Source organism: Rhizobium sp. P1_E1, from assembly GCF_056406015.1.
In genome coordinates this window covers 1-51,141 of record NZ_JBFUAY010000034.1, presented here as the reverse complement: position 1 = coordinate 51,141, position 51,141 = coordinate 1, and the positions used below count along the sequence as shown (strand labels likewise).

At 58.6% G+C, this 51,141-nt stretch carries 47 protein-coding genes and 2 pseudogenes; 19 read left to right on the top strand and 30 right to left on the bottom strand.

The window, feature by feature from the left end:
* Nucleotides 1–414, bottom strand: a 414-nt coding sequence (locus AC1D1Z_RS14595; RefSeq protein WP_477850972.1) for a sugar phosphate isomerase/epimerase family protein, incomplete at its 3' end; no start/stop codon positions are given.
* A gap of 278 nt (nt 415–692) precedes the next feature.
* On the opposite strand from AC1D1Z_RS14595, the gene AC1D1Z_RS14590 reads away from it, so the two are divergent.
* On the top strand, nt 693–1,841 hold the full coding sequence (locus AC1D1Z_RS14590; RefSeq protein WP_477850970.1) for a Gfo/Idh/MocA family protein: 1,149 nt from the start codon (nt 693–695) through the stop codon (nt 1,839–1,841).
* Complete coding sequence (locus AC1D1Z_RS14585) at nt 1,838–2,773, top strand: alpha/beta hydrolase (protein ID WP_018245744.1); 936 nt, start codon at nt 1,838–1,840, stop codon at nt 2,771–2,773. The genes AC1D1Z_RS14590 and AC1D1Z_RS14585 overlap by 4 nt, the downstream gene beginning before the upstream one ends.
* A 19-nt stretch (nt 2,774–2,792) precedes the next feature.
* Here AC1D1Z_RS14585 and AC1D1Z_RS14580 read toward each other — a convergent pair whose 3' ends face one another.
* Nucleotides 2,793–3,827, bottom strand: a complete 1,035-nt coding sequence (locus AC1D1Z_RS14580; protein WP_018245745.1) for a LacI family DNA-binding transcriptional regulator — start codon at nt 3,825–3,827, stop codon at nt 2,793–2,795.
* Between the two features lie 573 nt (nt 3,828–4,400).
* On the opposite strand from AC1D1Z_RS14580, the gene AC1D1Z_RS14575 reads away from it, so the two are divergent.
* The 3 genes from AC1D1Z_RS14575 (at nt 4,401) to AC1D1Z_RS14565 (ending at nt 7,525) form a co-directional block, all read left to right on the top strand.
* Nucleotides 4,401–5,648: an ABC transporter substrate-binding protein gene (locus AC1D1Z_RS14575; RefSeq protein WP_477850967.1), complete on the top strand. Its 1,248-nt coding sequence runs from the start codon at nt 4,401–4,403 to the stop codon at nt 5,646–5,648.
* 87 nt (nt 5,649–5,735) lie between these two features.
* Nucleotides 5,736–6,674, top strand: coding sequence for a carbohydrate ABC transporter permease (locus AC1D1Z_RS14570; RefSeq protein WP_018245747.1), 939 nt, complete (start codon nt 5,736–5,738; stop codon nt 6,672–6,674).
* 5 nt (nt 6,675–6,679) lie between these two features.
* Nucleotides 6,680–7,525, top strand: coding sequence for a carbohydrate ABC transporter permease (locus tag AC1D1Z_RS14565; protein ID WP_020572890.1), 846 nt, complete (start codon nt 6,680–6,682; stop codon nt 7,523–7,525).
* Between the two features lie 78 nt (nt 7,526–7,603).
* Here AC1D1Z_RS14565 and AC1D1Z_RS14560 read toward each other — a convergent pair whose 3' ends face one another.
* From AC1D1Z_RS14560 to AC1D1Z_RS14515, 10 genes and pseudogenes are all read right to left on the bottom strand, one after another.
* Nucleotides 7,604–8,557 carry a sugar kinase gene (locus AC1D1Z_RS14560; protein ID WP_018245749.1) on the bottom strand — a complete coding sequence of 318 codons (954 nt, stop codon included), beginning with the start codon at nt 8,555–8,557 and terminating at the stop codon, nt 7,604–7,606.
* Nucleotides 8,558–8,575: 18 nt separating this feature from the next.
* Nucleotides 8,576–9,391: a carbohydrate ABC transporter permease gene (locus AC1D1Z_RS14555; RefSeq protein ID WP_003550140.1), complete on the bottom strand. Its 816-nt coding sequence runs from the start codon at nt 9,389–9,391 to the stop codon at nt 8,576–8,578.
* Nucleotides 9,391–10,329, bottom strand: coding sequence for a carbohydrate ABC transporter permease (locus AC1D1Z_RS14550; protein WP_018245750.1), 939 nt, complete (start codon nt 10,327–10,329; stop codon nt 9,391–9,393). Before AC1D1Z_RS14550 ends, AC1D1Z_RS14555 begins: the two co-directional genes overlap by 1 nt.
* Nucleotides 10,329–11,657, bottom strand: coding sequence for an ABC transporter substrate-binding protein (locus tag AC1D1Z_RS14545; protein ID WP_018245751.1), 1,329 nt, complete (start codon nt 11,655–11,657; stop codon nt 10,329–10,331). The genes AC1D1Z_RS14550 and AC1D1Z_RS14545 overlap by 1 nt, the downstream gene beginning before the upstream one ends.
* Before the next feature lie 55 nt (nt 11,658–11,712).
* Complete coding sequence (locus AC1D1Z_RS14540; protein WP_477850961.1) at nt 11,713–12,390, bottom strand: GntR family transcriptional regulator; 678 nt, start codon at nt 12,388–12,390, stop codon at nt 11,713–11,715.
* A 7-nt stretch (nt 12,391–12,397) separates the two neighbouring features.
* On the bottom strand, nt 12,398–13,282 hold the full coding sequence (locus AC1D1Z_RS14535) for a dihydrodipicolinate synthase family protein (RefSeq protein ID WP_477850959.1): 885 nt from the start codon (nt 13,280–13,282) through the stop codon (nt 12,398–12,400).
* Nucleotides 13,283–13,395: 113 nt separating this feature from the next.
* Nucleotides 13,396–14,700: a plasmid replication protein RepC gene (gene repC / locus AC1D1Z_RS14530; RefSeq protein WP_018245754.1), complete on the bottom strand. Its 1,305-nt coding sequence runs from the start codon at nt 14,698–14,700 to the stop codon at nt 13,396–13,398.
* Between the two features lie 154 nt (nt 14,701–14,854).
* Entirely contained in the window at nt 14,855–15,856 is a 1,002-nt protein-coding gene (repB, locus tag AC1D1Z_RS14525; protein WP_018245755.1) for a plasmid partitioning protein RepB, read from the bottom strand.
* A gap of 4 nt (nt 15,857–15,860) precedes the next feature.
* Entirely contained in the window at nt 15,861–17,054 is a 1,194-nt protein-coding gene (repA, locus tag AC1D1Z_RS14520; RefSeq protein WP_018245756.1) for a plasmid partitioning protein RepA, read from the bottom strand.
* A 274-nt stretch (nt 17,055–17,328) separates the two neighbouring features.
* Nucleotides 17,329–17,559, bottom strand: a pseudogene (locus AC1D1Z_RS14515) (hypothetical protein); the annotation flags it as partial.
* Between the two features lie 146 nt (nt 17,560–17,705).
* Here AC1D1Z_RS14515 and AC1D1Z_RS14510 point away from each other — a divergent pair.
* Nucleotides 17,706–17,855 carry a hypothetical protein gene (locus AC1D1Z_RS14510; protein ID WP_018245759.1) on the top strand — a complete coding sequence of 50 codons (150 nt, stop codon included), beginning with the start codon at nt 17,706–17,708 and terminating at the stop codon, nt 17,853–17,855.
* A gap of 110 nt (nt 17,856–17,965) precedes the next feature.
* Here AC1D1Z_RS14510 and AC1D1Z_RS14505 read toward each other — a convergent pair whose 3' ends face one another.
* On the bottom strand, nt 17,966–19,759 hold the full coding sequence (locus tag AC1D1Z_RS14505) for a tetratricopeptide repeat protein (RefSeq protein WP_018245760.1): 1,794 nt from the start codon (nt 19,757–19,759) through the stop codon (nt 17,966–17,968).
* A 259-nt stretch (nt 19,760–20,018) separates the two neighbouring features.
* Here AC1D1Z_RS14505 and AC1D1Z_RS14500 point away from each other — a divergent pair, with 259 nt between their 5' ends.
* The gene (locus AC1D1Z_RS14500; protein WP_018245761.1) at nt 20,019–20,486 is read left to right on the top strand and encodes a hypothetical protein; all 468 of its coding nucleotides are present in this window, start codon (nt 20,019–20,021) and stop codon (nt 20,484–20,486) included.
* Between the two features lie 37 nt (nt 20,487–20,523).
* Entirely contained in the window at nt 20,524–21,054 is a 531-nt protein-coding gene (locus tag AC1D1Z_RS14495) for a CYTH domain-containing protein (RefSeq protein WP_018245762.1), read from the top strand.
* Here the strand turns inward: AC1D1Z_RS14495 and AC1D1Z_RS14490 are convergent.
* Genes AC1D1Z_RS14490 through AC1D1Z_RS14480 form a run of 3 tightly spaced genes read right to left on the bottom strand, consistent with a single transcriptional unit; the run spans nt 21,017 to nt 23,732 of the window.
* The gene (locus AC1D1Z_RS14490; RefSeq protein WP_018245763.1) at nt 21,017–21,955 is read right to left on the bottom strand and encodes a DUF2950 family protein; all 939 of its coding nucleotides are present in this window, start codon (nt 21,953–21,955) and stop codon (nt 21,017–21,019) included. The genes AC1D1Z_RS14495 and AC1D1Z_RS14490 overlap by 38 nt on opposite strands.
* A gap of 29 nt (nt 21,956–21,984) precedes the next feature.
* Entirely contained in the window at nt 21,985–23,376 is a 1,392-nt protein-coding gene (locus AC1D1Z_RS14485) for a DUF3300 domain-containing protein (RefSeq protein ID WP_477850953.1), read from the bottom strand.
* 41 nt (nt 23,377–23,417) lie between these two features.
* On the bottom strand, nt 23,418–23,732 hold the full coding sequence (locus AC1D1Z_RS14480) for a hypothetical protein (RefSeq protein ID WP_018245765.1): 315 nt from the start codon (nt 23,730–23,732) through the stop codon (nt 23,418–23,420).
* Nucleotides 23,733–24,041: 309 nt separating this feature from the next.
* On the opposite strand from AC1D1Z_RS14480, the pseudogene AC1D1Z_RS14475 reads away from it, so the two are divergent.
* The 4 genes and pseudogenes from AC1D1Z_RS14475 to AC1D1Z_RS14460 form a co-directional block, all read left to right on the top strand.
* Nucleotides 24,042–24,161, top strand: a pseudogene (locus AC1D1Z_RS14475) (HlyD family secretion protein); the annotation flags it as partial.
* An 80-nt stretch (nt 24,162–24,241) separates the two neighbouring features.
* Complete coding sequence (locus AC1D1Z_RS14470) at nt 24,242–25,960, top strand: SulP family inorganic anion transporter (protein WP_018245767.1); 1,719 nt, start codon at nt 24,242–24,244, stop codon at nt 25,958–25,960.
* A gap of 18 nt (nt 25,961–25,978) precedes the next feature.
* The gene (ppk2, locus tag AC1D1Z_RS14465; protein ID WP_018245768.1) at nt 25,979–26,824 is read left to right on the top strand and encodes a polyphosphate kinase 2; all 846 of its coding nucleotides are present in this window, start codon (nt 25,979–25,981) and stop codon (nt 26,822–26,824) included.
* A gap of 38 nt (nt 26,825–26,862) precedes the next feature.
* On the top strand, nt 26,863–27,975 hold the full coding sequence (locus tag AC1D1Z_RS14460) for an AI-2E family transporter (protein ID WP_018245769.1): 1,113 nt from the start codon (nt 26,863–26,865) through the stop codon (nt 27,973–27,975).
* A gap of 127 nt (nt 27,976–28,102) precedes the next feature.
* Here the strand turns inward: AC1D1Z_RS14460 and AC1D1Z_RS14455 are convergent, their stop codons facing one another.
* The 9 genes from AC1D1Z_RS14455 to AC1D1Z_RS14415 form a co-directional block, all read right to left on the bottom strand.
* Nucleotides 28,103–28,339, bottom strand: coding sequence for a hypothetical protein (locus tag AC1D1Z_RS14455; protein WP_018245770.1), 237 nt, complete (start codon nt 28,337–28,339; stop codon nt 28,103–28,105).
* Between the two features lie 236 nt (nt 28,340–28,575).
* On the bottom strand, nt 28,576–28,926 hold the full coding sequence (locus tag AC1D1Z_RS14450; RefSeq protein ID WP_018245771.1) for a potassium channel family protein: 351 nt from the start codon (nt 28,924–28,926) through the stop codon (nt 28,576–28,578).
* Nucleotides 28,927–29,059: 133 nt separating this feature from the next.
* Nucleotides 29,060–30,154 (bottom strand): calcium/proton exchanger, encoded by a 1,095-nt coding sequence (gene cax, locus AC1D1Z_RS14445; protein WP_018245772.1) that lies wholly within the window; start codon nt 30,152–30,154, stop codon nt 29,060–29,062.
* A 23-nt stretch (nt 30,155–30,177) separates the two neighbouring features.
* The gene (locus AC1D1Z_RS14440) at nt 30,178–31,104 is read right to left on the bottom strand and encodes an amino acid ABC transporter substrate-binding protein (protein ID WP_477850948.1); all 927 of its coding nucleotides are present in this window, start codon (nt 31,102–31,104) and stop codon (nt 30,178–30,180) included.
* 15 nt (nt 31,105–31,119) lie between these two features.
* Nucleotides 31,120–32,472 carry a putrescine-ornithine antiporter gene (gene potE, locus AC1D1Z_RS14435; RefSeq protein ID WP_477850946.1) on the bottom strand — a complete coding sequence of 451 codons (1,353 nt, stop codon included), beginning with the start codon at nt 32,470–32,472 and terminating at the stop codon, nt 31,120–31,122.
* The gene (speC, locus tag AC1D1Z_RS14430; protein ID WP_018516610.1) at nt 32,469–34,856 is read right to left on the bottom strand and encodes an ornithine decarboxylase; all 2,388 of its coding nucleotides are present in this window, start codon (nt 34,854–34,856) and stop codon (nt 32,469–32,471) included. The genes potE and speC overlap by 4 nt, the downstream gene beginning before the upstream one ends.
* Nucleotides 34,853–37,114 carry an Orn/Lys/Arg family decarboxylase gene (locus AC1D1Z_RS14425; protein WP_477850944.1) on the bottom strand — a complete coding sequence of 754 codons (2,262 nt, stop codon included), beginning with the start codon at nt 37,112–37,114 and terminating at the stop codon, nt 34,853–34,855. Before AC1D1Z_RS14425 ends, speC begins: the two co-directional genes overlap by 4 nt.
* Nucleotides 37,115–37,263: 149 nt before the next feature.
* Nucleotides 37,264–38,190 (bottom strand): cation diffusion facilitator family transporter, encoded by a 927-nt coding sequence (locus AC1D1Z_RS14420; protein ID WP_018245777.1) that lies wholly within the window; start codon nt 38,188–38,190, stop codon nt 37,264–37,266.
* A gap of 319 nt (nt 38,191–38,509) precedes the next feature.
* A complete protein-coding gene (locus AC1D1Z_RS14415) occupies nt 38,510–38,866 on the bottom strand; it encodes a hypothetical protein (protein WP_370090923.1) in 357 nt (118 codons plus the stop codon).
* Nucleotides 38,867–39,226: 360 nt separating this feature from the next.
* Here AC1D1Z_RS14415 and AC1D1Z_RS14410 point away from each other — a divergent pair, with 360 nt between their 5' ends.
* On the top strand, nt 39,227–40,588 hold the full coding sequence (locus tag AC1D1Z_RS14410) for an amino acid permease (protein WP_018245779.1): 1,362 nt from the start codon (nt 39,227–39,229) through the stop codon (nt 40,586–40,588).
* A gap of 28 nt (nt 40,589–40,616) precedes the next feature.
* On the opposite strand, the gene arcC is transcribed toward AC1D1Z_RS14410, so the two are convergent.
* Genes arcC through arcA form a run of 3 tightly spaced genes read right to left on the bottom strand, consistent with a single transcriptional unit; the run spans nt 40,617 to nt 43,830 of the window.
* Nucleotides 40,617–41,555, bottom strand: a complete 939-nt coding sequence (gene arcC, locus AC1D1Z_RS14405; protein WP_477850941.1) for a carbamate kinase — start codon at nt 41,553–41,555, stop codon at nt 40,617–40,619.
* A gap of 1 nt (nt 41,556) precedes the next feature.
* Nucleotides 41,557–42,561 carry an ornithine carbamoyltransferase gene (locus AC1D1Z_RS14400; RefSeq protein ID WP_477850939.1) on the bottom strand — a complete coding sequence of 335 codons (1,005 nt, stop codon included), beginning with the start codon at nt 42,559–42,561 and terminating at the stop codon, nt 41,557–41,559.
* A 39-nt stretch (nt 42,562–42,600) separates the two neighbouring features.
* Nucleotides 42,601–43,830 carry an arginine deiminase gene (gene arcA, locus AC1D1Z_RS14395; RefSeq protein WP_018516608.1) on the bottom strand — a complete coding sequence of 410 codons (1,230 nt, stop codon included), beginning with the start codon at nt 43,828–43,830 and terminating at the stop codon, nt 42,601–42,603.
* A gap of 154 nt (nt 43,831–43,984) precedes the next feature.
* On the opposite strand from arcA, the gene AC1D1Z_RS14390 reads away from it, so the two are divergent.
* Nucleotides 43,985–44,206, top strand: coding sequence for a hypothetical protein (locus AC1D1Z_RS14390; protein ID WP_018245783.1), 222 nt, complete (start codon nt 43,985–43,987; stop codon nt 44,204–44,206).
* A 153-nt stretch (nt 44,207–44,359) separates the two neighbouring features.
* Here AC1D1Z_RS14390 and AC1D1Z_RS14385 read toward each other — a convergent pair whose 3' ends face one another.
* A complete protein-coding gene (locus tag AC1D1Z_RS14385; protein ID WP_163925754.1) occupies nt 44,360–44,551 on the bottom strand; it encodes a hypothetical protein in 192 nt (63 codons plus the stop codon).
* A gap of 157 nt (nt 44,552–44,708) precedes the next feature.
* Here AC1D1Z_RS14385 and AC1D1Z_RS14380 point away from each other — a divergent pair, with 157 nt between their 5' ends.
* From AC1D1Z_RS14380 to AC1D1Z_RS14370, 3 genes are all read left to right on the top strand, one after another.
* Nucleotides 44,709–45,908, top strand: coding sequence for a sensor histidine kinase (locus tag AC1D1Z_RS14380; protein WP_018245784.1), 1,200 nt, complete (start codon nt 44,709–44,711; stop codon nt 45,906–45,908).
* A 4-nt stretch (nt 45,909–45,912) separates the two neighbouring features.
* Nucleotides 45,913–46,581 (top strand): response regulator transcription factor, encoded by a 669-nt coding sequence (locus AC1D1Z_RS14375; protein WP_018245785.1) that lies wholly within the window; start codon nt 45,913–45,915, stop codon nt 46,579–46,581.
* A 96-nt stretch (nt 46,582–46,677) separates the two neighbouring features.
* Nucleotides 46,678–48,471, top strand: a complete 1,794-nt coding sequence (locus AC1D1Z_RS14370; protein ID WP_018245786.1) for a membrane protein — start codon at nt 46,678–46,680, stop codon at nt 48,469–48,471.
* 7 nt (nt 48,472–48,478) lie between these two features.
* On the opposite strand, the gene AC1D1Z_RS14365 is transcribed toward AC1D1Z_RS14370, so the two are convergent.
* Nucleotides 48,479–49,438 (bottom strand): membrane protein, encoded by a 960-nt coding sequence (locus tag AC1D1Z_RS14365; protein ID WP_018245787.1) that lies wholly within the window; start codon nt 49,436–49,438, stop codon nt 48,479–48,481.
* A 159-nt stretch (nt 49,439–49,597) separates the two neighbouring features.
* Between AC1D1Z_RS14365 and AC1D1Z_RS14360 the strand changes: the two genes are divergently transcribed.
* Complete coding sequence (locus AC1D1Z_RS14360) at nt 49,598–50,239, top strand: helix-turn-helix domain-containing protein (protein ID WP_477850934.1); 642 nt, start codon at nt 49,598–49,600, stop codon at nt 50,237–50,239.
* Nucleotides 50,240–50,327: 88 nt separating this feature from the next.
* Complete coding sequence (locus tag AC1D1Z_RS14355) at nt 50,328–50,630, top strand: hypothetical protein (RefSeq protein WP_018245789.1); 303 nt, start codon at nt 50,328–50,330, stop codon at nt 50,628–50,630.
* Nucleotides 50,631–51,141 lie beyond the last annotated feature (511 nt).

Here is a 51,141-nt window from a genome sequence, read left to right as displayed (position 1 = left end):
GAACTCGGTCGCACGATTGTAGCACTCGGCCGCAATGGCGAAATTCTCATCGAGAGGACCATCCGAGACGACCGTCGCCGATCCCATCGATACCATCGCAACGGGAAAGTTCGCCGCGAAATCGACCCATCGCCGCGCCGCGTCGAGATCGGAGGCAATCTTTTCCGCCATGGTGAAGCCGCTGGCGGAGCCGAAGGCAAAGGAAACCAGCGCCAAACCGGCATCCGTCAGGGTGCGGGCAAAGTCGGCAGGCTTGAGCGCGTAGTGACCGATCATCGTGTCGGTGATTTCGATACCGGCATATCCGCCATCGGCAATGGCGCGCACCAGATCGTCCGGACCGCCGCTCCAACCGGTACCCAGCATCTCCCAGGTGAATGTTTGGCAGCCGATCTGCAGCTCAGCATTTTTCATGTCTCGGTCCTGACCTATTCGTTGATGACAGCCGGTACCGAAGCCGGCGGCTTCCCTGCGCGAGCAATCCCCGTGGCTTCGCCGGCCTTGCCAAACCCCTTCCGCCCGGAGAGGCGGCCGAACACCGGAACGGCGGGCTCTTCAGCGGGGATTGCGACGCCACGTCTTGCCATTACCTACGGTCAAATGTTACCGTGCGTCAATATATTTTATTCCTTGCGATTAAAATGTAACGCACCTCAACCCTTCACACCGCAACGGCAAAATCAGGTTCTTCGATGACACAGACCAATGGTATGAAACTCAGGATAGGCGTTGTGGGATRCGGCAATATTTCGCTCGCCTATATGCGCAACGCGCCGCTGTTCCGCGACGTCGAAATCGTCGCCTGTGCAGACCTCAACGCAGATGCCACCAAGCGCCGCGCGGCGGAATTCGATCTGCGGGCAGCTGACGTCGATAGCCTCATTGACGACAAGAACATCGACCTGATCCTCAATCTGACGATCCCGGCTGCGCATTTTGACGTTTCGATGCGGGCGCTGTCGGCAGGCAAGCATGTCTTCACGGAGAAGCCGCTCGGCGTCACGGCCGCGGAAGGACGCCGGCTGGTGGATGCCGCCGCCGGCCAGGGCCTCATGCTCGGCTCGGCGCCAGACACGTTCCTGGGAGCGGCCGGACGCCATGCCCGGCGGCAGATGGAAGGCGGCGCCATCGGCAAGCTGGTGACCGGAACAGCCTTCATGATGGGGCGCGGCATGGAGCACTGGCATCCGGATCCCAGCTTCTACTACCAGGCCGGCGCCGGCCCGGTCATGGATATGGGACCCTACTATCTCACGATGATGGTCAATCTGATGGGGCCGATCCGCCGTGTGCAGGCCGTCGCCACAAGCGGGCAGGAAGAGCGGCTCATCACCGCCGAGGGGCCGAAACAGGGCACCACATTCAGGGTGGGCACGCCGACCAGCGTGCTTTCGCTGCTTGAATTCGATTGCGGCGCCACGTGCACCTTCGGCAGTTCCTGGGACGTCTTCCGCCACTCCAACCACCCCATCGAGCTCCACGGTACCGAAGGCTCGCTGCGCCTGCCCGACCCCGACAATTTCGGCGGCTCCGTCGGACTCTCCAGCCGTGGCGCTCCCTGGCAGGAAACGGATACATCAGCCGAACTCTTCGGTGCCGTCAACTGGCCGATCGCAGCGCCGGATCGTGCCAACTACCGCATGCTTGGCCTTGCCGATCTCGCGCGCGCAATCATCGAAGGCCGTGCGCCACGCGCTTCGGGCGATCTCGCCCTGCATGTGCTCGAAGTCATGGAAGCGATCCTGCGTGCAGGTGAAACCGGTATCGCGCAGACTATTGCGGGTATCGTCGCACAGCCAAGAGAATTGCGGGAAGACGAAGCAAGGAGCTTGCTGGCATGACGCAACTGGACGAATCCGCCAAACGCGCCCTTGCCTGGCCGGGCGATCCGGAAACGCCGGTGGAAAGTTGCACCCCGGCGCAGGCGCGGCTGCAGTATCTGGACAGTTTCGCAGACATCCAGTGGCCACTCGAGGACGTGGCCGAGATGTTGGAAAGCCATGTGGGCGCCATCAGGTTGAAGATATGGCGCGGTCGGGCCGCGCCGCGCCAGGGTGCACCGGCCTTGCTTTATCTCCATGGCGGCGGCTTTGTGATCGGCGCGCCGGAAACCCATGAGGATATCTGCCGGACGCTTGCCAATATGGCAGGCGCCGTCGTGGTTTCACCCGACTATCGCCTGGCCCCGGAACACCCCTTTCCGACCGCGATCGATGATTGCGCCGCAACACTCGTCTGGATGACCGATCAAGCTGATGCCCTCGGCATCGATCCCTTGCGGATTATCGTCGCCGGCGATAGCGCCGGCGGCAATCTGGCCGCCGTCGTCGCCCTCCTGGCGCGGGACGGACAGGTGCCGGCTGTCATCGGACAGGTGTTGATCTATCCAGTGACCGACCAGTCGCAGGCAAGCGACAGCTACTTGCGTTATGCGGAGGGTTTCGGTCTGACGGCCGCGGCGATGAAATGGTTCCGAGACCACTATCTGCCGGAAGCCGCGAGCGGGGCGGATTGGCGCGCCTCGCCGCTCAGCGCAGCGTCGCTGGCGGGGGTGGCGCCAGCCTTCGTGATCCTTGCCGGATACGACGTACTATTTGACGAAGGGGCGGCCTATGCCGAGCGGCTGAGCTTGGAAGCGCAGGCCACAAGCCAGACCTGGCCCGGACAGATCCATGGCTTCGTATCAAAGAGACGGGCCATTCCGGAGGGGCAAGAGGCCCTCGAAGCCATTGCAATGGCATGGCGCGCCATGGACCCTGCGCTTGCCCGTTGAAGCGGGAACCCGCCCAGTCTCAAGCCGAGTCGCGCATAACAAGCGTCGCCTCGAGGATCACCCTGTTGGTCACAGGGGTCGTCCCATCATCCTCGCTCTCGATGTGCGCCAGCAAAAGCTCCACGGATTTCGCCGCGATCTCGGGCGCGTTCTGGGCCATGGTCGTCAGCGACGGACAGGTATATCGGCTCAGCGGGTGATCGTCGTGCCCGGCGATGCGTACGTCACAAGCGTCGCTCCGGCCGATTTTCAGTCCCGAAGCGAATGCGGCTGCCATCGCGCCGAAAGCGAAGCGGTCGTTGGCGCATAGCAGCGTTTTGCCGGGAAGACCGCCATTCGCAAGAATTCTCTGCATCTGCTCGTATCCGAGACGCTCGAATTCCCAGGAAGGTGGTGCGTCGCAATCAATGACGAGCGGGGAATGCCCTTCCCTCGCCATGGTCGCGCGGTAGCTCGCCTGCCGCTCGCCGGCATTTTCCGTCAAATGCGGAATTTCCAGGAATATCGGTGGCTCACCGGATCGGCAGAGATATTGCACAATGGCTGCCATGCTTTGCGCGTTGTCGTTGCCGACATAAGGAAGGTCAGCGCTGGCAGGGTTGTCGAAGCAGACGACGGGGATTGCGTCGCTTAGTCTTTCCAGCGCAGAACGGCGAGAACCGGCCCCGAGCGGCGCCACGATCGCACCTGCAACCTTCAGCGAGAGCAGGGTCCGCACGGCCTCCGCCTCCAGCTCTGGCCGCGTGTGCGAAGATATCTGGACGGGCCAGAAACCCTTTTCGCGCAACTCCAGCTCGATCAGCGACACCACCTGCACATAAAAGGGATCCGACATGGTCGGGACCAGAATCCCGATATTCCTGGTCCGCTTGCGATTGAGATGCCGCGCGAAAAGGTTCGGCTCGAAATTCGACTTCTTGAGAGCCGCCTCGATACGCTTGCGGGTGACCTCCTTGATCAGCGAGGGATCATCGAAATATTTCGACAATGTCGGACGCGATACGCCGGCGGCGGTTGCGAAGTCATCCATCGATTTATAGCTTTTCTTGGCCATTCAATTCCTTATTGGCGGGACGACAACTGGTCAGGAATGATTTCTCACTCAACGGCAGGTCCACTGACGCGCCAAATCACGCATTCGGCAATTTGTACAGGGTGAACTTCGTTTTCCGGAATCGTCGAAAACCAACACGTAAGCCGGCGTGATCCGTCATTTTGGTGCGGGCCATCCCCTCCTTTCGAAAATCGAAATGTTCCCTTCATCTGCGACTTGCGCAGTCTGCGCCGCGTGGTTGCAAAAGGCGCTTGTTTCAGCGCCTAAATTCGAAAATTTACAGTGAAGACTGCCGGGCGCCACTCTTTTCATTTTGTTGGGTAAACTTTCATTTGTTTACGAAAGTAAAGAAAAAATGCGTCACAAGCAACACAAATGCTGCAGAAAAATACCGATGATGTCAATCAATTTTATTATTTTCTATCAATGATTTAACTCAACCGACTTCGTGAATGCCAGCCTCCCATCCTTTCCCGATCACAGTTCTTCATTGACAGATGGGGGCTTCAGGGAACCTACTTTGCCTACGATCTTGAGGAGGATCGATTAACTGACAATCTTTGGGAGGCACAGATGAATATCAGAAAATTCGGCGTGACCATGCGGGCTGCCGTAGCGGTATGGGCGCTCTGCGCCACATCCGCGTTTGCCGACACCACCATCGAATTCATTCAATGGTGGGAACCCGAAATGCCGTCCGGCGCCTTGCGCGGCATTATGAACGATTTCGAAGCCAAAAATCCCGGCATCAAGGTGACGCTGGTCAGCGGTCCCTATGCCACGACGCGTGACCAGATCGTCGTCGGCGCCGCCTCGGGAACGCTGAGCGACGTAGTGGGGCTGGATGGTGCCTGGGTAAACGGGCTCGCCAAGCAGGGCGCAATCGCCTCGATGGACGAATTGATGGAGAAGGCCAAGTACGACAAGAGCCAGATCACCGATATCGTCAAGGTCGATGGCAAGAGCGTGATGTTCCCGCTCGCATCCTTCGTCTATCCCGTCTTCGTGAACCTCGATATCGCCAAGGCATCCGGCGTCGACAAGCTGCCGACGACCCGCACGGAATTTGCAGACGCCGCAAAGAAGATGACCGACGCCGCGAAGAACCAGTATGGCTGGGTTCTGCCGCTCTCGCTGCAATCTCCGAGCGGAATCCAGAACGACGTGATGTCCTGGGTCTGGGCCTCCGGCGCCTCGATGCTAAAGGACGGCAAGCCTGACCTCGAAAATGACGCTGTTGTCGGAACGCTCGACTATATCGCTTCCCTCAATAAAGAAGGCGTTATTTCTCCCGGCATTTTCGCCAAGAAGGAACAGGACAAGGTCGAGGAATTCGTCAACGGCCGCGTCGGCATGATGGTGGATTCCCTCGCCCATGTGACCCTCATCCGCGAGCGCAATCCGAAGCTCAATTTCGGCATATCAGCCTTGCCGGCCACTGACGGCTACACCGGCAAGCGCGGCATGCCCTATGCGTCCYGGGGCATCGGCATCAGCGAAGGCAGCCAGCACAAGGAAGAGGCCTGGAAGCTCGTCGAATATCTGATGAGCCCTGACGTCAACGGCCGTCTGGTCTCGATTGCCAACGCCTTCCCCGGCAACGTCCACGCCAAGCCGGATTTCGTGGCCTCGGACCCGATTTTCGCGGAAGCTTTCAAAATCTTCCAAAGCGGTTATCCTGCCAACGAATTCGTCGGCCTYCCGGTCGCCGAAGAGCTGATGCGCGACATGAACGTCGAAGTTCAAAAGATGTTCGATGGGGGGCAGTCAGCCAAGGACGCGGCTGCCAATACCCAGAAGGCGTGGCTCGCAAAGTTCTAAAGCACGTCGCTTTCACGGATCACCGGCAGCGCGCCCTGGCGCTGCCGGTGCAGTCGTCAAATCTCGGCAGAATGGAAGTCACAGCTCATGAATCATTCCGCTCCGGCTCTGGTCGCTGCGCACGCCAAAGCGCCAAGAAAAGGATGGCTTCGTTACAGCACCTTGAGGAAGCTGGTGCCGTATTTCTACGTTTCGCCGGCGACCCTGCTGCTTGTTCTGCTGATGCTGTTCCCGATGGTGATGGTCTTCAAATATTCATTGATGGACGGCGCCATCATGAAAAAGGACGCTGCCTTCGCGGGGGTGCAGAATTATCTGACCATCTTCGAGAATCCGGTCTTCTGGCAGTCGGTGGTGCAGACGCTTTATTTCACGATCATGAGCGTCGTCTTCCACTTCATCATCGGCCTGGCCTTCGCGCTGCTGTTGAACACCAATCGCGTCGATCCGCTCATCCGGAGCATCCTGCGTGTGCTCTTCATCCTGCCTTGGCTGTTCACGGCCGTCATCATCGCCATCATCTGGCGCCTGCTGCTCGACCCCAACGGCGTCGTCAACAGCGTGCTGATGGCGCTCCATATCATCAACTTCAAGGTCGAGTGGTTTTCGTCCACGCGCACAGCCATCCACGCTTTGACCTTCGCAAATATCTGGGCAGGCTATCCGCTCTACATGGTCAGCCTGCTCGCCGGCCTCCAGGGCATTTCGAAGGAGCTTTACGAGGCAGCCGGTATCGACGGCGCCAACGAACTCGAAAAATTCTGGTACATCACCATTCCGCAGTTGATGCCGATCATCATCAGCATCGCGCTTCTCGACTTCATCTGGACGATGCAGGTTTTTCCACTCGTTTGGATGACGACGGGCGGCGGGCCGATCTATTCGACGGAAGTGCTCTCCACCTTCACCTACAAGCTCGCCTTCTCCCAGTACGAATTCTCGTTGGCTTCGGCGAGCGCGATGATCATCCTCATCATCTCGATGAGCGTCACCTACTTCTACATCAAACACCAGCAGCGCAGGTGATCGCCATGGCAAAGCGTTCCTTCAAGAGCTCGGTATTGCCGACCATCCTGACCTATCTCGGCCTGGGGATCGGCCTGGTCTTTTCGGCCTTTCCGATCGTGTGGATGTTTTTCAGTTCGCTGAAATCGAATACGGAAATCTTCGCCCTTCCGCCGCGGCTTTTTCCGCAGGATTTTACGGTGGCCGCCTATCTGACGATCTTCAACGATCCGGTGAAAGTGCGGTTCTTCATCAACAGCTACTTCGTTGCCGGCGTCGTCACCTGCCTGACCCTCGTCGTCGCCATCGTGACCGCCTACGGCTTCAGCCGCTATCAGTTCCGGTTCAAGAACACCTTGAACATCTTCATCATCAGCACCCAGACCGTTCCGCCGATCACCCTTCTCATCCCCTATTTCGGAATGGTGGTCGCCTTCAGGATCTTCGATACCTATCTGGCGCTGATCCTGACCTACATGGTCTTCACACTGCCCTATGCCGTCCTGCTGATGACAGGCTATCTCAACACCTTGCCGAAAGAGCTGGACGAGGCCGTCCTTGTCGACGGCGGCTCGAGCTGGACGGCGCTCTGGCGCGTCATCGTTCCGGTCTCGATCCCGGGGATCGTCGCCACGGCGGTCTACACGTTTCTGCTGGCCTGGAACGAATTCCTCTTCGCGCTGACGCTGACGAAATCGATGGATCTTAGAACCGTTCCGATCGGCATCCAGCTTCTGATGGGCCAGCACGCCTTCGAGTGGAACGAGATGATGGCGATGAGCGTGCTCGGTTCGCTTCCCCTCCTGGTCCTTTACCTGGTCGCTCAACGCTACTTCCTGGCAGGCATGACCGCCGGCTCGGTCAAAAGCTGATGCAGCGCTGATCCTAAACTGGCTTTGAGAACGCATACTACAGGCAGATCACTTCTCCGATCTGCCTGCCCGCCACGACTACCGCCCAGCGCTCCAATCCCGCAGGGCATCGCAGACTTCGGCTCTGGTGGGCGCACCGATACGTCCACCGAATACCTGGCATTTGAGTGCTGCCGCCATGGATGACAACCGCATCGTCTCTTCGATCGGCAAGCCTTCCGCAGTAGCCAGCGCAAAAGCACCATGGAAGATATCGCCGGCCGCGAGCGTGTCGACGGTCCTCACCTTCGGAGCGGCAAGATGGACAATTTCGCCGGTTCGGTCGTCGAACCAGAAGCAGCCATTTTCGCCAGCCGTGACGCTGATGAAGGCATGCTCGAACTTTCGCTTCAGAACGCCGACGACCTTCAACAGCTCGGCTGTCCCGACAAGCCGTTCGGCGGCCGGCTGCGAGAACACGATATGGCTGGCGGCCGGTGCCAGCATCTCGATCACGCCATCGCCTGCAACGTCACCATCGAGAATGGCCGGCTTGCCCGCCTCTTGGGCCGCCGACAGCGCCCGCAGAGCAAGCTTCGGCCACCGGACGTCGACCAGCACCGCATCGAAAGCAGAAACGTCCTGTATTGTGACCGGCTTGACCGTTTCGTGCAGGCCGGCATCGTAGAAAGGCACGATCAAGCGCTCGCCCTGGTCATCGACAAGGATCGTCGAGACGGCCGAGCGGGCGCCTGCCACACGCACCATGCCGCTCGTGTCTATGCCGCTGTCGCTGAGGTCGGCGATGATGCGGTCGCCGGTGGCGTCACCGCCGACTGCGCCCCAGAGGCTGGCATGGCCGCCCAGCCGGGCGACCGCAAAGGCGGCGCTCGATGCCATGCCTTCGGCAATCTGCAGCATATCGTAAGGCAGAATTTTTCCCTGGCCGGTCGGTAACGAGCGCACGCGAAACAACGTGTCCATAACCGCCGCGCCGACACACAAAACGCGGCGCGCCTGACCGGGCGGCGGATCGAAGGCAGAAGTCGTCAAAACCGTTGTCTCACCCGCTCACTTGACGGCCCCGGCCGTCAGGCCCGCCACGATCTGCCGTTGCGCAAACACCGTCAATATCAGCACGGGCAAGGTGACAATCAACGCCGCCGCCGCCAGCGGACCCCAACTGACCTGCTCGAACGAGAGCATGTTGTAGACTGCGACCGGAAGCGTGCGTGTCTCGCGGCTGGCGAGCACGATGCCGAAGACGAAGTTGTTCCACGAGAAGATGACTGACAGGATGAAGGCGACCACGATGCCCGGCCTTGCGATCGGCAAGGCGACCAGCCGGAAAACCTGCCAGGGTGTTGCGCCGTCGATGCTTGCAGCCTCTTCCAGCTCCATCGGCGTCGTCTCGAAATAACCGATCATGATCCACACGACGATCGGCACGGTGACCACGAGATGGATAATGATCTGCGGCATGAGCGTGCCGAGCAGATTCAGCCACTGGAACAGCAGGAAGAGCGGGATCAGGAAAGAAAGGCCGGGCGTCATGCGCGCGATCATGATGACCATCGCGGACTTCTCCGCCTTCAGCCGCGCGATGCCATATCCGGCGGGCACGCCGATCAGCAGCGCCAGAAGCGTGGCCGCACCCGTCACCAGCACCGAATTCCAGAGATAGAGGAAGAAGTTGTTCTCTTCGAAGACCTTCAGATAGTTCGACCAGGCCAAGCGCTCCGGAATGAAGATCGGCGGATAGGCGCCGTTGTCGATCTCATATTTCAGCGACAGCGAGATCATCCAGAGGAAGAACAGGACGACAGGCGAGATCATCACCAAAGCAACAAACAGCAGTCCGATGCGATCGAGTGTCTTGCGCTTCATCAGCGTGCCTCCCCGTCCGACCAATTTACGCGCTGCCGGAGCATCATAAGGACGAAGGAGAGCAGGACGATGAGGATGAAGAAGACAACCGCCATGGCCGAGCCATAGCCGATGTCGTAGTAGGCGAAAGCCGTGTTGTAGAGATAGATGTTGATCGTCTCCGACGCCGTGCCGGGGCCGCCTTGGGTCATGGCATAGATGATGTCGAAACTTTTCACCGCATCGATGCTGCGGATAATCACGGCAATCATCAGGAACGGCGCGATCATCGGCAGCGTCAGATAGCGGAATTTCTGCCAGACATTGGCTCCGTCGATTTCAGCACTTTCATAGGGCTCGCGCGGAACCGCCGCCAGACCGCCAAGCACGATCAGCATGATAAGCGGCGTCCACTGCCAGGTCTCGACCAGCACCAGCGACGGGATGACGCTGCTCTGATTATAGATCCACTCCTGCGGGCCGATGTCGATGAAGGAGAGGAGATAGTTAAGGACGCCGAGCTGCGGATGGAACATCATCGTCCAGACGAGTGCGATGGCGACCGGTGTCGCCATCATCGGCATCACGAATATGCCGCGTATAAGACCGCGCAGTGGAAATTGAGCATCGAAGATCAGCGCCGCGAGCGTCCCCAGAAAAAGGGGAACCACCACCGAGAGCGTCGTATAGAGCACCGTATGCCACAGCGACTCCCAAAAGCGCATGTCGGTGGCGAGGCGCGCGTAATTGTCCAGCCCAGCAAAGACCTGCGATTGGCCGAGCGTCCAGCTGTTGACGCTCATCCACACAGTAAACACCCATGGAAAGACGATGACCGCGGCTATGACGATGAGCGCCGGGATGACAAAGGGCCAGTAGTTGGGAGCAAACCGATCCGGTTTGCTCCTTCCTTTCGACCTCTTGGCCACTGCGGTCGTTTCGATACTTGTCGAGGCCATTATCCCTCGCTTTTCGCCAGGACGGGTTCGAACTGTGCCGTCGCTGCCTTCAGTTCGGTTTCAGGATCGGCGCCGCCGATCATGTTGGTAAGACCGACGCCATAAACGTCACGGAACTCGGTGACCGGAATGATGACCGGCAGCGCGAGCTTCGAGATCTTGCCGGAACCGACGACGGCATCAAGCCATGCGCTCGGCATTTTGACACCTTCACGGACTTTCGCATCCTCGAGGACAGACTGGCGGAAAGGAACGCCGGCGCCGGCCTGCAGCAGACGTGCGCCCATTTCATGCGAAATCGCCCATTGGCAGAAGAGGTACCCGGCCTCTTTTTTCTGGCTTGCCGCGACGACGCCAAGCCCGTCGCCGAAGGTGCCTGCGGCCTGTGCCTTCGGACCTTTCGGCATGATGCCGTAACCGACCTGGCCGACGACGCGTGACTTTTCCGGATTCTCGATCGGCGGCGCAAAACCGACGCCGTCCAGCCACATGCCGATCTTGCCCTGCAGGAAGGCCGACTGCGCCTCGGCCCAGTTGAAGCCGGAGACGCCGGGAGGGGCGGTCTTGGTCATCAGCCTTTGGTAAAGCTTGGCCGCATCGATCGCTTCTTGCGATGTTGTGCGCAGCTTGCCATCAGGGCCGAGCGGGCTCGAACCATAACCGAGCAGCAGCGACGTCCAGACCGGCGTATTGGCGTTCTTCAGGCCGCGGGCGACGAAACCGTAGGTGTTGGTGGAAGGATCGGTGAGCGCCTCCGCAGCACTGGCGAGTTCTTCGAACGTCGTCGGGTAGGCAAGCCCCTTCTTCTCGAACAGCGCCTTGTTCCAATAGATGATCCAGTAATCGACCGAGAATGGAAGCGAACGCAGAACGCCGTCCGGATCTTTGGCAAAAGTCAGGCCGGCTTCGGCGAAGTCGCTTTCAACCAGAGACGGGTCGGTCAGAGAGGGGTCCTTGAGGAAACCGCTGATATCGGCAAGCCAGCCGCCCTTTTCGAACTGCCGCTTCTGGACATGATAGCTCATGTGCACTACGTCGAAGCTCGGCTTGCCGGAGCTCAGCTCGATGGTCGTCTTCTGACGCTGCTGTTGTTCGGGAGTCGCTTCGGCATTGACCTTGATGCCGGTGAGCTCCTCGAATTCAGGCAGGTACTTCAGAAGTATTTCGCTGCGAGGGCTCTTGACCAGGTTGACTTCGAGCGTCGTGCCGGCAAAGCGCTTCCAATCGACCGCAGCCGATGCCAGCCGCACGCCGAGCATGCTGCTGGCCCCAAAAGCGGCCGTACCCGCCAGAAAGCCGCGTCTCGTCGGATTTAAAAACGATGACATGTGATTCCTCCTCCTTTTGCCGGCGATCTCCTCACCCCCGGCTGTTTATTTCCGATTATATCCTGAGCGCACGATCTCTTGCATGATTGATGTGTGCGACAAGGCTGTTGACGGCGTCCTCCGCCGATCGTCGTTCGATTGCCTCGAGCACCTTGAGGTGCTCGCCCATGACAGGTCCGACGTGACCATCGATGCGAAAACGATCCTGACTGATCAGGCGCATCTTGATCGAGTTCACCCGGTAGGCGTTCGAGATGATGGTATTTCCTAAAGCATCGATAAAGGCGTCGTGCATGCCCCAATCGACAGCTTGCGCGTGCACTTCCAATTCGTGCGAKCCATCGCCGTTTCGAATGGCATCGGCAATATCCCGATGCTGTTTCAAAAGCTTGGCGATCGTCTCGTCAGACGCGGAGCGGGTGAAAAGCGCAACAGCTTCCTTCTCCAGGAAGACGCGCAGCTGAAACGCCTCGCGAATGAGGTTAAGGTCGATATGAGCGATCTGCAAACCCCGCTGGGGCACTGTCTTGATCAGCCCTTCGGCTTCGAGCCTCGGGATAAGTTCGCGGATGGCGCCAAGCGTCAGCCCCGTCAGCTCGACGAGGYGACGCTGCGAAACGAACTGGCCGGGGCGCACATCACGCGCAAGAAGGTGGCGTGTGAAGCTTTCATACGCCTTTTCCCGCAGTGTCGGCTGCTCGTCGGTTCCGTCCATCGCCTCTCCCAGAAACATGTCCGCCCTATGCCGCTTTCGAGCGGAAAAGAGTATCGAAGGCACGAAAGAGTTGCGCCTGCCCTTCTGCGGATATTGAGACGAGTGGCGGACGAACCGCAAGCCAGATTTCATCCGACGTCACGTGAGTGACCATGGTTTTGACGGCCGCAGTCACCKGAAATTTCAGCAGTTCCTCCACGAAATCCTCGATGCGGGAATCGTCCATGCCTTCCTCCGCCATCAGCTTGACCTCGCGTGGCACGAAATTCGCCATGCCGGAGATCGCACCCTGGCCGCCAAGCCGCACGCCCCTCGCCAGGTGACGTTCGTCCCCCACCAGGATGACGAGATCGCCATGCGCCTTCAATAGTGCTTCCGTGAAAGGCCAGTCGCCGGAGGAATCCTTGACGCCGATAACGATGTTGGGAAAGGCGGTCCGCAGCCGGGCGATCAACGATACGGTCAGCGGAACCATGGTGAGCGAGGGAATGTTGTAGACGATAATGTCTCGCGCCTTGTCGCCGAGGATGGCGAATACAGCCGAAAACCACTGGAAGACGCCGTCATCACTCACGTTCTTGAAATAGGAAGGGGGAGCAAGGAGGATATTTCGGGCTCCTTTGGAAAGCGCGTGACCTGCCAGCATCGCGGCATCCTCTGCCGCGTCGACCAGCACGCCGACGATGATTTGCTTTGCTGCTATCCCGCTATCAAGCATGGAAGCGAAGACACGTTCACGTTCCTGCGTTCCGATGGAAGAGCCTTCACCCGTCGTCCCGAACAACGTAACGCTCGAGCATCCGGCCGAGAGGCTGCGCCGCGCCTGCTCGATCATCGCCTCGATCGCGATATCGCCATTGCTGTCGAACGGTGTCGCAAGCGCGACCGAGAGCCCGAATTTCTGTGTCAACTATGCTTCCTCCCAATTACCGCGTCAGACGTAGCAGACTAACATGTTAGCTGTAAAGAGGTGATTACACACCGCCTCGTTACGCGATTGTCGCGGCCGTAGCTTCCTTACGATCAACTGGCGTGCCTTGCTGCCGGTCCGTTCGCCCGAACGAGCGCCATCAGCATCGGGCCGATTGCAAACTCGCCCCTTTCGGTCCTTCGGGACAGATCCCTGAGGTAACCACCGGGCGAGTTAATGTGCCCTCCCCTTTCCAGGATACAGGCGATCACGGTTGCGGCGTTTTCCGGCCCCATACCGGAGCAGGCTTCCTCATAGGCCGAGGGACTGACGCCGAGCATCGAGCGGACAACGACGGCGGCCGACATCAGGTCTCGCCAGTTACCGATGGTTCCGCCTGGCCCGTAGTCGAGAATACTGGGGCAGGCCTGGAGGACGAGGCCGAGCGGGAAGGATTTCAGGCTTGGCCCGGCCCCTGGATCGACCGCGCCTCCCGCCCTGTTGCCCATCCCGCCGGACAGCTTCGGCTGTTTCAATCTTCGCTCGTCCGGCGGCCCGGCGTTCGGTTCATCATCGGCTGCTGCCTTTTCGCCCTGCTTCGTTTCGAAGCTTGGTTCAAGTTCATAAGTGGAGTCGGGATTTGAATTCTGTTTGTGACGCTCAATTTGAGACTCATTGGCGTCTATTTTTTTCGTTTTTATCCGTCTTTCCAGCACGTTGACGATCTCGGTACGCAGCAGCCCCATCTCGTCAAGCAACGGTGCCAGTTCTTCTGCGGTCGCCACGCGCGGAATCCGGGCAAGGAGCGTTCGAAACATCGCCGAAATGCCTTCCCAATCACCGGAAACCCCTTCTTCGATAGCCGTCGCGATCAGCTTGGAGACATCGCGCCGGCCCACCGTCAGGCGTTCCCTGGTCACCCGCAACAGTTCCCGGTCGGCAACCGCCTGGGCGGCCAGGCTTTCGATCTCGACCGCACGCGCCAGAAGCGGCGCGACGCTGAAGCCAAAGGCCTCGCCGATGGCCCCTGCCCTATCGCGGCGCGCATAGCGCTTTCCGTTCGGACTGTCCTTGCGCAGGATCAGGCCGGCGTCGACCAGGACGGCAAGATGCCGCCTGAGGGTGGCCGGCGTCATGCCGCGAGCACGCAGCGACAGCTGCGCATTCGACGGGAAGACAATCAGGCCCTTCTCCTCGGAAATCTCGTCGTCTGGGTAGAAGGTCAAAAGCGCATCGAGCACCGTCAACGCCCGATCGGTCACGCCGAGCGCCGGCCGCGCCTCACAGATCGCCCTGAACAGCTTCCACTTGCTGCGCTTCATTCCCGGCTCGATGGTCTCGGCCAATTGCTGACTTGCCAGCATGCCAAGCGACATCGGCCGCCGCCCGAAGGGCGTCGTCACATATCCACTCTCCATTTGCCTTCACCTTCGTTCAGGCAAAAGAAAACCATCCACCAATTTGGTGCCTAAGACGCTTGACTGTGATTCGTGGAAATGCGATTCTCGATGTGCTTAAGATCTGAGAAGGGCTTCCACGACGGCGTCGTTGGGGGCCTTTTTCTTTTGCGCTCTACGCTCCTCTGTCCTTGTTGAACTCCTGGAACAGGCCCTTCAGCCGTTCCTGGACGAATTGATCGAAACCGGGCGCGATCTTGCCGTCGAAGACGAAGGTCGCACCGGATACTGTCTTCTTGATCATGACAGGCACGCCAGTAACCTGGGTTTTGGCCACCGCCGGCTTCGGCGCAGCCGTCTTCTTCGTTGCCAGAACGAGTGCCCGCTGAAACCGCTCGTCGCTCGAAATTTTGCGCGTGTCGTCCGCGGACAACTCCGCGATGATCTTCTCGACGTCGGCTTTCTCAAGCCGCTCGCCCAATTCCAACCATCGCCGGCGGCCGATATCAGGTGCCGCACCGATGGCGTTGACGAGCCTCAGGGGGACCTGTCGTATGACGATCAGCATTCTCGACAGCGCCGCCTTGTCCACGCCGAGAGCCGCCATAATGACATCGCGGCCAAAGCTGCGTTCCTCGAGCCGCGATGCAAAGAGCGCGCGCTCGATGTAGGAGAGATTGGTTCGAGCGCTGTTTTCCTGTCCCTGGCTGACGACCAGTTGACCGTCGGTGAGATCGCGGACGACCGCGCGCACCCTGATGCCGATTTCTCGGGCGGCAGCCAGGCGACGATGGCCATAGGCGACTTGGTAGCGTCCCCTGGTTTCGGGATGTGGGCGGACTAGGATCGGAACCTGCTGCCCGTGCTCACGGATTTGCTCGACGAGCTGTGCGAGTTCGGCCGCATCGATCGCCAATCGGTCGCTGACGAAGGAAGCGTCGATCAGGCCGGGATCGAGTTCGACGATGGTCTGGCCGGTGGCAAGCTGCCGTTCCAGTTCACTCGCACGCTCCATTTTCTCGGTAATGTTGCCGAGCGTTTTCGTAATGCCGCCGACAGGCGCAGCACTGCGCTCCTGCGGCACGAATCCGGCGATCGGACGATTGTCGCGTGGTGCGACCGCGTCCATCCTTTCCGGGTTCGGAGCGGAAATTTCGATGAGGTTCTTGCGCGCCATCTATCTATTTCCTTCCCCAGGTCGAGCGAATATGCGCCTCGATCTCGCCATTAACGAGGTTGAGGGATTCCAGCGCCCGATCGTAGGTTCCGCGTGTGAACTGCGACCGCTCGACCTCGTAGAGAGTCTGCTTGGTGACGCCGGCATCGGCGACCGCCGTCGATTTCACCATGGCATTGTGCAGCATTCGATTGCCGAAGATCGCCCGCATGAAGCCGGTCATCTGGCTTTGCGGTCCGTCGTTCGGCTCGAACCGGGTCACGAGATAGCGCATCCAGTCATAGCTGGTACGTCCGCCAGCCTTTTCGACGACCGACATCAGCTCACTCGTCATCGTCAGAAACTGCGACATCGACATGACATCCAGCATCTGCGGGTGGACCGTGATCAAGACCGAGGTTGCAGCGCAGAGCGCCGACATCGTGAGGAAACCCAGCTGTGGCGGGCAGTCGATAACCACGACGTCATAAAGGCTTTCGATCTCCGTCAGGACTTCGCCGATGCGGGCAAAGAACATCGTCTCCGCCGTCCCCGACGCCATCGCCTTCGGCGTCTCGTGCTCGAATTCCATCAGCTCGAGATTGCCCGGAATGAGATGGAGATTTGGCGTGTAGGTGGCGCGCACGATGTCGGCGATGGGGCGCGGCTCCTCATATCGGATCGCACCGTAGATCGTTTCGCCCTCTCCGACGTCGAACTCCGGCTGATGACCGAACAAGGCGGACAAGGAGGCCTGCGGATCGAGGTCGACGGCGAGCACGCGGTAGCCTCGCAGCGCCATGAACTGCGCCAGATGGGCCGCAGTGGTGGTCTTGCCCGAGCCGCCCTTGAAATTCATGACGGAGATGATCTGGAGCTTCTCGCCCGGCCTGCGAGCCGGCACATATTTCGGCGTTCCGTTTCGCTCGTCGAGGACCCGGCGAATGCGATCCATATCCGTTGCACTGTAAAGCCGCCGTCCGTTTGCGAGCGGATCGGGCCCATGGCCGTCGGCGGCCACCTGGCGGAGATAACCTTCTCCGATGCCGATAAAGGCAGCAGCTTCCGCCGGCGAAAATGTTCTGATCGTCTTTTGYGACAGCGGGGGGAAGATTTTTGCCTGATGCTGCTGAAGTTGATAGGATAACTCCTTCGCATCTGTTGCCAGAAGCGATGGGAGGTGCTCTTGATCGTCCTGAACAGCAAGACTCGGCTGCATGATCTTTTTCCCAGGTAACTGCGCAATTTTTAACGAAAGCGCTTCAGTTGCGCAGTTACTATATGCCCCGATTCGTTACCAATTTACAAATGCTTAACCAAACCGCCCGTTTCAGCCGATCGAGACGGCTGACGACATGACACAGATTTCAGGTGATTCGCGCATTGCCGACGGCTCGAAGTAACTGATACCAACGGTGGCTTTCCAGCCGACCGGGAGGTCAATGGCGTCGCCGTATAAATCCACTTTATCAATAGCTTGGGCGCTGTCTCTCATTTCCGCGCTTATCGTCCTCCGTTTCCGGAAAATCTTTCTGCAGCATAAAGAGATTGCCCTTGCCAGCCTTCCTCCAGCCCGAAGCGGCATCAGGCGACGTCACCGTCAGGCCGCCGATATCGGCAGGCGGCGCAAATGCCTGGCGGCAGGAGAAGAGGCCGAAAAGCACGAGAACGAAACCCAAGGCTGATTTGACCCGGCCGATCCGATCGATATGCGCGTTGCCCATGCGCCCCTGCCCTTGCGTTTCGACTACCGCCGACGGATTTGGAGCCGGGTGCGGCCATTTCAACCCCGAGCTTTCATGAAGGTTTCTTGAGGTCTGATCGCAAAGCTCAGAGCGAGCGATGCGAAACTTTCGCCTGTCGATTTCTCATGAAACCATCCCGATGCCGCTTTGCAAGCAACGAGAACTCGGTCGAGTTCAAGAAGCGCGGCAGGATCTTGAAGTTCATCCTGTTCGGCTCCGATGCCCAGGATAGATGGGCCGATCAACCTTTCGTCGTGAAGGCAATAGCGATCTGATTTTGATCAGCTCATTGTCATAGCGGCCCGTCACGACGACCTGCAGGCTGCACGCGACGAGCCTGATATTCACCAAAGTGAGAATAAAACAGACGTTGCAGTCGTTGCACTCAGTTCCCAGGCTTCTCGTCGTTTTGCAGCGGCAAGCCGGCTGCCTGCAGTCCTACAAAAAACCGCTCTTGGTCTTCGATCCGCACCAGCCGACTGGCGACCTCCTGTTTAATATTCGGGATCAACGCCGGTGAGTGGAGCTCGATCCAGTCGAGTTGCTCCTTTGCCTCGGCCTTCTTTCCCATGGAGCCGAGGATAGCGACCAGCACGAGACGATGCATCGGATTGTAATTGAGGTCCGACATGCGGGACCATAATTCCGCAGCCTGTGTATCCCCTCGCATGAAGGCGCAAAGCGCCATTCCCACCTCGTAATATCCGCGGGGGCCAGCATTTTTGCTGACGACCGCAGAAATCAGCTCGCATCCCCTGCCCCATTGGCCCGACATCGACAAGCGCAAGCCGTATTCACCGGCCACTTCAGTGTCGTTCGGATTGCTGGCATAGGCCGCCTCGCCGGCGCGCATGGCCCCGGCCAAATCTCCACCGAAAAAATTGGCAAGCATGAGGGCCTGAAGTGCGCGCGCATTCTTTGGGTCGAGTTGCACGGCGCGCTCTGCAAATTTCTTTGCGACGCCAAGCGTGGCGACGGTCGGCCTTGTGTTCAACTGATACGGAAAGCGAAACTCATCAAGATAGGTCAGGGACAACAAGGCCGTGGCATTGGAATCGGCCGATTTTTCCTCAACTGACAGTTGCAGACAGGTTTTTGCCATTTCGTGTGCACGGGCAGTCATTTCRCTGCGGTAGCTGTAATAGGACAAGACACATGAAAAGGCGTCCGCGCCATTAGCGATATTGGCGGTATCGGTCTGGAACATGACGCCAAATGGACGCGCGACTGCCGTTGCAATTTGTTCGGCAAGACTTGCCTGCGTTTTCAGGATGCCCTGCACTTTCATGTCGGCATCGTAATTGCTCGCCCAGATAACGGCCCCATCCGTCCGCCGTACAAGCCGCGCGGTTGAACGCAGCATGCTGCTTTCCAATCGCACGCCTCCCTGAAGGGCATAAAGCGGCTCTGGCGAAATCTGCCCCTCTCTGGACCGCGGCAAGTCGGTAACGACGACAATGTCGTTAAAGGGAACTAGCTTTTCAATAATGTCGTCGGTGATGCCCTGCGAAATGTCCAACGCAAGTCTCCCGTCGGAACTGCTTTCGAAGCGCTCGACGACAATGATCGGGCGACTGCCGACTCCGGATGCTATCTCAGTTCCCGCGTCAAGCGGCCTGTCATGCTGAAGCAGCGCGGCGGCCGAGAGAAGACTTAACAACACGCCTCCGGCAAGGAGCCAATTTCGGGATCGTGACAATTGGGGATTTGCCGTAATTCGCTTGATTACATCCCCGGGGGCATCAATCCGTTGTAAGCCCTCCTCCGAAGATATCGGCCATTCGGATTGCGGCATCGCTAACGTTTCAACGCCCGGCCTCACGTCGAAGACCGGAGCATAGCCGCCCCTCGGAATCGTGATGATGACCCGGTCGGCGCTGCCGGCAGTCAGATAATAGTGCTCCAGCTCTCTGCGCAGCCGCCCTGCTTCGATGCGCACGCATGGATCCTGCTGGGCGTCGAAATTCGCATCTCTGCCAAAAACGGCTTGCGCGATGGTAAACGCCTTTAAATAGTCGCGACGACCGGCAAGCGTTTCAGTCACGACAAATTCCAGGAATCGTCTCGCCCGCTCGGGAAGGCGAAATTCCGGACTGGAAAGAATGCGCTCGAGTTGCTGCTGCACTTCTTCGTGTGAAGCCAAGCCGCTGCCAGTCGCACCAACACCTGCACTTGTCATCGGTTCCCCGCCAGTTTCCGATTGCAAACAACCTGCAGTATAATGCTTCAAACAATAGTCCCGACTTGTCAGAACGGCAACGCCATTCGACAGAACCAGCTGATCGGGACAAACTAACTTTCGGCCACCGACGTTCAGGGAGGGGCAGAGAGCCTCATGCCAGCGTAAGATACAGTATACTACCGAAGCGGACGTGTATTTTACTGCCCTAGCCTCCCCGCGCGCCTTATCATTTCCGCGCATTATGGAGGAAGCGACGATGACATCACCTGAGACGCCAACATCCAATCCGATGACAAGCGCAGAGGATCTGCGCAAGCGTGCTCTGGAGCTTCAGCTTCTCGAAATGGAGCGCAACGAAAAGATCAAATCGCGGGAGGCAAAGAAACATGCCGAATTCGTGGAGGATTTTTTTCGCAAGCAAATCGGTGAAGCGGAACGCGCCGTTATCAAGCGGCTCGTGATGAAGGCAGCTGCGGACGGCAAGTACGAGGCCCTGATCTACAGCTTCCCCTCGACTTTCTGCACCGATAGCGGTCGAGCTATCAATAATAATCTTCCCGGATGGCAGAAGACGCTGCAGGGAAGGGCAAAGGAGCTTCTGGAACTGTTCGAGGAGGTTGCCAAGCCACAGGGCTACGGGCTCAAGGCGATGATCATCAACTTCCCCGACGGCATGCCGGGCGACGTGGGCTTCTTCCTGACCTGGGAACCGCCTGTCGAGTGACTGACCGACGGAGCGATTCCAAGCGAAGGAACCACAATTGAAAGCGACTGAAATCGAGCGCAAGTTTCTGGTCCGCGACGACAGTTGGCGTCATTGCGCCGACAATGGGCAGGTCCTACAGCAGGCTTATCTGTCCCACCGCAATCAGAGCTGCGTGCGCGTTCGCCTGATTGACGGACATTGTGGATACCTCACAATTAAGTTCCCCATGTCACGCCTCGCTAAAGAGGAATATGAGTACGAAATTCCCGTCGGCGAGGCACGTGATCTTCTGCTCGCCGCCGGTCACATTCTCGAGAAAACCCGCTACCGCGTTCTTCATGACGATAGACATTGGCAGGTGGACGTCTTTGCGGAACCGTACGAAGGATTGACGCTCGCCGAGATCGAAATGGCGAGCGAGGATGAGCGCTTCACGCTGCCGCAATGGCTTGGACGCGAGGTAACGGGCAACAACCGGTACTCCAACCGCGCCATGGCCGCTGCCTCGCGTGTGTCGGCCATAGCGCAGGGAGCCACCGGCTGGGATCCTACTCGCCTACGATGGTCCAATCGGCATCCGGATTGAAATCTTTTATCGCCGCGGCCCGCGCTTCGGTTTGCGGGCCGAGATCGCGCTGGTAGATGGCACTCCTCCCGTTGACGACAAATGTCTGCACGCCGGTCACCCGGTATTTGACCGGCCAAGCGATAAGGGCAAAGCCGCCCGTCATGTAGCCGTTGACGATATAGCTTTTCTTGCCCTCAAGGACTTGGTCTCCCTGTGCAGTCAGGATGCGATAGCGATAGCCAAAGTAACCTTCCCCGCGTTTGGCGGCGCCGAAGGCCGCCGTCTCGACCAGCGCGCTTGCCGGGCTTTCCTCGGGATAGACGTTCGGATCCCAGTATAGGCCATCAAGTTTGCCCGGACTGCTGATCAATTTCTTCGCGAACTCATAAATGCCATCGCCGTCACGATCCTCGGATGCGTATTGATACTGCGCCGCGACATATTCGTGCATCGTATCAAGGGTGGCGAGTTCATTTTCTCCGATGCGGCGGTTGATGATCTCTTCGAAACCGCGCTGGGTGTCAAAGGACCATTTGCCGTCCTTGCCTTCGGTCAGCGGAAACGGCAGCGGCCAGAGCCGATCGCCGATCGCAACGATCTTCATGCCTGCAGAATCCCGCAGGACCACTTGACGCTCGGCGCCCTCGCGGATCAATCCGTAGGCGATCATCGCCTCATTGCTCGAGCGCAGCTTGTCTGGCTTCAAGCCGAGCAGAGCGGCAAGATCGTCGATACTGTCGGAACTCAGGGCAGATTTCAGTTTGTCTAGAGCAAGCGATGGATTGTCGAATTTCGGCGACGGCGTTGCCGCCTTGTATTCGGCGAGATCTGTCTGCACTTGGGAGAGCGCCGGTGCCGCCGGCATTGCGCAAAGCACCGTCGCAAGCATAAACGGAATTGCGATCGATTGACGTCTCATGATGTAACTCCTTGAGCTAGAAAGAGGTTTTACCGCCGTCCGCCGCCACCGCCGCGTCCGCCACCGCCGCCACGGCCGCCACCGCCGCGACTCGGCATTGGGCGCGACCGCTGCTGGGGGGGACGCGCTGACTGGCGATGGGCGCCCATGCTCTGCGCTCCCCGCTTTGAGGAGACAGCCTCGCGACGACCGGACTGGACGTTGCCAAGCGCGCTTGGTTGCCGTCCGCGATTGTCAGGTCTGGCGGCCATCTGCGGCTTGTTGGGCTTCTTGACGGATTTCTGCGCAGGCTTTGACGGACGATTGGCTGCCTTCTGAGGACGCGCCTCGGGCCGGGATGCAGCCGGGCGATTGGCGGCCGTAGGCCTATTTCCCTGCGGCCGCTCCTTCAGTCCCTGCGCCGTGCTTTTGCGAATATCTTCCGCTCGCGCCGAATTGGCGCGATTCGCGGGTCTCTGGCTCGCCTGGATATCGTTAGCCCTGTTGCGCAACTGGTTGCGATTGTCGGCCTGCAGCCCGGACTTGATCGCCGATCGGTCCAGCTTCGAAATCTGGTCCTTGCCGATACTCAGCTTGCTGCGATCGACATTGCTCCAATCGACGTCGTTCCATTTCAGCTTTCCGTTGAAGTTACGGTCGTTCAGGCAATTGTTGCAGTCGATATCGATATCGCCATCCCAGCGGCCACCCCATACACCCCAGTCATCCCAGTTGACGACGGCTGCCCAGGCAAGGCCGGTCACCGCGCCGGCAAAGAACGTCGCCCCGGGATAATAATAGTTGTCGTAATAATCGGGGTAATAAGAGACCGGCGCTGACGCATAGTCCGGCTCATAGAGCATTTCCGGCGGATATTGCGGGATATAGATCTTTTCCGGATCGGTTGGCCGGATGATGATGTTGTCGTTTTCGGTAACAACCGTCACCTTGTCATCCGTCTTGATGATGTTCTTTGCCACCGCTTCGTCGCGAAGCTGCTGGATGGCAATCAGGACATCCTTCTGCTGGTTGGCGAGCGCATCGGCGAGCGATTGGGTCCAGTCGAGATCCTCGCTCATCATCTTGACGATGTCTGGATAGTTGAGAAGCGAGACGACACTGCCGTCCCAATCACTCTTGGGCTTGAGATCGGAATTTTTCTTCTTCGCCTCCAGGAACCGCTGCGCCTCGATAATCTGGAGAGGAAAGAGCGAGGCAGCTGAAATTGCCGCGACCAACTCGTCCGGATAGAGCGCGATCCGTGCCACCAGTACTTCTAGCTCATCATCCGACAGAAGCGCGGTTTCGGGTTGGTCGRCACTCGTCTGTGCGGGTGCCGTTGCCGGCGCAGGGGTCTGGGCTCGCGCCGGGAGGGCCGGCTGGAACGCAATGATTGCGAGAGCCGACAATCCACCAAGCAGTTTGCGAGATATTGCTTTCATAACGCACGTACCTCCCTAGGATCATTGAATGACAGAAGCGCTTACGGAGATTTCGGGCCGGTCGGCGGCGACCGCCTGAGCACCACAATTTTCGATTGGGCGATCGCCTCCCCCATTTCTTTCAACAGGGCGTCGACGAGATCTGTATATTCCTGCCGCCGCGCCTCTCGAACCGCCTCCGGTAGCCGCTCGATATGTGCCAGAGCCTGCGCCGCAGCAGCGAGATCCTCACACATGCTGTGAAAGGGCTCGTCTACATAGAAAAGCCGCTGCACCAGCCGCTTCTGTTCGGGAAAAGAAGTTTCTGCCGTCTCGAGGGCGGACAAGTATGTCGAACCACTTTCTCCCGACACCATCCCCGCCTCCGCCGTCGAACTACGCTAAGCAGATGCAAGGGACTATATAACAGGCGGATCGTCGAGAGACGTAAAATACGCGATCTTACGTTAGCCGGCTTCCGAAAAACTCGGGAAATTCCGCACACGGAAACTCGAATGGCATCATCTCACGGACCCCACCTCTTTAGTTTCCGCAGAGACGTTCTTGTCGCACGGGCCGACTACCAAGCCGCCCGTGTAGCTTACGTGATGCTACGGGTCTTTGGGCCAAAGCGGGTCTAGAATTTCATGGTCGACAGCGACGGAACGGTGTGAATTCAGATCATKCCGGGCGGCGTCGTCGCGGAGGTCGCGGTCTATACCCACCACTGGCACCACGTGGCAGTTCTGCGAAAAGTGCTTCTGCGCATGAGCAGCTGGATGAACTTCGTGTTCCTGGAACATTGAAATGAGACGCCGATCCTTTCGGCATCAGCGATGCAAACGTGATGCCGGCAAGGTGCAGAGAAACATGTCAGGAGGCCGCGGTGATAGCCAATCTTCCGATCCTGCGTGGCCTGGCCGGTTTCAATCGAGACTGGCTCCGCAGTGACATTCCGGCTGGACTTTCGATTGCGGCCGTGGGCTTGCCGAGCGCCATCGCCTATCCGGCGATCGCCGGTCTGCCGCCTGAAACCGGCATCTACGCCAGCATCGTTGGTCCGATTGCCTACGCGATCTTCGGTCCTTCCCGGCTGTTGGTCATCGGCCCCGACGCCGCCACAATGACGGTACTTGCGGCTGCGATGGCGGCGATCATTGCGGCAGAGCCCGCCGCCGCCGGCATCGATCGGGTCGCCATCGCCTCGACCCTTGCCCTCGGGGTCGGTTTCTTTTGCATCGCTGCAAAGCTGCTGAAGCTCGGCGTCCTGGCAAGTTTTCTCTCCCGCCCCATCCTTGTCGGTTTCTTCGCAGGCGTGTCCCTCTCGATCCTGGTCGGCCAGATCGGTCGTTTTACCGGAGTGAAGATCGAGTCGGAGGGATTGATCCCGCCGCTCCTCGAGATTCTCCGCAAGAGCGCTTCGATCCATTGGCCGTCGCTCCTTTTCGGCCTGCTCATGTTCGCATTGCTATGGGCAGTCCGGGCCTTCCCGGTCAAGGTCCCCGGCCCCGTTCTGGTCGTCGTCCTGTCGGTCGTTCTTTCCGCAATCTTTGATTTTCAGGGACGAGGCATCGCCGTCGTCGGCGACATTCCGAGCGGGCTGCCGATGCTCTCCTTGCCAGCACTCCATCAGATGCCGCTCGACAAGATCGTGCTCGGCTCCGCTGCGATCTTTCTTGTGAGCTTCGGCGCCGGCATCGTAGCCGCGCGCAGCTTCGCATCGCGGACCGGCGAAGAGGTCGATGCAAATCAGGAACTGATCGGCCTTGGCGCCGCCAATATCGCGCCCGGCCTCTTCGGTTCGTTTCCGATCAGCGTATCGGATTCGAGAACCGCCATAAACCTGTCGACCGGCGGCGTCTCTCAAGCTTCAGGTTTGGTTTCGGCCGCCACGCTGATTGCGGCACTTGTTTTCCTTCATAGTGCCTTGCGGATACTTCCAATCCCTGCGCTCGCGGCAATCCTTGCAACGGCAGCCATCAGCCTTATCGATGTTCATGAGCTCAAAAAGATCTGGCGCATCAGTCGCATGGAATTCGTCTTTGCGCTGATCGCAATGTGGGGCGCAATCAGCTTCGGCGTTCTCAACGGCGTAATCGTCGCCGTTGCCGCAACCCTTGTCTATCTGGTGCGCAAGACGATGTTCCCGCGCGACGGCCTTCTTGGCCGCATCCAGGGACGGCACGGTTTCTTCGACCTGGCCCGCTTTCCGGAAGCACGCCCCGTCGAGGGTGCGGCAGTCTTCGCGATCCAGGGCAACATCCTGTTCTACAACGCCGATTACCTGCGTATGCGGCTGACGACGATTGCGAAGGAGCTCACGGCCGGAACAAGGTGCTTTGTGCTGGATGCCAGCGCTATCACACATATTGATAGCACTGGCGCGACCGCGCTCGCCGCTGTGGCCGAGATCCTTGCGAAGCGAGATATCATCTTCGCAATCGCCGACCTCAGCGAAGAAAGCCGCGACATTCTCGACCGCGCTGGAGTGATCAAGGCGATCGGCGCTCACAACCTTTTCAATGGCAGGGAAGAAGCCCTGACGGCGCTCACGAGCAAGAATAGCCAAGCGGGCGATGCCGGTTCGGCAAGCACTGAGCTTTAGACGCGAAGGAGGAGAACCATGGACGAGAAATATGAACCCCAACAGGTCGATGCAGAGGCAGGCCGCAATGGCAAAGACAAAAAGAAGAAGAAGAAGTCATGGGATTATGACAAGGAAATCAGCCGCCTGCAGGTGGAACTGGCCCATCTGCAGGCTTGGATAAAAAAATCCGGCGCACGAGTGGTCATCGTCTTCGAGGGGCGCGATGCCGCCGGGAAAGGTGGCATGATCAAGCGTATCATGGAAAAGGTAAGCCCGCGCGTCTTTCGCGTGATCGCCCTGCCCGCTCCGACCGATCGCGAGAAGTCCCAGATCTATATGCAGCGCTATATCGGCTATCTGCCGGCGGCTGGGGAAATCGTGATCTTCGATCGCAGCTGGTACAACCGTGCAGGCGTCGATCGCGTCATGGGCTTCTGCAGCGAGAAGAAGGCACAGCGATTTCTTGAACTGGCGCCTCGCTTCGAAGCGGCAATCGTCGAAAGCGGCATCATTTTGTTGAAATACTTCCTGACGGTCAGCGAAGATGAACAGGATCGCCGTTTCAAGCGCCGGATCGACGACCCATTGAGACAATGGAAGCTCAGCCCCATGGATGTCGAATCCTATCAACGCTGGTGGGACTACACACGCGCCTATGACGAAATGCTGCGAATGACCGACAGCAACCATGCGCCGTGGTGGATCGTGCCATCGGATGACAAGAAGCATGCGCGGGTCAACTGCATCTCGCACATCCTGCAATCCATTCCCTATGAGCGTGTGAAGTTTGCGGCACCTGATCTCGGCAAACGCCAGAAACGCCCGTCGGATTTTGTCGAGGATAGCAGTATTCGGCACGTCGTGCCCGACACGACGTCATAGATCACCTCGGCCGGAACGGCGCGGGACGGGATGCGACGATGGAACAAACAACCGGAGATACGACGGCGCAGAGAGCCGACACGGGGCAGATTTCGATAGAGGCAAAGGTAAGCGACCTCGTCAGATTGGGTATTATCGGGCTCTTTGCCTATTGGACCCTGCTTCTCATCGCACCCTTCGCGCTGATCGTCGCCTGGTCGGCCATCCTTGCGGTGGCGCTCTTTCCGATGTTCGAGGCGCTTTCGAGACTGATCGGAAACAGGCCCGTCATTGCCGCGATTGTCATTGTCGTAGCCTGTCTCGTCCTGATCATCGTGCCCCTGGCGCTCATTGCGGTCAACGTTACCGATGCAGTACAGCCGCTTGTCGCCAAATTGCGGGCCGAGAACTTCACACTGCCCGCCGCGCCGGCGACCATTCGCGAATGGCCGGTCGTCGGGGAGCGAATTTATAACGCATGGAACCAGCTCGCTACCGACCTGGCATCAACCATCGTCAAGCTCCAAGCGCCAATACTCGAAGTCATGGGTGTCATCGTCGCAAAATTGGCCTCGCTCAGTGGCGGTGTCTTGAGCTTCGTCGCCTCGATCATTTTCTCCGGCATCCTACTCACCATGTCGCCGCGGCTGGCTGTGGCAATACAGGTCCTGGCAAGCAGGATCGCTGGCGACAAGGGCGTCGGCTTTGCGCGCCTGGCCGGAATGACCGTGCGAAACGTCTCGAGGGGCGTCATAGGCGTCGCCTTCCTCCAGGCGCTCTTATGCGGATTGTGCTTTGCCCTCTTTGGCATTCCGGCCCGCGGGGCCTTGACGTTACTGGTGTTTGTCCTTTGCGTAATGCAACTCGGGCCTGCACTGGTACTCGTGCCTGCCATCATTTGGGCGTGGTTCTCCTGGCCGACTTCGACCGCGCTCATCTTCACAATCGTCGCTGTCCCGATCATGGTCGTCGACAACGTCCTGAAGCCGATCCTGATGGCGAGAGGTCTCTCGACCCCGATGCCGGTCATACTGATCGGCGTGATAGGGGGCACCCTGTCATACGGTCTGCTGGGGCTGTTTTTGGGACCGATCGTCCTCAGTGTCTTTTATGAATTGCTGAGAGCCTGGGCCTGGCCGTCAGAGGCACCAGGCGGATCGAAAAATGCTTGAAACAAAGCGTGACCGGCAAGCCGGGAGGCATGAAAACACGCCGAACTCGTGTCAGGACTTGTCACAAGTCGAAAAATCTCCATCCGCCGACGGACTACCTTCCGGTTTTTAAGTGTGCATTCCCTCCTCACCGATCGGTGCAATACATGATGACTTCTTGCTCTATCTCGCGGCAGAGTTGCTCGTACTCCTTGATCAGCACTTCCTCCCTAGGACTCTGTCTTCGAAACCGGTCCAGCGCATCGGCGGCAAGATCGTAAGCTTCAAAGATCTCGTCCAGTGTCTCACTGGCCTGGTCGGCCAAAACACGACGGAAATCGGGGAGTCTAAGCATCAATTTCCTCCGTCCACGCTCTCTGCCCATTGATTAGCTCCGCGTTAAGCACCCCCGCAAATCATACGAAATCGCTCGAGTATCAGATCGTACCATAGGAGATCTGCATTGATGTGTTTTCGGAATGAGAGTTCGGCTGGGATGCAATGGCTGTTGGGAAGCCGTTTGCGGCGAACGTGGACATGCCAGCGCGAAAACGTAGCTTTATGTGACCTAGCATATCGATAGCACGCCGCCGGACGGGGAAGACGTCTCGTTGACATGTCCTACTCCGCGCTGCCGCGATCAGTCGCGTTCAAGGCCTTCACAGTGACCGCGGCAACGACGCCGGTCAGTATAATTCCCGCAAAGCCGATCACCACTGCCAACACCCGCGCCGACACGTGCTTGGGCGTAAAATCGCCATAGCCGATAGTAAGCCCTGTAACGAAGGTGAAGTAGAGAGCTTCGTCGATTCGCCAATCCTCTATGCGCCATATCGCAAGGCCGGAGATGATCATTATCGACACAATGCCGGATAGGATCGGCCAAATTACCCGCAGCTGCTTAGCAAGCGCGATGAAGAACAGACGTCTTATTTGCCTATTGCTCGGCTCATTGCCTACTTTTGACGGCATGACTTCGACCTTTCTGCGGTCAGCGTCAGGAGAGAGCAATGAAGCGTGGAGAACTCAAGCCCGAGATCCACCAGACCGCATCAGTCGCGCTCACATCCAACCACAGTCTATTTGCCTCCGGACGATTGCCGCTTCACGGCATTCGTGGCGGCAAGACATAAAGCGTTATGGCGAAGATCAAATAAACCATCAGCACCAACACGCCGACGAACCATGCAGACCGTCCGCTATTGGTTACGAACATCGCCGTAATGGTCGCAAGCAGCACCATCACCACGACGCCTGGCGGGAACTGCAGGTCCATCGGTGACGGGCCGATCACGTAACTGAGCAAGACCAGGACGGGCGCTACGAACAAAGCGATCTGCGAAGCGCTTCCCAGCGCGATGCCCACGCTGAGGTCAAGCCGGTTCTTGCGGGCGCCGGAAAACGCCGAGGCCATTTCGGCAGCGCCGCCAACCAGTGCGACGACAATGAAACCGACAAAGGCAGGCGTCATTCCGAAAGCCTCCGCTGCCTTTTGCACGGATTCGACGAAGATCTCGCTTACCAGCGCCACGAGGACGGTGACCCCGGCGAGCGTGACCAGGGCCAGGCCGATCGGCCACGGCATTTCGTCTGTCTGTGCGTGTTCTGCGGCGGCGAAAATCTCGCGATGCGTCCTGAGGCTGAACAGCAGCCCAAGTCCGTATCCGACGATGAGCAGGAGGGCTAGGCCAAGACTGAGCTGTTGGGTGACGGCGGCTGCGGAGGTGGAGCCCATTTCAGCAACAGCCGAAGGCATCAGCAACCCGACTGTGGCGAGAAAGAGCAGGCCGGCTTGAAGACGCGCGCTGGCTCGGTTGAACTCCTGGAAGTGGTACTTAAGCCCGCCAAGCAAAAACGAAGCGCCCAGCATGAACAGCGTGTTGGTGACGATCGCGCCGGCAATGGACGATTTCACCAGCGTGTACTCGCCGGCGCGCAGGGCTGCCAGCGCGATGACCAACTCGGTGAGATTTCCCAGGGTGGCATTGAGCAGCCCGCCTGCGGCGTCACCCGTCTTGGCGGCAACTGATTCCGTAGCGTGACTGAGCAACCCGGCCAGCGGCACGATAGCAAGCACCGACAGAACAAAGAGTGTCGTGTGGGCCTCGGGGATGAATATCGCAGCAACGAACACCACCGGCACGGCGATCAGCAACCACAGCATAGGGCTGTCGCGTATCTCTTTCAAAAGGAGGCTCAACGGACGCTCCTGTTCGGGTGATGCTATTCAGGCAAGGCCGTCTGCTGGAAGAAAGTGACAGTCGCTTCATCCGGGGGACCGAACCACGTCGTAAAGAATGTGCGGAAATTCTGCGCCGCATAGGCCTGGCTAAGCGCGCGGTCGACGATGAGCCGGAAGTCCTCGTCTGCGCGCGCCAGTTCAAGACCGAGTGGCTCGTAGGTGAAATGCCGCTTCAGGACGACAAGATTGCCGGAATTGTCGCTGCGCGCCGCAACGTCCATCAGGAGCGGCATGTCCCCGAAAAGGACAGCTGAACGACCGTCAAGGACCCGCTCGATCCCTTGCTGGAAGCTGTCAACCGATGCCGTCGTCGCGGCGAGCTGAAAGGTCTTGATTTTGTCCGACAGCCAGTGCTCGCTCGTCGTCCCGGTGATCGATGAGAATGTCTTGTTCTCAAGTATCGTGCGCGCCGGCGAGCCTCGCCAGACAGGCCGGCTCGACRGTTCGCCATATTCCAGCACCTCGCGCAAAGCCAGGGGTGCGCTCGTACTGACGACAGCCCCGGTGCCGCTCGGAAAAATGGGGATCGAGAACGAAACCTGCTGTCTGCGGCTGAGTGTGACGGGCTCCGCCCCGCAAACGAGATCCACCACGCCATCCTGTATCGCACGCGCCCGCGCCTCGCCGGTGAGAGGCACCCATTCCACAGCGAGCTGCGACAGCTTCAGTTCGGCTTTCACGCTGTCGGCAACCTTGTTGCAAAGAGCAACCGCATAACCGTCGGGCGCACCGTTGTCCGTCTTGAACGAGAAGGGCCTCGCATCGGCCTCATAGCCGAATTTCAACGAACTGCTTGCGCGGACGCGGTCCAGTGTCTGTGCATGAGCGGGCGCAAAACCCACTGCTGAGACTACGATGACGAATATGGAGGCGCCTGTTGCGATCCACCGACCTTTGCTGATTGGCATGGTTTTCCTCCTTTGCTACTCGGCCGGCGCACGGTTCACGGCGAAGCGCGGTGCGATCAGGCCATAAATTATGAAGCTGATACCTGTTACCAGCATTCCACCCATCACCGCATCCTTGCCGGAAGCGTAGATAGCGAACACGCTGTAGAGCATACCGATGATGCAGACGGCGGCGTTCAGCCTGTACTTCGCCTGCGGCACGCYCGCCGCCTTCATGATGACGAACAGGGCCGAGAGTGCGATGATATAGGGCAGCACGTTGGTTACCACCGCGAGATTGACCAGAGCGGAAAACTGTTCGCTGAGCGTCGGAGAAATGGTCATCAGGGCAAGACATGTCTGCACGACGCCGAGAATGATCATCCCCTTTACCGGTGCGCCCATCTCGTTCACACGTGAGAATACGGCGGGGAACATTCGCCCCTCCGCGGCGGTGCGCGCGGTCTGCGCGATCGTGAACTGCCAGCCCAGGAGCGAACCGAGACAGGCAAGGACTGCGAGCGCCATGATGATCGAGCCGATCGTCGGGTTGAACATGGTGGCATAGGCCAGCGCGAACGGCCCGGTCGAGGCCGCAAGTTCTGCGTTCGGCACGATGCCCTGAATGACCGTCGTCGACAGGATGTAGATGACGGCGGCGCCAAGTGTGCCGAACATGCAGGCAAGCGGCACGTCGCGCTTCGGGTTCTCAACGGCATCCGAATTCTGCGCAGCCGACTCCATCCCGAGGAAGGCCCAGAGCGTCAGCGATATGCTCGATCCCATTCCTTGGCCGAGCGACAGTCCCTTCGGATTCCAGGCGGCGGCGAAGGTGCTTGAACTGAACCACAGCCACCCGATGATCGAGAGCAACCCCACTGGAATGATCACACCCCAAACCGTGATTGAACCAATACGCCCGGTGATGCGAGGCCCTCCGAAATTTGCCGCAGTCGTCAGCCAGAGAAGTACGATCAGCGCCAGACATGTCATGATCGGCGTCGAGGTCAAGACGGGAAAGAAGCCCGCGAGGTAGCCCACCGCAGAGATGCCGATCGCGACATTGCCGATGGCAAGCGACAGAAAATACAGAAAGAACACCAGGAAAAAGCCGTCCTTCCCATAGGCGTCCTCCGCATAGGCCGACATGCCCCCCGGCCGCTGGTTGAAGATCCCGGCCTGAGCGAACCCATAGGCTATCGCCATCGAGCCGATGGCGGTCACAAGCCAGGAGAGCAGCGAGATCGCACCCACCTGCGCCATGTTGGCAGGCAGCATGATGATGCCTGAACCCATCATATTGACCGCGACGATGAAGGTGAGTTGCACCAGGTTCATCTTTTTCTTGGCCGTGGCCTCACTCGCGAGATGCATTGTGTTGTCGGTCATGATGAGATCCTCCCGTCCCCCTGCTCGCGCACGACGTACGTATAGAACTTGATCCGCCCATCGATCCGTTCCTGGAATACGCCCTGGACTTCGTAGTTGAAGCCCGGGAAGCGATTGAAGGACTCTTCGAAAGCCAGGAAATAATCGCGCATCGGCCGCGCCCTTTCGTCCCACCGCTCTCCCGGCACGATCACTCCGATGCCTGGCGGATAGATCAGTGCCAGCGTCGCCGAGATCCGGCCAGCGGCTTCAACAAGCGGCACATAGTCGACATTGTTGGCCACCAGCGCTTCATAGGCCTGTTTCGGCGAAATTGCCGGTTCCGGAAAACTCTCCGAGCGGAAGCACAGGCGCTGCAGGCCCTTGACGCCCGCATCGCGATAGAACGAATGCATCTCCCGGCAGACCTGCCGCACCGTGTAGCCCGCATAACGCTCGCGATTGGCCGCAAACACCGTCGGCAGAACCTCCTGTAGAGGCGCGTCGCGATCCCAGAGGTTCTTGAACTTCACCAGCTTGGCAACCAGCGTATTCAGCTTGCTCTCATCTTCTGCCGGCGTGAGCAGGAAAAGCAGGCTGTTGAGATCGCATTTCTCCGGCACGACCCGCTGCTCGCGCAGATAGTTGGCGACCACGGTCGCCGGAATTCCGAACTCGCGATATTCGCCGGTCTCCCGGTCGATGCCGGGCGTCAGCAGCGTGAGCTTGTTGGGATCGACCATGGTGTAGCCGGGCGCATAGCCGGCGTAGCCATGCCATTTTGCCTCCGGGTCGAACCGCCAGCACTGCTGCTCGCGCTTGAGCACATCGGTGGGGATATCTTCCCAGGGTGTCTCAGCGAGGTCGCTCGTATGCTTTGAACCGGACACCGAGATCTTGTCCGGCACGAAGGGATCGAAGAACCACTGCTCTTCGGGACTWCCACCCTTGGTTTCATAATGCTTGACGAAGCCGCGCAGCTTCTTGCGAACCTCGATCCCGAGTTCGATACAACGATCCCAGAGCATTTCGCCCGCCTTGCCCTCATGCACCTTGGCGTTGACGTCAAGCGAGGCGAAGAGCGGATAGAAGGGAGAGGTTGACACATGCATCAGCAGCGATTCATTGAAGCGCTTGTGCTCAACGAACCTGCGTTGGCCGCGGATATGTTCGTCGCGTTTGTGGATCTGCGAGGCCTGTGAAAAGCCGGCGCCCTGCTTATGTACCGACTGCGTCGAGAACAATCCCGGCATGTCAGGCCGCAGGTCCTCGAGGCGCATGGGACTGTGCCCCTCAAAGAGCGGATGAAAGGCATTGTAACCGATCCAGGCTTCGTCCCAGAGAACGTAGTCGCAGAGATGACCGATCTTCTCCATCACCTGGCGCACATTGTAGATGGTGCCGTCATAGGTGGCGAGCTGGATGCAGGCGAGACGAAAGGGTCTCTCGGCATTGGCGCGGCCTTTGTCGGCAACGAGCGGATGCGCGGCAATCTTCTGCCGCAACCAACCTTCGTCCCAAGCCTCCCAATCGACCGCACCAATCATGCCGAAGGAGTTGCGGGCCGTTGGCAGGTAGATGGGAATAGCACCAGCCTGCACAAGCGCACCCTGGTGAAGGGACTTGTGATTGTTGCGGTCGAAGAGCACGAGATCGCCGCTCCGCAGCACCGCGTTAGCAACAACCTTGTTGGAGGTGCTGGTTCCGTTCAGGATGAAATAGGTGCGATCCGCGCCAAAGATGCGCGCCGCCTGCTTCTGGGCCTCGGCCGCAGGCCCTTCATGGATCAGCAGATCACCAAGATCCACATCTGCATTGCAAAGATCATTGCGGAAAATGCCCTCCCCGAAATACTTGAAGAAGAGCTGCCCCGCGGGCGACTTCCGATAGAACTGCCCGCCCTGGTGGCCGGGGCAATCGAAGGCGATATTGGCCTCGCCGTCATAGGCCATCATGCCTCCGAAGAACGGTGGCAGCAGCGACTTGCCGTAATTGACCAGGCTGGAGATGATCTGCTTGGCGTAGAAGGCCGGTGTCTGCTGCCCGAGATAGATGAAACCGTCCACCTCGCCAGCCATTTCCACAACGTCCAGGTCCGCGATGGTCAAGGTATCGGCCATCGCCCAGACGGGAGTGCGAAATCCAACGTCCCGGACGGAGCGAAGGAAGGAACGCGCACCCGCCAGGCGCCCGCCTTCGACCGAGCCGATATAGGCTCCGACGGAGGCATCCTCGGACACGTCGGCGGAATAATCATACCTCAGTTCCACCTCGAAATTCTCCGAAGCGATCTGCGTCAACAACTCCTGCACCTGCGGGTCGTCGCGATCGACGACCGCCACCACCTTCAGCATCTTGTGAAACGGGATGGCAACGGTCGGAGACTTCACATCACGCGGGATCATTGTGGCCGTCCCTCTGCAACACAATCGACGAGGTACCGACGCCCCTTGTCGCCGGCTGTGAATCGTAGGCCGTGAATATCGGTTTCGAAACCGGGAAACTTCCGGTCGAATTCACGGGCATAGAGCAGGTAGTCCTGGATCGACTTCGTCGATTCCGTGATCCGTTCACCTGGCATGATCAATGGAATGCCCGGCGGATAAGGAACGATCATCACGGCAAGGACGCGGTTCATGAGGTTGTCGATCTCGACGCTCTCGATCCGCCCTTTGACGAGGTGATCGTAGGCGTCTGCGGGCCGCAGCGCCATGTCGGGCAGCACGGTGTACATCTCGCGCTGCGCCTTCGGCACGTCATCCTTGCGGTAGATCGCGTGGATGCTTTCGCATAGATCTCGCAATCCCATGCCGGCATAGGCCTCGGGATGTGCTGCGGCGAGAGCCGGCAATGCCCGCGTCAGCGGAGCGTTGGCGTCGTAGAGATCCTTGAAATTGATCAGTTCGGTGACAAGCGTGCTCCACTTGCCACGCGTAATTCCYATCGAGAAAAGGACAAGGAAGGAATAGAGGCCGGTCTTCTCGATTTCGATGCGGCGCGAGGAAAGGAACTTCGTGATGACGCCGGCCGGGATCCCGTGTTCCTGCATGGTGCCGTTCGCCGATAATCCCGGTGAAAGGATCGTGACCTTGATGGGATCGACCATCACATGATTTTCGGCAAGGCCTTCAAAACCATGCCAGGCATCACCGGGCTTCAGAACCCATTCGGCATGGGTATCGCTCGGCGTCTGCTCGGCGACGGTCGGTTCCCACACATCGAACCACCAGCTTCCGTTCATCTGCTTCCTGACCGCGTTCATCGCACGGCGGAAACTGATTGCTTCGTCGATCGTCTCTTGCACCAGGGAGCGCCCGGCCGGCTGCTCCATCATGGCCGCCGCGACATCGCAGGAGGCAATGATGCCGTACTGCGGCGAGGTCGAGGTGTGCATCATGAAGGCTTCGTTGAAGCGCGTGACATCCAGGCGCTTGTTCTCTGCATGCTGGATGTGGATCATCGATGCCTGCGAAAGAGCCGCCAGCAGCTTGTGCGTCGACTGCGTCGCAAAGGTAATGGCGTTCTGCGAGCGCGCAGGCTGGGTGGATGAGATTCCGTGAAAGCCGTCGTAGAACTCATGGAAATTCGCGTAGGCGTACCAGGCCTCGTCGAAGTGCAGCACCTCGACCGCATCGCCAAGCGATGCTTTGATGGCATCGACGTTGTAGCAGAGCCCGTCATAGGTCGAATTGGTGATGACCATCAATCGGACCTTGCCGCTGGTTTCGCCGGCGTACCGGCTCGCAGCGATTTTCTGGGCGATAGCCTCCGGCGTAAACTGGTCCTTCGAAATCGGGCCGATAATGCCGAGCCCGTTGCGGGACGGCGTCAGGTAGATCGGCGTTGCGCCCGTCATGATCAGCGAATGCAGGATGGACTTGTGGCAATTGCGGTCGCAAAGCACGAGATCGCCGCGTCCGACCATGCCGTGCCAGACGATCTTGTTCGCGGTCGACGTGCCGCCGACGACGAACAGCGTTTCGTCGGTACCGAAAATGCGCGCCGCGTTGCGCTCGCCCTCGGCGATCGGCCCGACGTGATCCAGCAACGAACCGACGCTGCCGACCGATACGGAGATATCGGAGCGGAGCGTGTTTTCACCGAAGAACGTGTAGAAGAGCTGACCAACCGGGCTTTTGCGGAAGGCGATTCCTCCGCCATGACCGGGCGTGTGCCAGGAATATGCTCCCTCGAGCGTATACTTCATCAGAGCCTTGAACATCGGTGGCGGCAGCCGATCGAGGTAATTGCGGGCAGCCTGCACGATGGCCCGCGCCATGAACTCTGCCGAATCCTCGAATAGCCGCATGAAAGCGTTAGCGTGGCGCAACACTGTGGCCGGAACATCCTCCGCCGTCGTGTCGTCCCCGAAAAGGAAGATCGGCATCCGGTCGTTCTTCTGGCGCTTTGCGCTTAGAACCTCTTCCAGCACCTTCCAACGCGAGGCTTTGTCCTCAGTGCCGTCGACGGAAATCAGCCAGCAAGATTCCGTATTGAAAATATGTACCAGGCGACGCGCGTCCTCGTAGGAGACGCCGGAAACAACACGGAACCCCTCGTTTTCGATCGCCGCTGCCAGATCGCGCATCCCGCGCCCTGCAGCACTCTTGCCCTCAAAATCCTCGTCGATGACGGCAATGGGAAATGCCTTTTGGAACTCCATGCGCCCCTCCAGACCCGATGTTCAATGCAGCGGCCGCCGCGCAGCCACCGTCATCATGGGTGAAAAGATCGTACACACCAGGCGCATAGGCGTCGTTGATTGCAATCAACGTGGGAGCAAAATGCCATTGGGCAGAGCAAAACCACGAACTATTCGGCCCATTCCGCATCGGCGGTAAAGGCGATGGTGAGCCAGCGGTTTGCGCTTTCATCCCCGATTGCGGCACCGATTTCGTCGCGAAGCGCATCCCATTCCTCGACCGTCTTCGCAGGAAGTCCCTCGGGCACGATGAAGTAGAGCTCTATCTGCGTCGCTCGACCGACGCGGGCGACATAGGCGCGGTAGGAAAGGAAGCCGAGACGGCGAACCGTTTCTGAGGCGACATGATCGACATGATCCTTGAGCTCGACAGGTGCAATCAACAGGACTTCGGTCAGTGCCTTCCAGACCGTGCCGATCGGCAGCGGGATCATTACAAGGCAGACCAGGGCCAGCACGAAGGGATCCATGTACTTGGCAACCCAAGCGACGGGCGTCGGCTGCACGGCGAAGCCAATCAGAAATGCTATGAGCAGGGCGAACGAGATACCGCCCGACATGATCCAGGCCTTGATATCGAGTGAGATGAAATCGGATTTCAGTTTGCGGTTCAGCCTGATGCCGATGATGGCCATGACGACACAGATGAGCACCGTCGTGGCGGAATATGCGATGGCAATGCCGAAACGGAGTTCGTGTCCGCCATTGAGGATGCTGATAATCGCATTGATCAGCGCGTAGACCGCGACCGTCATCAGCACGCAGCCGTTGAGCATGAGGACGATCGGCTCAAGGTGCCAGAAACCCATGGTGAAGCGGTTGTGAACTCTGCGCGACAGCGCATCGCGCTGCGCCGATTTCACGATCAGGCTCGAAACCGACAGCGCAAGCCCGGTCATTGCAGCGTCAGCCAGCGAATAGACCCCATCAAAGGCGATGGAGAACGAGCCTGAAAGGATGCCGAAGATGATGCCGAGCGCGGCAATCACGATGGTGGCCGCAATCGAAATGCGTAGAAACCCTTGTTCGTTCCACATCGCCACCTCCCGCGCAGCCCACACGCCTCGCGCTCACTCTAGCGTGTCCGCGCCAATCGTGAAGGCATTCGAGACAATCGCCGACTACGGAGTGAACCGGATTTTCTATTCTTTGGATGGAGGTTCGCGCCCTGGAATGACTGTCCGAAGGAGCTATAGACACTGGGGAGGAAGCCCCGGAGGCTTCGTGACAACCTCGTCGAATGGCGGGCCGCGATCGCGCCCTGCGGCAATCTCGCGATCATTGCCTGAACATCATGAGAGCCGGGGCGATCTGCCCCGGCTCGACATTTGGAGGCATGGCCGGCGCAGATTTCGGTTATTCCACATAGAAAGTCATGTTGCCATTGCGCGCTCGCGTTACCCACTCAATATCATTTGGCGTGAGCTTTTTGGCCTTGAGCTGCGCCACAAGCCATTTGTTCGACCGAACTGCGGCTCTGATGGCTGCGACATGCTCCGCACTCCCCGCCCGAGGGTGTGCGCCAGTCTCTGAAAAATCTGCGATTCTGTAGCTTACAATCGTGAACCTTTTGCTATGATAGGTCCGCACCGCCTCAGGCAAACTCTCACTCCAGTTCATTCTTCGGTATTCGCGTCGATCCTGCTGGGCTTGAACCGGAACGATACCGGCAGCAGTCAATGCGACAATCCCAATGATCATGGCCATTTTCATCGTTCTAACTCCCAAGAACAAAATGATCCTCAGTCGCAAGATATCTTATGCCCAAGAGCCTCGCATTGAGTGTGATCAATAGTGTTCGAGCAAACACCCTGAATAGTTACGTGATTTACGGACACCTTCCTCTTACAATGAGGCAAGGTGGCCGACTGACAATCCAGTTTCAGCGAGGAATTTAAGGGAGACGGGCTGCGCCAGATCGTCGACCGGGGTGATCCTTATCCGGAACGTGCGCAACGCTCGTCGACTACGCATTGAACCGGATTGCAGCGCCAAGTCTTTGGAGGGAAGATCGCGCTGGGCAATGGCGGTCCAACGGAGCCATGAGCACCGGCCTTCGCGGGAGGAGACTTCATGACAACTCCGAATGGCAAGAGCCTCGGACTGGCCGCCTGTACTGCCATCGTGGTCGGAAACATGGTGGGTTCGGGCTTCTATCTCTCGCCGGCCGCAGTAGCGCCCTACGGCAATCTCGCCATCGTCGTCTGGATCGTCATGGGAGCCGGCGCGATCTGTCTCGGCCTCACATTCGCGCGGCTTGCCAGTCTCGTGCCGGCTGTCGGTGGCCCCTACGCCTACACACGGCTGGCCTACGGCGATTTTGCCGGCTTCCTCATTGCCTGGGGCTACTGGATTTCCATTTGGACATCGCTTCCCGTGATCGCCATCGCCTTCGCCGGCGTGATGATCGATCTCGTTCCCGCTTTTGCCAACCGCCTCGCAGCGACATTGCTGACGCTTGGGGTGATATGGGCGATCGTGCTRGTCAATCTTCGCGGCGTTCATGCGGCGGCCCTGTTTGCGCAGGTTACCACCTATGCCAAGCTCATGCCCTTTGGCGCTGTCGCTATCATCGGTCTTCTCTTCATCGACACCTCCCATTTCGCGGAGTTCAACCCCAGCGGCCAGCCGCTGCTAAAGTCGGTCGCGGCCTTGGCGCCGCTGACCATGTTTGCTTATCTCGGGCTGGAATCAGCAACAGTTCCCGCTGGCGATGTTCGGGACGCGAGACGAACCATTCCCCGCTCGACCGTTCTCGGAATTTCCATCGCTGCGGCTCTTTATGTGCTGGGCACCATCGTCGTCCTTGGTGTCGTGCCCCGGGAACAGCTCGTGCATTCCGTCGCGCCGTTTTCCGAAGCTGCGGGGATCATGTGGGGGCGCGGCGGGGAACTGGCAATATCGGTCGCAGTCTTGCTGTCATCGATCGGCGCCCTGAACGGCTGGACGCTGCTGATGGGGCAGGTTCCGATGGCTGCTGCCCGGGACGGGCTCTTCCCTCCCCTGTTCGCACGGCTCTCGAGCCGGGGCGTCCCGGCGGTTGGCATGATTGTCTCGGCATCATTTGCGACCATGCTGGTGCTCGTTCAAGCTTTCGGGTCGGAGGGTTTTGCTGCGGTCTATCGGCTCATGGTCGGGCTGAGCACCATGACTGCCGTCGTCCCCTATGCCTTCTGCTCGCTGGCCGGAAGCCTTGTAGCAGCCGGTGTGACCAAGGAGCGACGAATGCCGCGCGTCACCGCAATCGAGCTCATCGCCTTCATTTTCGCGATATTCACGCTCTATGGGTCCGGCGCCGAGCCGGTCCTCTATGGTCTCGTTCTGCTCATGCTTGGGATCCCGGTTTACGTCTGGCAGAGAAGAAACACGTCCGCCATGCAGGTGGACAGTGAAGAAACGGCAGCGGGTGCTGCGACACACCCGGCCGTATCCTGATAATTTCACATTGAAACCTGCGTCGCCCTCAAGCGTACCAGCTCAGGCCGGTGAAACCACTGCTGATGATCGTTCCGCGCTCGCCGCGCACCATGGCAGCTATATCCGCCAGGGCGCCGATTGCCGTGCTCTTTCCGCTGGCCTGAGCAAAATGGCAGGCGGCATCGACCTTCGGGCCCATCGAACCGGCCGGGAAGGAAAATTGCCTGAGATCGTCAGGCCGGGCTTTATGGATGGACTTCTGAGACRGCTTGCCCCAGTCCGTGCAGACGGCCTGGGCGTCTGTTGCCAGGATGAGGAGGTCGGCATCAAGTTCGCGCGCCAAAAGTTCTGAGCACAAATCCTTGTCGATCACGGCTTCGACGCCGATGAGCTTCCGGTCGCTGCCTTTTTCGTACATCGTCGGGATACCACCGCCGCCGGCACAAATGACGATCGTCCGCTGCTCCAGCAGCCACCGCACCGGACGGACCTCAAAGATGCGCTTCGGCAGCGGTGATGCGACCACACGCCGCCACTTTTCACCATCCTGCTTGAACACCCAGCCCTTCTCCGTGCGGATGCGCTCGGCATCCGCCTTCTCATAGATCGGGCCGACGAACTTGGTCGGGTTGCTGAAGCCCGGATCGTCGGCATCGACCTCGACCATCGTCAGAAGCGTTGCCAGTGGCTGCTCGAACGGCAGCAAATTGCCGAGTTCTTGTTCCAGCATGTAGCCGATCATGCCCTCGGTTTCCGCCCCCAGCACATCGAGCGGATAGGCCTCGTCAGGCTTGTAGGCCGCGCCCTGAAGCGCGAGCAGCCCGACCTGAGGCCCGTTGCCGTGGGTTATGATCAACTCATGTTCGGCCGCCAACGGCGCGATCGCTTCCGCAGCGATGCGCGCATTCCGCCGCTGGACATCCGCGGTCATGGCCTCTCCACGCCGGAGAAGGGCATTGCCGCCAAGCGCAATAACCACACGCATTTTAGTCTCCCAGAGTGGCGACAAGCAGCGCCTTGATTGTGTGCAGGCGGTTTTCGGCCTGCTCGAAGGCGATATTGGCTTCGGACTCGAAGACGTCATTGGTCACTTCGAGGCCGTTGCTCATGCCGTAGTCCTCGGCAATCTGCTTGCCCAACGTCGTCTCGGTATCGTGGTATGCCGGCAGGCAATGCATGAACTTCGTCTGAAAATTGCCCGTTGCCTTCATCAAGGCGTCGTTGACCTGGTAAGGCGTCAACAATTTGATGCGTTCGCGCCAGACGTCCTTCGGCTCGCCCATCGAGACCCAGACATYCGTGTGAATGAAATCGACACCTTGCACGGCCTCCTTGGGGTCGTCGGTAACGAGCAGGCGCGCACCGGATTTCTCCTTCAGGTCCTCGGCGATTTTCATGTACTCCCGGGACGGCCAGAGCGATTTCGGGCCGCAGATGCGCACATCCATTCCCACCAGGCACCCGACGATCAGCAGCGAGTGCCCCATGTTCGAGCGCGTGTCGCCCACATAGGCATACTTGATGTCCGCAATCGGCTTGTCGCTGTGCTCGCGCATGGTCATCACRTCGGCCAGCATCTGCGTTGGATGGTATTCATCCGTCAGACCGTTATAGACCGGCACGCCTGCAAAACGGGCGAGTGTCTCCACGCCCTGCTGCGCAGCTCCGCGATATTCGATGGCATCAAACATGCGGCCGAGAACGCGGGCAGTGTCCTTGAAGGATTCCTTGTGCCCGATCTGCGAACCGGACGGATCAAGATAGGTCACGTTGGCGCCCTGATCCGAACAGGCAACTTCGAAGGCGCATCTGGTGCGCGTGGAGGTTTTCTCGAAAATCAGACAGATTTCCTTGCCTTTCAGGTGCTCTTGCTCGGTGCGGGCATATTTGGCGCGCTTGAGGTCGCGGGCGAGATCGAGAAGGTATCGGAATTCCCGCGGGGTGTAGTCCTGCACGGTCAGAAGTGAACGATTGCGCAGATTGAAGCTCATTGTCTTGCTCCGTCGAGGCTGTTTCGTGGATGCGATGTGTCAGTATGCGGGGTCGCGCCATATCGGGCATGTCATGCAGTGCCCGCCGCCGCGGCCGCGGCCGAGTTCGGAGCCGCGAATGGTGATGACCTCAACGCCTGCTTTGCGCAGAAGCGTATTCGTGTACGTGTTGCGGTCGTAAGCGACGACCACGCCGGGCTCGAGCGCAACGACATTGTTGCCGTCGTCCCATTGTTCTCGTTCGGCCTGATAGGAATTGCCGCCGGTCTCGACTATGCGCAGCTGCGGCAAATCGAGCGCTTCGCTGACGACGTCGAGCATCGGGCGATTTTCGGGATGAATCTCGAATGTGCCCTCATCATCCTTGGGATACATGCTGTAGCAGCGGATCTGATCGACAACCTCGGCAAACAGCGTAACGACATCGCGATCGCAGAAACTGAAAACGGTATCGAGATGCATTGCCGCGCGGCTCTTCGGCATCAGACAGGCGATCACCCGCTTTACGGCATTGCCCCTGAACAGGGCCTGCGCCACTTGGCCGACTGCCTGATAGGTGGTGCGCTCGCCCATGCCGATTAGGACAGTGCCGTTCCCGATCGGCATGACGTCGCCACCCTCCATGGAGGCATTGGCAAACTGGCCGTCTGAATCACCCCACCAGATCCGGAAATCGCTCCCGAGAAAGATCGGGTGAAACTTGTAGATCGCGCGCTGGATCAGCGTCTCGGCGCGTCTTGCTGGCCAGAACATCGGGTTGCAGGTCACACCGCCGTAAATCCAGCAGGACGGATCACGCTGGAACAAGGTATTGGGAATCGGCGGGATGACAAACTCCGTTTCCTGCAAGGCGCTGAGCATCAGCGACTTTGCCTTGACATCCGGCAGGTCGGAAATCGCGATCCCGCCGATCATAAATGCGGCAAGCTGCGTGGCCGGCATTTCGTCAAGCCATGGCCGCATCGCCTCGGCGATCTGCGAGCCGAGCACATTCGGGGTGATGCGCCGATCCAATATGAAGTCTCGCGCCTGCTTGTTAGCGAGCGCCTGACCGAGCATATCGTGGAGTTCTAAAACCTCGACACCTCTCTCCTGCATTTTCAGGACAAAATCATAATGATCCTTCTGTGCCTCATGGACCCATAGGACGTCGTCAAAAAGCAGATCGTGGCAGTTTGCAGGCGTCAGCCGCTGATGTGCCAGAGACGGTCGGCACACCATGACGGTTCTCAGCTTTCCAACCTCGGAATGAACACCAAAACCACGCATGCGGTCCTCCCCGGTCTTTCGTATAGCGGCCGCGCCGCCGGCTCTTTGAACACAATCAAACGATTTTGGCCGGTCATGTCATTGATCGCAGACAAGGTGCGCTGCAGCATCCTGCGATTGGGCACATTCAATGGAGGCGTGAAACTTCGCCTCGATGGATCTGCCATATGCGCCAATGGGTGGGGTGGACTTCCAGTCGTTCACCGGTCATGGCATTCGCCCAACCATCAGGCAGGCGCCGACATGGAAAAATCAGGGCATCAACGCCTTGATCGCCGATGACGGCGAGTTCTATATCCTCTTCGAATGGAGCTTCGACAATCAACCGCCACATCACCGAATCCTCCACGACGATGCACCAGCATCAACTGGATAGAACATCCTCTCGGCTTGCCAGCACTCGGCCGACGTGCTTACTCCTCAAGCGCTTTGCACTTGTCGCGACTACGCTTGCCTGTCCCAACTCGGCGATGAGGCGATCAATGGCGATTTCACGGGCGGAAAAACATCCTGTCAGTGCGACAATCGCTCATCCTATATAGAAAGTCAGATTGCCATTACGGGTCTGTGTCACCCATTCGATGACTTCAGACGCCAGTTTCTTGGCTTTCAGTTTGAACCAGCCACTTGTTGGAACGGGCGGCCGCCCATTTGCTTGCCATAGTAGCGGAACAATCACGCCCGGGCATTGCGCCGGATCAATGGGAATGAGGAAGTCCAAGATATCGCGAGCTTCTCGCTGGGGGGCGCAAGACGACAATAGAGCCTACGCGATGCTACACCGCTCATCCGTTCAAAGGTGGTAATCTTGCATCATTATCGACGAGCAAAACGGTCCAGCGACTGCATAACTTCTCGGATGAGCGCAGGAGACCATCATGTCCATCAAGATGGAAACGCCGCATGTTGCAGAGTACGGTCCTGACGTTTCAACTATGGTCGAAGGGGACTCGTTCATACTAGGGCGCAGCCAACCTTCACGCGTGCTCCGCGAGGAAGATGAAGCGCCCAGGATGGACTGGATCCGGAAGCTCTACGAACACATGCCGGATGCGGTGTTTTTTATCACCGACAGCCATCATATTTCGGCCTGCAACAAAACGGCAGTCGCCCTGTTTGGCTACGACGAAAGCGAATTGGTCGGCCGCAAGATCGACTTCGTCTGGCGCTCGACACCAGATGTTCAACTAAGAGGACGCTGGGCAGACCAAGGCGCAGCGCGCGCCGGTCTTGCCATCACCAAAGGCGGTGCTCAATTCCCGACTGCCCTTACAATCATCAGGGGGCAGGATGCAAAGGAAGGCTTCACTGCAGCGATTTTCGAGGACTTCCGCGCCGAGCGCGAGACATTGCAGCAGGTTCAGGAGCTTCAATGCGAGATTGCCCGCCTCGCAAGAATAACCGCGCTAGGGGAAATGGCATCGACCCTTGCCCATGAGCTTTCACAACCGCTCTCGTCAATCGCTGCTTATTCGCAGGGATGCAGACGCCTCGTCATGAATGATCACCGTCGATGCGGCGAGAAGCTTCGCGAAGCCCTATCGGACATTACGCAACATGCTATGTGGGCAGGAACGATCGTCCAGAACATAAGAGACTTGGTAAAGCCCGGCGCTGGCGCAAGAAAACAGGAAGCGATGCACGAGTTGATCCATGAGGCGACCACACTCGCGTTCGTGGGATCACAGCGCAAGGGGCTCCATGCGGATCTCCGCCTCGAAGCGGCGTGGGACACGGTCATTGTCGACCGTGTCCAGATCGTGCAGGTGTTGACAAACCTTGTTCGCAATGCCCTCGAGGCAACCGACGATGTCGATCAGCCCCATATTGCGATCCGAACCAAATCCGACACATCTTCTCATCTCGTTGTCGAAGTGTCTGACAACGGCTGCGGTATCGCAGCCGAGATCGAGGAGGCATTGTTCCGTCCCTTCGTGACCAGTAAACCGCGCGGCCTCGGCATGGGGCTGGCCTTGTCCAAGCGCATTGTCGAAGCGCATGGAGGCCGCATAACTGCGCGCAAGGGGATGGATTGCGGTTCGATGCTCTGTTTCTCGCTTCCGCTGGCGGAGATCTAAACCGATGGCAAACGACCTCACGATCCATCTCGTTGACGACGAGGAGTCGCTCAGACGGTCGGTGACATTCCTATTGGTATCGGCAGGTTTTGCCGTTCGCGCGCATAGCTGCGCAAAGGCGTTTCTCGAACTTCTGCCCCTTTCCGGGAGGAACTGCCTTGTTACCGACCTCCGCATGCCGCATATCGACGGCATCGAACTGCTCCACCGCTTGCACGATTTCAACACGGACGTTCCGACGATCGTTATCACCGGCCAGGGCGATGTTGCCACAGCCGTTCTGGCGATGAAGGCCGGAGCATCAGACTTCCTGGAAAAACCTCTCAAAGAAGAAGCGTTGATGGCAGCCATCAACGGAGCGATGGGACAAAGACGTCCCGGCAGGGCGATTGCCGATCCCGAAAGTGTGGCGGCACGACTTCGTCAACTCACGGACCGCGAACACCAAGTCCTCATCGGCGTGCTTGACGGCCTGCAGAACAAGATGATCGCCTATCATCTAGGCATCAGTTCGCGGACGGTGGAAGTCCACCGTGCCAATGTGATGGCAAAAATGGGCGCGCGCAACCTGACGGAGCTCATGTGGATGGCCATTACTATTGACGCGACCGGACAGCGATCTGAAATCGAGAGGGGCGCGCCCGCCGTCCACATATTGCCCCACCTTCGCTGATCGGAAAGCAATCCTTGCAAGCAAAGACATGTAGGATATGATGCGTTAGAAGATGCTTAAATAATAGCGCGATCTTGTCGTGGGGGCGGGGCGGTCATGGGAAGCGCAAAGGTCAACACTTTCCGCAGTTTTGAGCCGACAGCAGACGAAATCTGCCTGCAAGTCGAGCGCATCCTCATGAGCGAGGAATTTCACACCCCGAAACGCGGGCGAAATTTCCTGGAATTTGTCGTCAACGAGACACTTGCGGGTCGATCGGGGTTTTTGAAGGCGTTTACGATAGCAAATATGGTTTTCGGCCGGGAAGCATCGTTCGATCCGCAAAACGATCCGGTCGTCCGGATCGAGGCCGGCCGAATAAGAAAAGCCCTCGAGCGCTACTACCTTGTCGCGGGCCAAGCGGACGAGGTCATCATTACCGTGCCGAAAGGCGGATATGTTCCCCATTTCGAATATGCTCAGGATGCGCTCGACCCCGTATCTGAGCCCGTATCTGAGAAAACGCTGGAAAAGTCGCCGGCCGGGGGACTGGATGATCAAGACGATCCGCTTCCGGACATAGGTCGCAGAGCGAGGCCAGTCGCTCTTGGCCTTGGAGCCACTCTCGTCACCGTTCTTGCGCTTCTGCTCCTCGCTCTTGCTGGCGCACTTTCGGTTTCGCGGAATGTTTCAAGCCGGGCACCGCCGCCGGGATCAGCGGAACCAAAAGTGGTTGTCGATTTTTTTGCCGAAAGCGGCCTCATTGGCGCCGGTTCGGACATCGCGCGTGGCCTGAGGGACGACGTCATCGGCCAACTCGCTCAGTTTGATGACATCGTCGTGGTTACCGGCTCGATACGCGGCGAACCTGCTGACGGCGCCGCCTATGCGCTCCAAGGCAATGTCCAGCTCGATGGCAGCAGGATGCGTGCCGCTGCGAGGTTGGTGCGTCAATCCGATGGTGCCGTCATATGGGCCGACAATTATGATGCTAATCTCGATGTTCAAAACAAGCTTGTGATTCAAGCCGATGTCGCCGGGAAAATCGCCAGCGCGATTGCACAGCCCTATGGCGCTATCTTCCAAGCCGATACGGAAACGATCGCCAGGCCTGCGGAGAATGGCGGCTCGGACGCCTATGCCTGCACCTTGATCTATTACAGCTACCGGCAGACCATGACTGAACAAAGCCATCGGAAAGCACGCGAATGCCTGCAACAGACAACCCAGCGTTTTCCCGATAACGCATCCTCTTGGGCCCTCCTGTCCATGGTCTATCTTGACGAGATACGTTTTCGCTACAAACTCGGCACGCCAGCTTCAGCCCAGCCCCTCGAACTGGCGATTGCTGCGGTGGAACGGGCAATATCGCTGGCGCCCGGCAATCCGCGCGTGCTTCGGGCTCAGATGCTGGTGAGCTTCTTCAGAGGGGATATCGGGAAGGCGCTGACGGCCGGGACCTCTGCCTATGCCGCAAATCCAGACGATGTCGAAGTTGCAGGCGAATACGGCTCCCGCCTTGCGATGTCAGGAAAATGGCAATCAGGTTGCGAATTGCTGTCGATCGCTCTCAGCAGGAACGCCGGACCTAAAGGTTTTTATGAGGTTGGCATGGCTTTATGCGCCTTCATGCGAGGCGATATCGAAGCGGCGGAGCAGTGGTCGCGACGGTCCGATCTCGATGGCAACCCCATGCACCATCTCTTGCTGCTGTCCATTCTCGGGACCGCTGGAAAGACGAATGAAGCCAGACTGGAACGGGAATGGCTCAACACCCACGCACCGGAAATGATGGGCAATGTCCATGCGGAGATCTCTCTGCGTTTGCAAAGACCGGAAGACCAGGAGCTGTTCCTCAACGGCCTGCGCGCCGCGGGAATGGTCATTTCTCCTGTCAACACGCCAAGATAGTTACGGGTCAGGGCTCTGCGTCGCCAAACTTGCGAAATTTTGAAATCTCCATCGCGATTTGCACGGCGATGTCGTCCTCGACATCGAGAATCGTCTGGCCACTCAGATCGCGATCATATTGATTTGCCCAGACGACTACCCCGTCGGCGCCGTCTATCAGGCGGATATGCAGATGCACGACCGTGCTTTCGACAAGTGCACTTCCTTGCAGGTTGAAATGCGGTCCGCTCGTTACCGCGCCGGAGCGGCCTGGAGTAAGCACGACCAGGTTTTGCACCTCCATGAGTTTTGAAATCAGCTGATCGCCCAGTCCCTTTGCAAAATTAGCTGTCTGCGCCGTGCCGTCGAGGGCGACGAGGGGGTCGACAGCAATCCTGATCCTGTTCGTCGGCGTTGAGGCAACAGGGGTCCGGGTCGCTTGCGGTGGTGATAGGTAGGATTCGAGGGGGCGAATGAGGGCTAAGATCGCCATTGCCCCGAATAGTGCAGGGACACCAATCGGCAGCAGAAGATGGCGATAGGTCGTTGGCCCCTGCTGCCCAGTCTGTTTTTGTGGATTCTCGTGATCTTGCGAAGCGGCCACTTCGCTAGCAATCGACGTGTTTTCGCCGCTCGAAAACCGCGTCGCGTAGCCTCCTTTGGGAATTGTGATACGTATCGGGTCGTTGCTTCCACACACGAGGTAATATCGCTCGAGTGCGCGGCGGATACGGCCGGCCTCTATGCGTACGACCGGATCATTCTGGGCATCGAAGGACGCGTCGCGTCCGAAAACGACCTGCGCGATCATATAGGCCTTAAGCCGTTCGCTGTGCCCTTCAAGCGTCTCTTCAACAATATACTGTAGAAAGCGACGCCCGCGCTCGGGAGCATGGAATTGCGGGCTTGCGAGTATGCGTTCAAGCTGCTCGCGCACACTTGCCGGATCTTGAGATAAGTCGCGTTCCCCTCCATCTTCCGATGCCATACGACCTCCCACGACATTTTCGTGTCGCTCTCCCCAAAGGGCGAATGCCTTATACACCGTAGAGTAATCCGGGGCTTCCGTAGCAATACGTAAGGGGTATCTCGAATATCGGGTCCCGCGGCAATTGCTTATGCTCCGATGCGGATAGGGGCGACGCAGATGCTTCAAAATCACGCAATAAATTACACGACTGCTCGAGGCCACCGGTATGGAGGCGCAGCCGCTACAACCAAAGATCAGTCGATTAGGCTCAAGGCCGATGAGACGATCTACAGCGAAGGCGAACACGCGCTTACGATCTACCACGTAGAAGCGGGCGCTGTGCGGATCTACAGACTGACGGCCGCCGGACAGAGATACATTCTGTCGTTTTACGGAAAGGGCGAATGGTTCGGACTTGAAACGGGCGATATACGCACCGATTTCGCCGAAGCCGTCTGCGAAACCTGCGTCACGCCCTTTCGCGCCAATCATGACGCCGTCGTTYCCATCGATCTTCTGCACATTGCCTTGACGAATCTTGCCAAGGCGCAACACAAACAACTCGTCATCACCGAGCAGAGCGCACTGAAGCGCGTCGCGGCCTTTGTCTGCGAAATGGCCGACCGTCATCCAGGCGATTGCGAATTTGACATGATGATTTCCCGCAGCGATATCGCCGACTATCTTGGACTGACAGTCGAAACCGTTGCCCGCTGTTTCACGAAGCTCCGCGAAAAACGTATCCTTTGCCTGAACGGCAAACTGCAACGCATCGTTCGCCTTCTCGATCGCGATGCGCTGATCAGCCTCACGATCTAACGGCAAAGCATTCGCAGGTTCGATCTCCGAAAGAAGGACTTTGACGATGACGCATACATCTCGCCGGAAATCAGGCACATCGGGCAAAATGCTCTATGCAGGCTTGATATCGTTGGCCTTTCCCATGACGGCAGTTGTGGCGCAAGACAATCCGTTTGATCAGTTCCCGGTGGTTATCCAGTGCAAATACCACGAAACCTTTCACGCCTTTTATCTGTCGCGTGTGTCTCAAGATGGAACTGCAACCTATTCTGCATCCGACCGGATCGCCGGCACCATCACGATCGACGGCAAGGCAAAGGCAATAGGCGCTGAAGGCGGAGGCAGTTGTGTCGGCAAAACCTTGTCAGAGCTTCGCGCATCGCACCAGGCCTACGACCTGAAACGCTAGGGCATCGAATTGAAAATGAGAGATCCAGAGGATCTTTCGCATCCTGGCAAGGCTGCCCCCTGCAATCGCTGCGTCCTCGGACTCGATCGCGGTGGTCGGGCCGGAGGAGACGACGGTTAGTTCAGCCCTGAGCTTCATAAAGGTTTCTTGAACGCCTCGATGCGGTGAAGCCCAACGACTTATATGAAAAAATCCAAACCTCCGGCGTCGCGCTCCTCGACCGTCCGACGGACGCCGTCCTCAGCATCGGGCGGTAGGGTACGCCTCAGCATCACGGGTTTGCACCGGCCTAACGTGACTTACCCGGCAAATGAATGTTTGYCATTTCTTGTTTTGCAGTGCACAATATTTACTGCTAACAGGGACGTGAGCCGTTGAGAATTTGCATCTACAAATCAGATGAAGTTCCTGAAGTAACGCTGTTCTTACGAGAAGGCGTACCGGTGCCCGCACATCCGAAAAGCCAAAAGTGGCGGCACATAAAAGCAGTCGTTGGCAAAGAGGTAAGGGC

Coding starts and splice junctions, on each gene's coding strand:
- AC1D1Z_RS14570 (WP_018245747.1), top strand. CDS start 5,736: ATGAATCATTCCGCTCCGGCTCTGGTCGCTGCGCACGCCAAAGCGCCA.
- AC1D1Z_RS14365 (WP_018245787.1), bottom strand. CDS start 49,438: ATGGCATCGGAAGATGGAGGGGAACGCGACTTATCTCAAGATCCGGCA.
- AC1D1Z_RS14565 (WP_020572890.1), top strand. CDS start 6,680: ATGGCAAAGCGTTCCTTCAAGAGCTCGGTATTGCCGACCATCCTGACC.
- AC1D1Z_RS14550 (WP_018245750.1), bottom strand. CDS start 10,329: ATGGCCTCGACAAGTATCGAAACGACCGCAGTGGCCAAGAGGTCGAAA.
- AC1D1Z_RS14545 (WP_018245751.1), bottom strand. CDS start 11,657: ATGTCATCGTTTTTAAATCCGACGAGACGCGGCTTTCTGGCGGGTACG.
- repC (WP_018245754.1), bottom strand. CDS start 14,700: ATGGAGAGTGGATATGTGACGACGCCCTTCGGGCGGCGGCCGATGTCG.
- arcA (WP_018516608.1), bottom strand. CDS start 43,830: ATGCGTGGTTTTGGTGTTCATTCCGAGGTTGGAAAGCTGAGAACCGTC.
- AC1D1Z_RS14510 (WP_018245759.1), top strand. CDS start 17,706: ATGAAACCATCCCGATGCCGCTTTGCAAGCAACGAGAACTCGGTCGAG.
- repB (WP_018245755.1), bottom strand. CDS start 15,856: ATGGCGCGCAAGAACCTCATCGAAATTTCCGCTCCGAACCCGGAAAGG.
- AC1D1Z_RS14580 (WP_018245745.1), bottom strand. CDS start 3,827: ATGGCCAAGAAAAGCTATAAATCGATGGATGACTTCGCAACCGCCGCC.
- AC1D1Z_RS14370 (WP_018245786.1), top strand. CDS start 46,678: ATGGGAAGCGCAAAGGTCAACACTTTCCGCAGTTTTGAGCCGACAGCA.
- AC1D1Z_RS14480 (WP_018245765.1), bottom strand. CDS start 23,732: ATGGTGTCGGGAGAAAGTGGTTCGACATACTTGTCCGCCCTCGAGACG.
- AC1D1Z_RS14490 (WP_018245763.1), bottom strand. CDS start 21,955: ATGAGACGTCAATCGATCGCAATTCCGTTTATGCTTGCGACGGTGCTT.
- AC1D1Z_RS14555 (WP_003550140.1), bottom strand. CDS start 9,391: ATGAAGCGCAAGACACTCGATCGCATCGGACTGCTGTTTGTTGCTTTG.
- AC1D1Z_RS14500 (WP_018245761.1), top strand. CDS start 20,019: ATGACATCACCTGAGACGCCAACATCCAATCCGATGACAAGCGCAGAG.
- AC1D1Z_RS14460 (WP_018245769.1), top strand. CDS start 26,863: ATGGAACAAACAACCGGAGATACGACGGCGCAGAGAGCCGACACGGGG.
- AC1D1Z_RS14380 (WP_018245784.1), top strand. CDS start 44,709: ATGTCCATCAAGATGGAAACGCCGCATGTTGCAGAGTACGGTCCTGAC.
- AC1D1Z_RS14585 (WP_018245744.1), top strand. CDS start 1,838: ATGACGCAACTGGACGAATCCGCCAAACGCGCCCTTGCCTGGCCGGGC.
- AC1D1Z_RS14375 (WP_018245785.1), top strand. CDS start 45,913: ATGGCAAACGACCTCACGATCCATCTCGTTGACGACGAGGAGTCGCTC.
- AC1D1Z_RS14415 (WP_370090923.1), bottom strand. CDS start 38,866: ATGAAAATGGCCATGATCATTGGGATTGTCGCATTGACTGCTGCCGGT.
- ppk2 (WP_018245768.1), top strand. CDS start 25,979: ATGGACGAGAAATATGAACCCCAACAGGTCGATGCAGAGGCAGGCCGC.
- AC1D1Z_RS14455 (WP_018245770.1), bottom strand. CDS start 28,339: ATGGGCAGAGAGCGTGGACGGAGGAAATTGATGCTTAGACTCCCCGAT.
- AC1D1Z_RS14450 (WP_018245771.1), bottom strand. CDS start 28,926: ATGCCGTCAAAAGTAGGCAATGAGCCGAGCAATAGGCAAATAAGACGT.
- AC1D1Z_RS14420 (WP_018245777.1), bottom strand. CDS start 38,190: ATGTGGAACGAACAAGGGTTTCTACGCATTTCGATTGCGGCCACCATC.
- AC1D1Z_RS14355 (WP_018245789.1), top strand. CDS start 50,328: ATGCTCTATGCAGGCTTGATATCGTTGGCCTTTCCCATGACGGCAGTT.
- AC1D1Z_RS14390 (WP_018245783.1), top strand. CDS start 43,985: ATGGATCTGCCATATGCGCCAATGGGTGGGGTGGACTTCCAGTCGTTC.